Below are 53192 nucleotides of genomic sequence, written 5' to 3' on the forward strand. Positions count from 1 at the left end.
AGTGGTGGGGCAAAGACCTTTTGGTTACTTTTGGGGCGTTTGCCAAAAGTGACCCGCTGTAAGAGCGGAACCATAAGCAGCCGTTACCTAAATAACGGATATACACCCCCCCCCAAAAAAAATCGCAGTTAAACCTTTCCCCCACCCCAAAGGTCTCTGAATTACCCCCCCAGAGCCCCAAGCATGGCCAAATCCCCCAACTTCGCCAAAGACTGGTTCACCGCCAAGGGCTGGAAACCGTTCGCCTTCCAAAAAGACGTATGGCACGCAGTCAAGGAAGGCCAGTCGGGACTGCTCCACGCCAGCACCGGCGCCGGGAAAACCTACGCCCTGTGGTTCGCCGCCCTCAACCGCTTCGCCATCACCGAAACCACGCCCCGCAAACGCAAAGCCCCCGCCGAACCGCTGGCCGTCCTGTGGATCACCCCAATGCGCGCCTTGGCCGCCGACACCGCCCGCGCCCTTGAGGCCCCGCTCGAGTCACTGAAAATCCCCTGGACCGTCGGCCTGCGCACCGGCGACACCAGCAGCAGCGAACGCGCCCGCCAAACCCGCCGTCTGCCCACCACCCTGATCACCACCCCGGAAAGCCTCACGCTGATGCTCGCCCGCGCCGACAGCCAGGCCAGCCTGTCGCACCTGCGCATGGTGGTAGTGGACGAATGGCACGAACTGATCGGCAACAAACGCGGCGTGCAATTGCAACTGGCCCTCGCCCGCCTTCGGCAATGGCACCCCGACCTGATTGTGTGGGGCATTTCCGCAACCCTGGGTAATCAGGCCCACGCGTTGGAGGTGTTGATCCCACAAGGCGGCGGGATCAACGTCCAAGGCCAAACCACCAAACAGTTGCGAGTAGACACCCTGTTGCCACCGGTTATCGAGCGCTTTCCGTGGGCCGGCCATATCGGCCTGAAAATGCTCCCGCAAGTGGTGGCCGAAGTTGATGCCAGCAGCAGTTGCCTGGTGTTTACCAACACACGGGCACAATCGGAAATCTGGTACCAGGCCCTGCTCGACGCGCGCCCCGACTGGGCCGGAGTGATTGCCCTGCACCACGGCTCGCTGTCCCGGGAAACCCGGGACTGGGTGGAGCGAGCCCTGAAGGAGGGGCAACTGAAGGCCGTGGTGTGTACGTCGAGCCTGGACCTGGGGGTAGATTTCCTGCCGGTGGAACGGGTACTGCAGATTGGCTCCGCCAAGGGCGTAGCCCGGCTGATGCAGCGCGCAGGGCGCTCCGGCCACGCACCGGGCCGGCCTTCGCGGGTCACGCTGGTGCCAACCCACAGCCTGGAAATGGTGGAAGCCGCTGCCGCGCAGGACGCCATCGCTGAACGGCGCATAGAAGCGCGCCAGTCGCCTCACAAGCCGTTGGATGTGCTGGTGCAGCATCTGGTGAGCATGGCGCTGGGCGGCGGCTTTGTGCCGGATGAGCTGCTGGCGGAGGTGCGCACCGCGTGGGCCTATCGTGACCTGAGCGCAGCAGACTGGGCCTGGGCCCTGGGCTTCGTGCGCCATGGTGGCCTGTCGCTGACGGCCTACCCGGATTACCGCCGGGTCGAGCCGGACGAACACGGCATCTGGCGCGTCCCCGACGCACGCCTGGCGCGGCGCCATCGCATGAGCGTGGGTACGATCGTCAGCGACGCCAGCATCCAGCTGAAATTCTGGAGCAAAGGCGGCGGTGGCAAGACCCTGGGCAGTGTCGAGGAAGGCTTTATTGCACGACTGAAGCCAGGGGATGGTTTCCTGTTCGCCGGCCGCTTGCTGGAGTTGGTACGGGTGGAAAACATGACTGCTTATGTGAAGCGCAGCACCGCGAAAAAGGCTGCCGTGCCACGCTGGAACGGCGGGCGCATGCCTCTTTCCAACGAGCTGGCCCAGGCGGTGGTCGAGCGCTTTGATGCGGCTGCCCACGGTCACTATCTCGGCCCGGAGATGCAAGCGGTGCAACCCTTGCTGGAAACCCAACTGCGCTGGTCCGGACTGCCGACCCGCGATCACTTGCTGGCCGAGGCCCTCAAGTCACGGGAAGGCTGGCATCTGTTCCTGTATCCGTTTGCCGGGCGCCAGGTGCATCTGGGGCTGGCGAGCCTGCTGGCTTGGCGCGTCAGCCGGCGGCAGGCGGTGACGTTCTCGATTGCGGTCAATGACTATGGGCTGGAACTGCTGAGTGCCACCGAAGTGGATTGGCCTGAGTTATTGGGCGGCGAACTGCTGAGCGCGGATCATCTGCTGGATGACGTGGTAGCCAGCCTGAATGCCGGTGAGCTGGCCCTGCGACGTTTTCGCGAGATCGCGCGGATCGCCGGGCTGGTGTTCGCAGGCTATCCGGGCGCGCCGAAAAGTACGCGTCAGGTCCAGGCTTCCAGCGGTTTGTTCTTTGAAGTATTCAAGCAATATGACCCGCAGAACCTGCTGCTGACCCAGGCCGGGGAAGAAGTCCTGCGGGATGAGCTGGATATTCGTCGCCTGGAAGAGACCTTGCGCCACCTGTCTGGGCTGAAACTGGACCTGCATCGCATCAAACGGCCTACGCCGTTGGCCTTTCCGCTGCTGGTGGAACGTTTTCGGGAAAGCCTGAGCTCGGAAAAACTCTCGGAGCGGATTGCGCGGATGGTCAAGGATCTGGAAAAAGTCGCCGATAACGGGAAGCCCTGATGCCCGCTCATTACCCGATACATCTGGCGGAAGAAGCGCTGTGGTTGCTGGCGGACAAGGCGGTGTACTGGCCTGCGAGAAAGTGCCTGCTGATCGCCGACGCGCATTTTGGCAAGGCGTCGGCCTATCGCAGCCTGGGCCAGCCAGTGCCACAGGGCACGACGACGGCCAACCTGCAGTGCCTGGACCGGTTGTTGGCGGCTTTCCCCGGCGCGCAGGTGATCTTTCTCGGCGACTTTCTCCACGGGCCTGGCTCTCACGCCAGCGGCACCCTGAACGCCCTGAGAGCCTGGCGTGAGCGTCATGCAGGCGTGGCGCTCACGCTGATTCGCGGCAACCACGACAAACGCGCCGGCGACCCGCCTGGCGATCTGAACATTGAGGTGGTGACCGAACCCTTGCTGATGGGCCCGTTTGCCTTGCAGCACGAGCCCGACGCCCATGCCAGCCACCATGTGCTGGCCGGGCACGTGCATCCGGTGTATCGCCTGCGGGGCAAGGGCCGGCAAAGCTTGCGCCTGCCGTGCTTCCTGATCGGCAACCAAGTCAGCCTGCTACCGGCGTTCGGCGCTTTTACCGGGGGTTATTCAGTGACGCAGGAAGAAGGCAGCCGGATCTTCGTGATCGGAGACCAGGAAGTATGGCCAGTGCGTTGAGCAACTGACCATTGGCGACACGTGCAGGAAATCAGGCCACAGGGGCGGGAGGCGGTTCGTCAGGGAGAGTGGGTTCGCCAGGCTCTTCAGGCTGGTTGGGCCAGGGATCATCGGGACCTGGCTGGCCGGGAATGCCGCCTGCGGCGGGATCGGCCATCAAGGACCAGGCCATCACACCAATCTGGTTGGGTTCAAGCCGGGCGAGTTCGGCGCTGATTCGCGGATCGAGCTTCATAGGGGACTCCTCAAGCGTGGCCCGGCGCGTTGTGCACGCGTCGGGGCAGTACACCCAATAGAGTGCATGCCCGCTGACAAATTCCCTTAGCCTGTAAGACGATTCGATCAAGTGCGTGGGAGAGTGACGCCGCGCTGGCCCTGATACTTGCCGCCACGGTCCTTATAGGACACTTCGCACTCTTCGTCGGATTCGAAGAACAGCATCTGCGCCACGCCTTCGTTGGCGTAGATTTTTGCCGGCAAGGTGGTGGTGTTGGAGAACTCCAGGGTGACGTGCCCTTCCCATTCCGGCTCCAGCGGCGTCACGTTGACGATGATGCCGCAGCGCGCGTAGGTGCTTTTGCCCAGGCAGATAGTCAGGACATTACGCGGGATACGGAAGAATTCGACGGTGCGCGCCAGGGCAAAGGAGTTTGGCGGGATGATGCAGACGTCGCTCTTGACGTCGACGAAGCTTTTTTCGTCGAAGTTTTTCGGATCGACGGTTGCCGAGTTGATGTTGGTGAACACCTTGAACTCATCGGCGCAGCGTACGTCGTAGCCGTAGCTGGAAACCCCGAACGAGATCAGCCGCTCAGCGCCTTCGCCACGCATCTGGCGCTCCACGAAGGGCTCGATCATGCCGTGCTCTTGCGCCATGCGGCGAATCCACTTGTCCGATTTGATGCTCATGGCGGGTGTCCTGAATAGCGAGGTGAAAAAATTCTGTTGGGCATCTTACCGGGGCTGGCCCCGTGGTTCAAAGGGGCGGCTGTTTTTCTTGGCGCCGCGCAGCCCCTGCTGGGCGGGGCGCACCTTCAATCGTGGGGTGTTGGTGCGGTATCAGGGTGCCGCCAGTCACGAAAATAGAGAAACCTTCGGAAATACCATTGGCACGTTCCGGAAAAAGGGTTAAGGTGGCGCCACTGTGCTGCTTGTGTCACTGAGAATCTCTACACGATATGTTGAATTTCGATCCAACCATCTCCAAGAATTTTTCCTGCTCTTTGCACTCAGTCTCGGCCAGGGCTTTTCCTGAGTCGCAGTTAACTTTGTCCAAGGAGATACACCATGTCTAATCGCCAAACTGGTACCGTTAAGTGGTTCAACGATGAAAAAGGCTTCGGCTTCATCACTCCACAATCCGGTGACGACCTGTTCGTTCACTTCAAAGCTATCCAATCCGACGGCTTCAAAAGCCTGAAAGAAGGCCAACAGGTTTCTTTCATCGCTACCCGCGGTCAGAAAGGCATGCAAGCTGAAGAAGTTCAAGTTATCTAACTTGTACTGATTTAGTCGAAAAGCCCCGCCCTCAAAAGCGGGGCTTTTTTGTGCCCGCTCGTTCCTACGCTCTGCGTGGGAATGCCTCTTGTGACGCTCTGCRTCACGCTTTGGGACGCGGAGCGTCCYGGGCTGCATTCCCACGCAGAGCGTGGGAACGAGCAAAGAGGGGCTTTTTTTGTGCTCGGGATTTGCCAATCACACGATGTAATTCCATGCACAAAAAAATGTGGGAGCGGGCTTGCTCGCGAAAGCGGTGAATCAGTCGCCAGATAGGCTGACTGAAACACCGTATTCGCGAGCAAGCCCGCTCCCACATTTCATCCTGCGTCGCTTATTGAAACAACGACTCACTCGACAAGCCATTCTTCTCGAGGATCTCGCGCAAGCGCTTGAGGCCCTCGACCTGGATCTGCCGCACCCGCTCACGGGTCAAGCCAATCTCCAGGCCAACATCTTCCAGGGTGCTGCTTTCGTGGCCGCGCAGCCCGAAGCGGCGAATCACCACCTCACGCTGTTTGTCCGTCAGCTCCGAAAGCCACTGGTCGATGCTTTGCGACAGATCGTCGTCCTGCAGCAACTCACATGGGTCCGTAGGACGATCATCGGTCAGGGTGTCCAGCAGGGTTTTATCCGAATCCGGACCCAGCGAGACATCGACGGAAGACACCCGCTCATTGAGACCGAGCATGCGCTTGACCTCTCCCACCGGTTTTTCCAGCAGGTTGGCGATTTCTTCAGGCGAAGGTTCATGATCGAGTTTCTGTGTCAGCTCACGCGCCGCCCGCAGGTAGACGTTGAGCTCCTTGACCACATGGATCGGCAACCGGATCGTACGGGTCTGATTCATGATCGCCCGTTCGATGGTCTGACGAATCCACCAGGTGGCGTAGGTCGAAAAGCGGAAGCCCCGCTCAGGGTCGAACTTTTCCACCGCCCGGATCAGGCCGAGATTGCCTTCCTCGATCAAGTCCAACAGGGACAGCCCACGATTGACGTAGCGTCGGGCGATTTTCACCACCAGTCGCAGGTTGCTTTCAATCATGCGCTTGCGCCCAGCCGGATCGCCCTTTTGCGACAAGCGCGCAAAATGGACTTCTTCTTCGGGAGTGAGCAGAGGGGAAAAGCCGATTTCATTGAGGTACAACTGAGTCGCGTCGAGCGCCCGTGTGTAATCAATGTACTTGTGTTGCTTTAACGCGGTGGAGTTCTTGGATTTGGTGCGAACTGAAGGTACAGCAGGTCCCTCATTCGACATCGATTCCGTATCGATGACAGTCTCCATAAGGAGAACCTCATCGTCGATGTCAAACTCCGGCGCTTCTTTACTGAGAGCCATTGTTATAGTCCTTTGGTGAGTTCGACCTCAAGCTCAAGCGACGCCTTTATCCTTGGCAACGCTGGAGCCTGTTCCTACTACGTGAGGAACAGGCTGTGCAACACATCAACGACGGGGAAGGAATTGCAGCGGATCAACAGGCTTCCCTTGGCGGCGAATCTCAAAGTGCAGTTTCACCCGGTCTGTACCAGTTGACCCCATTTCGGCAATTGTCTGTCCGACTTTGACCTGCTGCCCCTCCCGAACCAACAGCCTGCGGTTGTGACCGTAGGCACTGACGTAGGTATCGCTGTGTTTGATGATGACCAGCTCGCCGTAGCCCCGTAAACCACTCCCGGCGTATACCACTGTCCCATCAGACGCAGCTAAAACAGGCTGTCCCAAATCCCCGGCGATATCAATGCCTTTATTCAAACTACCGTTTGAAGAGAATTTTCCAATAAGGATGCCATTTGAGGGCCATCCCCAGCCGGTCGGTGCAGGCCCCGCCGGCGGCATCGGCGCAGGTGCCGGCTTGCTCGCAACGCTAGGCGCGGCGGTGCCTGCAGGCCGGGTGATGATGGTGGTCTTGCTCGAAGACGACGGCGAAGAAGCCGTGTTTGTGACAACCGCGGTCGGTGTTGAACCGGTTCGTCCATCGAAACGAATGGTCTGACCTGGATGTATCGTGTACGGCACAGGGATGTTGTTACGGGCGGCGAGCGCCTTGTAATCCCAGCCATAACGAAAGGCGATCGAGAACATCGTATCGCCCTTGCGCACGACGTATTGGCCAGTGGTAACGGTAGGTTTCTGCGGTACCGCATTATTGCGGTCGACCACCCGCGCACCACCGGATGGCGTGCTTGAACAAGCCGCCAGCAAGGAACTCAAGACAAGGCCAATCACCAGTCGCTGAAAGCTTGTTTGACTCATACGCTGTGCAATGACCGTGAGACTCACCCGCCGCTCCCTTTGTGGTGGCTGACTATGAACGCCTGTATCAGGCTTGAAATATGACGCAAGTATAACTGGCCGTTGGGTTTTTACTGGAAACACGACTCTAAAGAAAATTTCATCATGTTTAACTCCGACGGCTGATGATGTGGACTCAACAGACCCCGCTGTAAGACACATACCCGGCAATAGAATTCAGTACGCAGGAATAATTGATCAGGCCAGCGGACCGTTGAGCAGCGGGACAAAACGCACGGCGCCGAGCACATGCCGGGAAAAGCCCTCTTCCTCGCGAATGATCAACATTAATTGTTGCACTTCGCCGGCGCCCACCGGAATCACCAGGCGCCCGCCGGGAGCCAGTTGATCGAGCAAGGCCTGGGGCACGTCGGTCGCCACCGCGGTGACGATAATGCCGTTGTATGGCGCCAGTGCCGGCCAGCCTTCCCAGCCATCACCCCAACGGAACACCACGTTGCGCAGGTTCAACTCCACCAGGCGTTCCTTGGCCCGGTCTTGCAACACCTTGATGCGCTCCACGGAAAACACCCGCTCCACCAGCTGCGACAACACGGCCGTCTGGTAGCCGGAGCCGGTGCCGATTTCCAGCACCTTGTCCAGCGGGCCCGCCGCCAGCAGCAACTCACTCATCCGCGCCACCATATAGGGCTGGGAGATGGTCTGGTTGTGGCCGATGGGCAAGGCTGTGTCTTCATAGGCGCGGTGCGCCAGGGCTTCATCGACAAACAGATGCCGCGGGGTACGCCGGATGACTTCCAGCACCTGGGCATTGGACAGCCCTTCTTCATACAGGCGCTGGATCAATCGCTCGCGGGTGCGCTGGGAGGTCATCCCGATGCCCCGGCGCAGCAGGTCGTCTTGTTCACGAGCCATCAGCGCAGCCCCTCCAGCCAGCCATCGAGGCTACTGAAGGCATCACTGAAGGTGCGATCAAGTTGCAACGGGGTAATCGAGACATAACCTTGCATCACCGCATGAAAGTCCGTGCCCTCGCCACCGTCCTCGGCATCGCCGGCAGCGGCAATCCAGTACCCTTCCCTGCCACGCGGGTCGACCACCTTCAGCGGCGCTGCCGCACGGGCACGGTGGCCGAGGCGGGTCAGCTGGATACCGCGAATGTGGTCCAGGGGCAGATTGGGAATATTGACGTTGAGCACCGTGCGCGGCGGCAGGACCAGGGTGTCATGGGCCTCCACCAGCTTGCGGGCGAAATACGCCGCAGTCGCCAGGTTGTCCAGTTGACGGGACGCAAACGAAAAAGCGAACGAGGTCCGACCGAGGAAGCGCCCTTCAAGGGCTGCCGCCACCGTACCGGAATACAGCACGTCGTCACCCAGGTTGGCGCCCAGGTTGATCCCGGAAACCACCAGGTCCGGCTCGCGGTCCAGCAGGCTGTTGATCGCCAGGTGCACGCAGTCGGTCGGCGTGCCATTCACGCTGATAAAGCCGTTGGGCAACGTCTGTGTATGCAACGGACGGTCGAGCGTCAGCGAGCTGCTGGCGCCGCTTTTGTCCTGGTCCGGGGCAACCACCACGCACTCGGCGTAATCCGCCAGCGCAGCATGAAGCGCGGCAAGGCCGGGTGCAGTGACCCCGTCGTCGTTAGATATCAGAATACGCATGGGCTGTCCGTCTGCCCCACCGGCACCAGATCTACAAGCTCGCGCACCAAGACAGTGGCGAAGCATCCAGCCGGCAGGACGAATTCCAATTGCAGAATGTCAGGTTCGGGATAATGCCACGTCAACCCGCCAATGGGCAGTCGAAGAATGCGACGTTCCTGGCTCATGCCGGCATTCACCAGCCAATCCCGCAGTTCGGCTTCACCGTCGGCAATCGCCTGTTCCAGCGCGAAGGTTGCTCCCGCCGCCGGCGAATCACCTTCGCCCCACTGCGGGCCGGTGGGATGCAGGTCGAGGATTGCCAGGCGCGGGTCGCTGCATTCAGCCTCCCCCGCCGGGAAAAAGCTGCGGCTGTCGGTAAACGCCAGCAAGTCACCGACCTGGGCGCGCTGCCAGGAACCGTCGGCCACCCGCGCCGCCAGCACTTTATTGAACAGGAAGCTGCGGGCCGTCGAGAGCAGGCGCGAACGCACATTGCGCTGCTCCGGCAAGGCCTTGCGCGCCGCCCAGTCACGGGCATCGACGACGTTGCCGCCGTTATGGCCGAAACGCTGGGCGCCGAAATAGTTGGGAATGCCTTGCCGGGCGATCAGTTGCAGGCGGGCGTCGATGGCCGCCGCATCCCCGGCAAACTGGGTCAGGCGCAAGGTAAAGCCGTTGGCCGAATGCGCGCCGCGCTGCAGCTTGCGCTTGTGACGGCCGGTCTTGAGGATCTTCAGGGTGTCGTTTTCAGCCGCGCTCAGGTCCGGGTCCGCCTTGCCCGGCAACTGCACGCTGAACCACTGGCGTGTCAGCGCCTGGCGGTCCTTGAGCCCGGCGTAGCTGACGGTACGCAACGGCACTCCCGCCGCCTTGGCAATCCGCCGCGCCGCCTCTTCGGTATTCAGGCCGCGCTTTTCCACCCACAACCACAGGTGTTCACCCTCGCCGGTCAGCGGGATATCCAGCACTTCATCCACCTGGAAGTCTTCAGCGGTGGCCTTCAGAACAGCGCTGCCCAAGGCCTCGCCATAGGCACGCGGGCCCAGCAGTTGCAGATCATTCATGCGCGCAGCAACAAGGCAACGGAGTGCACGGCAATGCCCTCTTCGCGACCGGTAAACCCGAGCTTTTCGGTGGTGGTGGCTTTTACGTTCACTTGATCCAACTCAACTTGAAGATCCGCGGCAATCAGCGCGCGCATCGTTTCGATATGCGGGGCCATCTTGGGCGCCTGGGCGACGATGGTGTTGTCGACGTTGCCGACCTTCCAGCCCTTGGCATGGATCAAGCCGACCACGTGACGCAACAGCACACGGCTGTCCGCGCCCTTGAAGGTCGGGTCGGTGTCCGGAAAGTGCTTGCCGATGTCGCCCAACGCAGCTGCGCCGAGCAAGGCATCGCTCAAGGCATGCAGCACCACGTCGCCGTCGGAATGAGCCAGCAACCCGTGGTGGTGCGCGATCCGCACGCCGCCCAGGGTGATGAAATCGCCTTCGGCGAAACGGTGCACATCATAGCCGTGGCCAATACGCATAAAAAAACGCCCCGATTTAATTCAGGGCGTGATTCTACCTACTTTTGCCTCACATTAACCGAGCAAAGCGCGCGCGTGATGGCGTAAATGGTCTTCGATGAAGCTGGCGATAAAGAAGTAGCTGTGGTCATAGCCCGGTTGCAGGCGCAGCTCCAGCGGATGGTTCGCCGCCCTGGCCGCCTGTTGCAACGCTTCAGGCTTGAGCTGCACCGCGAGGAAATCGTCGCGGTCGCCCTGGTCCACCAGCAATGGCAGCTTTTCCGAGGCTTCGCTGATCAACACGCAGGCATCCCATTCGCGCCATTTCGAGCGCTCTTCGCCCAGGTAGCGGGAGAATGCCTTCTGGCCCCACGGGCAATCCATCGGGTTGTTGATCGGCGAGAACGCCGACACCGACTGATAACGCCCCGGGTTGCGCAAGGCACACACCAGCGCGCCGTGGCCGCCCATGGAGTGGCCGCTGATCCCGCGTTTGGCCGACGCCGGGAAATGCGCCTCGACCAATGCCGGCAACTCCTGCACCACGTAGTCATGCATCCGATAGTGCTGGGCCCAGGGCTCCTGGGTGGCGTTCAGGTAGAAACCGGCGCCCAGGCCAAAGTCCCAGGCGTTGTCCGGATCACCCGGCACACCGGGGCCGCGCGGGCTGGTGTCCGGCGCAACAATGATCAACCCCAGCTCGGCTGCCATGCGTTGCGCGCCGGCCTTCTGCATGAAGTTCTCATCGGTGCAGGTCAGCCCCGACAGCCAGTACAGCACCGGCAATTTGCCGCCCTGCTCCGCTTGCGGCGGCAGGTACACGGCGAAGGTCATGTCGCAACCCAGCACGTCGGAATGATGCTTGTAGCGTTTATGCCAGCCGCCGAAGCTTTTCTGGCACGACAGGTTTTCCAGACTCATGGCCGACCTCAGAAGTGAATAACGGTGCGGATGCTCTTGCCTTCATGCATCAGGTCAAACGCCTTGTTGATATCTTCCAGGCCCATGGTGTGGGTGATGAACGTATCCAGCGGGATTTCACCGGCCTGGGCCATTTCCACATAGCTTGGCAACTCGCTGCGACCGCGCACGCCGCCGAACGCCGAACCGCGCCAGACGCGGCCGGTGACCAGCTGGAACGGACGGGTAGCAATTTCCTGGCCGGCGCCGGCCACGCCGATGATCACCGACTCGCCCCAACCTTTGTGGCAGCACTCAAGGGCCGCACGCATCAGTTGGACATTGCCGATGCACTCGAAGGAAAAGTCGACGCCGCCGTCGGTCAAATCGACGATCACGTCCTGGATCGGGCGGTCGTAGTCTTTCGGGTTGATGCAGTCGGTGGCACCCAGCTGCCTGGCGATTTCAAACTTGGCCGGGTTGATGTCGATGGCAATGATGCGGCCGGCCTTGGCTTTCACCGCGCCGATCACCGCCGACAGGCCGATGCCGCCCAGGCCGAAGATGGCCACGGTGTCGCCTGGCTTGACCTTGGCGGTGTTGATCACTGCACCGATACCGGTGGTGACACCACAGCCCAGCAGGCAGACTTTTTCCAGCGGCGCTTCTTTGGGAATCTTCGCCACGGAGATTTCCGGCAGCACGGTGTATTCGGAGAAGGTCGAAGTGCCCATGTAGTGGAAAATCGGCTGGCCCTTGTAGGAAAAGCGCGAGGTGCCATCTGGCATCAGGCCTTTGCCCTGGGTGGCGCGAATCGCCTGGCAGAGGTTGGTCTTGCCCGACAGGCAGAATTTGCACTTGCCGCATTCCGGGGTGTACAGCGGGATCACGTGGTCGCCCACCGCCACCGAGGTCACGCCTTCGCCGATGGCTTCAACCACGGCGCCGCCTTCGTGGCCGAGGATCGACGGGAAAATGCCTTCCGGGTCCGCGCCAGACAGGGTGTAGGCATCGGTATGGCACACACCGGACGCCACCACCCGCAACAGCACCTCGCCCGCCTTGGGCATGGCCACATCCACTTCAACGATCTCGAGGGGTTTCTTGGCTTCGAAGGCTACGGCCGCGCGGGACTTGATCATCCGGTTTCTCCATCGGGTTAAAAACGTAAGGCCGGCAGTGTAAAACATGCTCATCTGATTAATAATCCAGACAAAAGCAAAACATTATTGCCGTACAGGGACAATCAGCATGCTGGAAAACCGCTGGGAGGGCATCGACGAGTTCGTCGCCGTGGCCGAATGCAGCCAATTCACCGCGGCCGCCGAGCGCCTGGGCGTGTCGTCGTCCCATATCAGCCGCCAGGTCGCGCGACTGGAAGAGCGCCTGCAAACACGCTTGCTGTATCGCAGCACGCGCAAGGTGACATTGACCGAAGCCGGCCAGACCTTCCTGCAACATTGCCAGCGATTGCAGGACGGTCGCGAAGAAGCCTTGCGCGCCGTGGGCGACCTGGCCAGCGAGCCCAAGGGAATGTTGCGCATGACCTGCGCAGTGGCTTACGGCGAGCGTTTTATCGTGCCGCTGGTGACGCGGTTCATGGCGCTTTATCCGCAATTGCGCGTGGACGTGGAATTGACCAACCGCCAGCTGGACCTGGTGCACGAAGGCCTGGACCTGGCGATTCGCCTCGGGCGCCTGGCGGATTCGCGCATGGTTGCCAGCCGCCTCGCACCGCGGCGTATGTACCTGTGCGCGTCACCGTCCTACCTGGCCAGGTACGGGCGGCCACATAGCTTGTCGGAGTTAAGCCGGCATAACTGCCTGATCGGCAGCTCGGATATTTGGCAACTGGCCCAGGACGGGCGCGAATTTTCCCAGCGGGTACAGGGAAACTGGCGCTGCAACAGCGGGCAAGCGGTGCTGGATGCGGCCCTGCAAGGTGTCGGTCTTTGCCAGTTGCCGGACTATTACGTGCTGGAGCATTTGCACAGCGGCGCACTGGTGTCGTTACTCGAAGCCCATCAACCGCCCAACACCGCGGTTTGGGCGCTGTACCCACAACAACGCCACCTTTCGCCCAAGGTGCGAAAACTGGTGGACTTTCTCAAGGAGGGCCTGGGCAACCATCCCGTCTACCTGCGATAGACAGCTACCGCCCATGCAGCGCCTGAGTGCCGGTAAATAGCCTTTTTTACTGCGTAACCAGGCACCTCCATGATAACCAACGGCCCGCAACTCCAGCGCATCAGTCATTTCGTTCGCAAGGTCCTGGCGGATTTCCCCGTACCTTCGCAAATCGCCGCCCAGTTGATCCGCGAGCGGGTACAGCCCCTCAGCCAGGTCGAGTTCGACCCGGATACCACCCTCCTCGCCACCCTCGAATACAACACCGACAACCCCAATGCGGCCTTCACCGCCGTGGTGATCCAGTCGATGTCGCTGACCGAGGCCATGGTCTGCAATGCGCCCCAGCCCTCGGGCGGCATGCTCAATACCACCGGGTTTTCCACCACTGCACCTTATTTCAATATTGTCAGCGAGCTGCCGCGCTTGATGGATAACCGGATTCCGGCAATGTTCAACGAAGAGTTCATCGTCTCGGGCTGGATCCCGCCAAGGCGTTATGAGGCGCTGTATCTGCAAAGCCAGCCCCAGATTTACGACCCGAGCACGCAGCTGCAGATTTCACCAAAAACCTTCAGGCACATCGTTAACTCAAGCCATTTCGAACAAACCTACGACGAGGCGATCGGCAAGTTCTGGAACAGCCACCGGGAAAACTACAACACCCTGATGCGCATCGCGTTCACCAAAGCCTATCTGGAACAGTTCCATGAGTTCACCCTGACCGTGGCAGAGAGACAGCTGGCGGCACGGGCGGCGGGAATCGGCATCGACAAGAACCACGACAACCTCACCCTGGAGGATTTCCAGGAGCCCTATCGCCTCGACCCAAACCTGTCCCTGCGGCTATTGCGCGTTCACAACAGCGAATCCACCGACATCCTGACCATCACCGATAACCAAAGCCAGGTGACCCTGCTCTATATCCCGGGCAACTCCTCGCCCTTCCATGGGTTCAATAACCCGGCAGACATGCGCAGTTGGCTGGTGAAAACGGCAAGGGACGCCACTCAACGCAAGGCGCTGACCCAACACTTCGACGAGGACGCCATCGACTCCGGCCTGATCTACAGCGGCGTGGAGGAGGCACTGGTGGGGATGGCGGTGTTTCCGAAGCCGGCAACCTCCCCGGGGTTGTTCAACAGCCTGCGGGCCGATAACTACTGGGATCCCGAGCAGTACATCAATAACCCGATGTATCCGGCACTGGGCAGTAACCCGTTTGAGTTCATCGCCCGGCAGATCAGGGTACGCCTTGCAAAAGTAGCGGCGCGAAGCTTTATTTCGCCTCTGGATACGCTCAAGGCCGACACCCTGGATGCCCTGGAAAAAGCCTGCATTCTGGCGGTTCCCGTGGCACTGGCCATGGGCAACGCGCTATTGGCGGAATTTTGCTTCCTGACCTCCGGCGCGACTGAAATGGTGGTGGGTGCCGACGACCTGCTGCGCGGCAAACCCCACGCGAAGGAGCGCATTGTATTCGGCGCCCTTAACGCGCTGCCGGTGGTCGCCCATGGCGTGTCCAAGGGGCTCAAGGGCCTCGAAAGCCTGCGCCCCACCCTGGGCCCGGCAGTACGCCAGGATGCGGGCCGGATCAGCGTCAGCGCCATCAACGAAACCTCCATGGCGGCCAACACCGAGACGCGCACCCTGAGCCCACGGATGACTCCCGGCGGCCTGCAGACCATCCGGATTCACGGCGACCTGTACCTGACCTACAAGACCCCCAATGAATCAGGCTTCTTCGAACTGTTCGTAATGGCTCCCAACGCGCCAAACACGCTGCAATCCACCGGCCTGTATGCCATCCAGAGCGCCGACCTGAAGTGGCGCACGGCCGGGCTGGCCGGCGGAGGCGCATTTCGCAATGCCTGGCAAAGGGTCTACACGCTGTTCGGCGGCCCGCAACACTCGACGTTCTACAGTGCCTACGAGATGCCACCCCCCGCACGCGAGACCGTTTCGGAGATGCTCACCGACACCAGTTCGTTTTCGGAAAACCTTGAACCCGTGGGCAGCGGTGCCCAGCCGGTGAAAGACACCCGCAAGTTGTTTTTCGAGAAAAGAACCAAGCTGTCTGAAGATGCCACGATATTCTTTGCCAACTTGTCGTTTTCACCGATGCGGCCCGTGCTTCCAAGGCTCAGCCTGAATGAATCGCAGCCGACCATCATTCAAAAACTGCTGCACGCCAGCGACGGCCTGGTGATCGGCGAAAGCCATGGAGCCCTGTCGAGCAAGGCGTTCCTGATCAACAACATGCCGCTGTTGGCCAGCGAGGGGGTCAAACGCCTCTATTTCGAGCATCTGCTGACGGATGTACACATGCCCTTGCTCAAGGCGTTCTACCGTACCCGAAGCGCGGTGATGCCCGAGGAACTCAAAGGCTTCCTCAACAACATCTACCCGCCGTTGCGCGACCGGCACTACTCGTTCGTCAACATCGTCACCGCAGCCCGTGACGCCGGGATCAAAATCCAGCCGATCGACTGCACTGTCAGCTACATGCTGCGCGACCTGCCCGACACCGCCGACAACTTGCGCCAGCGCATGATGAACTTCTACGCCACCGAGGTGATTCAATGGATCCAGACCACCAAGCCGCGCCCGGGCAAATGGGTCGCACTGGTGGGCGACAGCCATACCAATACCTACAAAGGGATTCCGGGGATCGCCGAACTCACCGGCAGCATCGGCCTGCGGATCGAGGATGCAGCGGCTGGCGGGCACCTCGGCGTCGAAGTGGACACGGGACGCACCGCCAGCCTGGGCATCGGCAAGGGTGAGGGAACGGTCAAGGCCAACCTGGTCCTGCGGGTGGACCGCGCCAGCTTGCAACGCCCGGCGCAACCGGCGCCCGCCCCCTCCCAGCCCCAGGCCAGGACGCCACAGACGCTGCTGACCAAGCCAGGCCAGTTCATGCTGACCCCGGCCACCGTCACGACACCGGCACACCTTCACTACCGTTCACGGCGAGGCGACGTACGCCATTTCAGGATCGATCAACAGGGCGGCCGATACGCCATCAGCGCGCCCGGTTGGGCCGTGGACGGCAAACCGTTCGACAGCATTCAGGCACTGGTGGATGAGTTCAAGACCCCGGCCGGGGTTGAACAGATGACGGTGTGACCGTCAGGAAGACTGGAAGGCCCGACGCTGGCGCAGCCATTCAAGGTCTTCCGGGCGGGTGACCTTGAGGTTGTCGGAACGGCCTTCGATCAGGCGAGGCGCATGCCCGGCCCATTCCATGGCCGAGGCTTCGTCGGTGATGACCACGTCCGAGACCAGGCTGTCGGCCAAGGCCCGGTGCAGCGCGCCAAGGTGGAACATCTGCGGGGTGTAGGCCTGCCAGATCGGCGTGCGATCAACCGTTTCCAACACGCGCCCGTGCTTGTCGGCGCGCTTGAGGGTGTCCCGCGCCGGCACGGCCAGCAGCCCACCCACGCTGTCGTCGGCCAGTTCAAAGAGCAACTTGTCCAGGTCATCGCGGCTGAGGTTCGGCCGGGCGGCGTCATGCACCAGCACCCAATCGTCATCGCTCGCGCCCTGGCCGTGCAGGTAAAGCAAGGCATTGAGCACCGAACCCGAGCGCTCTTCGCCGCCGTCAACGCGCACAATGCGTGGGTCGGTGGCGCAAGCCAGGGTCGGCCAGTAAGGGTCATCCATCGCAACGCTGACCACCAGCCCCTTGAGGCCCGGATGATCGAGGAAACAGCCAAGGCTGTGTTCGAGAATAGTGCGCCCACCCAATTGCAAGTACTGCTTGGGACGGTCCGCGGCCATACGGGCACCCACGCCCGCGGCAGGAATCACGGCCCAGAAGGCCGGTGACGAAATGCTCATTGGGCCAACTGGTAGAGGGTTTCGCCCTCCTTGACCATGCCCAACTCATGGCGAGCCCGCTCTTCAACGGTCTCCATGCCTTTTTTCAATTCAAGTACTTCGGCATCGAGCACGCGATTGCGCTCCAGCAACACCTCGTTTTCGGCGTGCTGTGCGGCAATTTGCTGGGTCAGTTCGGTGACCTGCGCCAAGCTGCCATTCCCCACCCAAAGGCGGTACTGCAGGCCAGCCAGCAGCAAGAGCAAGACGAGGAACAACCAATTGGGACTGCGCATCGAATATCGGGTATCCAGTGAAAAAAGACAGCCATGCAAAACTTTTGCAGCAACTGATAGCACGAAGCCTGGAAAAACCAGGCTTGTGCTTGTTAGTCATGAGATTAGCGCCGAAATTCACGCTGCCGTGATTTTTCCGACGTAATCCGCTGACCTTTTACCATTTAACAATCAGCCGCGAAACTCGCTGCGACCGTTGTACTTGGCTTTGCCGCCCAGTTGCTCTTCGATACGCAGCAATTGGTTGTACTTGGAAACGCGATCGGAACGGCACAGGGAACCGGTCTTGATCTGCCCAGCCGAAGTGCCTACGGCCAGGTCGGCAATGGTCGAGTCTTCGGTTTCGCCGGAGCGGTGGGAGATCACGGCGGTGTAGCCCGCAGCCTTGGCCATCTGGATGGCTTCCAGGGTTTCGGTCAGGGTGCCGATCTGGTTGAACTTGATCAGGATCGAGTTGGCGATCTTTTTGTCGATGCCTTCTTTCAGGATCTTGGTGTTGGTCACGAACAGGTCGTCGCCCACCAGCTGGATCTTCTCGCCGATCTTGTCGGTCAACACTTTCCAGCCAGCCCAGTCGGACTCGTCCAGGCCGTCTTCGATCGAGATGATCGGGTAGCGCTCGGTCAGGCCCTTGAGGTAGTCAGCAAAACCTTCCGAGGTGAACACGTGGCCTTCGCCGGACAGGTTGTACTTGCCGTCTTCGTAGAATTCGCTGGCCGCGCAGTCCAGGGCCAGGGTCACGTCGGTGCCCAGCTTGTAGCCAGCATTGGCCACGGCTTCGGAGATCACTTTCAGTGCGTCTTCGTTGGACGCCAGGTTCGGCGCGAAACCACCTTCGTCACCCACTGCAGTGCTCAGGCCACGGGCCTTCAGCACAGCCTTGAGGTGATGGAAAATCTCGGTGCCCATGCGCAGGCCTTCGGAGAAGGTCTTGGCGCCAACCGGCTGCACCATGAATTCCTGGATGTCGACGTTGTTATCAGCGTGCTCGCCACCGTTGATGATGTTCATCATCGGAACCGGCATCGAGTAGACACCCGGAGTGCCGTTCAGGTTGGCGATGTGGGCGTACAGCGGCAGGTCCTGGTCCTGTGCAGCGGCCTTGGCAGCGGCCAGGGACACGGCGAGGATGGCGTTGGCGCCCAGGCTGCCTTTGTTTTCGGTACCGTCGAGCTTGATCATCGCGTGATCGAGGGCTTTCTGGTCAAGTGGATCCTTGCCCAGCAGCAGGTCGCGAATCGGGCCATTGATGTTGGCCACCGCCTTGAGTACACCCTTGCCCAGGTAACGGCTCTTGTCGCCATCACGCAGTTCCAGTGCTTCGCGGGAACCTGTGGAAGCACCGGACGGCGCGCAGGCGCTGCCGATGATGCCGTTATCGAGAAGCACGTCGGCTTCGACGGTAGGGTTGCCACGGGAGTCGAGAACTTCACGACCTTTGATGTCGACGATTTTTGCCATTGTTGTAAACACTCCAAAGTTGACGAAAACGACGCAGCTGAAGGAAATCTTTTGACCGACCGCAAGGGTGGAACAACGGGCAGGCTTGCAGGCGACAAGGCTCAGGCCTGCGGGCCTGAGCGTAAAGCGAGGGAAAGTCTACCGGAGAAATGGCGCTTACGCGGTCTCTACCGTCGGAAAACTCTTGACCAGGTCGTCCAACTGCTTCAACTGGGCCAGGAATGGCTCCAGCTTGTCCAGGCGCAGGGCGCATGGGCCGTCGCACTTGGCGTTGTCCGGGTCCGGGTGGGCTTCCAGGAACAAACCTGCCAGGGACTGGCTGATGCCGGCCTTGGCCAGGTCCAGTACCTGGGCACGGCGCCCGCCAGCGGAATCGGCGCGACCACCGGGCATTTGCAGCGCGTGGGTCACGTCGAAGAACACTGGGTATTCGAACTGTTTCATGATGCCGAAACCGAGCATGTCCACCACGAGGTTGTTGTAGCCGAAGCTCGAACCACGCTCGCAGAGGATCAACTGGTCGTTACCCGCTTCCACGCACTTGTTCAGGATATGTTTCATTTCCTGAGGCGCGAGGAACTGGGCTTTCTTGATATTGATCACAGCGCCGGTCTTGGCCATCGCGACCACGAGGTCGGTCTGGCGCGACAGGAAGGCCGGCAACTGGATGATGTCGCACACCTCGGCAACCACGGCTGCCTGCTCAGGCTCGTGGACGTCGGTGATGATCGGCACGCCGAAGGCTTGCTTGATGTCCTGGAAGATCCGCATGCCTTCTTCAAGGCCCGGGCCGCGGTAGGAAGTCACGGACGAACGGTTGGCCTTGTCGAAGCTGGCCTTGAACACGTAGGGGATACCGAGTTTCTCGGTCACCTTCACGTACTCTTCACAGACCTGCATCGCCATGTCGCGGCTTTCCAGCACGTTCATGCCGCCGAACAGCACCATGGGCTTGTCGTTGGCAATCTCGATGTCGCCTACGCGAATGATCTTCTGGGCCATCAGGTTTACGCCTTCTTCTGATGTTGCGTCAGTGCTGCTTTAACGAAGCCGCTGAACAACGGGTGACCGTCGCGCGGGGTCGAGGTGAACTCCGGGTGGAACTGGCAAGCCACGAACCATGGATGATCCGGTGCTTCAACCACTTCAACCAGCGCGCCATCACCGGAACGACCGGAGATTTTCAGGCCGGCTTCCATGATTTTCGGCAGCAGGTTGTTGTTCACTTCGTAGCGGTGACGGTGACGCTCGACAATCACGTCCTTGCCGTAGCAATCGTGAACCAGGGACCCCGGCTCCAGCAGGCAATCCTGCGCGCCGAGGCGCATGGTGCCGCCCAGGTCGGAGGCTTCGGTACGGGTTTCGACGGCGCCGGTGGCATCTTCCCACTCGGTGATCAGGCCCACGACCGGATGACCGCTGGTGCGATCGAACTCGGTGGAGTTGGCGTCTTTCCAGCCCATCACGTTACGGGCGAACTCGATGACCGCCACTTGCATGCCCAGGCAGATCCCCAGGTACGGCACCTTGTTCTCACGAGCGTACTGGACGGCAGTGATCTTGCCTTCCACGCCACGCAGACCGAAGCCGCCCGGAACCAGGATGGCGTCAACGCCTTCCAGCAGCGCGGTGCCCTGGTTCTCGATGTCTTCGGAGTCGATGTAGCGCAGGTTGACCTTGGTACGGTTGCTGATGCCCGCGTGGCTCATCGCTTCGATCAGCGACTTGTAGGCATCCAGCAGCTCCATGTACTTGCCGACCATGGCGATGGTGACTTCATGCTCAGGGTTGAGCTTGGCGTCGACCACGGCTTCCCACTCGGACAGATCGGCGCCGCCACACTGCAGGCCGAAGCGCTCGACGACAAAATCATCCAGGCCCTGGGAATGCAGGATGCCCGGGATCTTGTAGATGGTGTCGGCGTCTTCCAGGGCGATTACCGCACGTTCTTCAACGTTGGTGAACTGGGCGATCTTGCGACGGGACGCGATGTCGATCGCGTGGTCGGAGCGGCAAACCAGCACGTCCGGCTGCAGGCCGATGGAACGCAGTTCCTTGACCGAGTGCTGGGTAGGCTTGGTTTTGGTTTCGCCGGCGGTGGCGATGTACGGCACCAGTGTCAGGTGCATCAGCATCGCGCGCTTGGCGCCGACTTCGAAACGCAACTGGCGGATGGCTTCGAGGAACGGTTGGGACTCGATGTCACCTACGGTGCCACCGATCTCGACCATCGCCACGTCGGCATCGCCTGCACCCTTGATGATGCGGCGCTTGATTTCGTCGGTGATGTGCGGGATCACCTGGATGGTTGCACCCAGGTAGTCACCACGGCGCTCCTTGCGCAGCACGTGCTCGTAGACACGGCCGGTGGTGAAGTTGTTGTTCTGGGTCATGGTCGTGCGGATGAACCGCTCGTAGTGGCCCAGGTCCAGGTCGGTCTCGGCGCCGTCGTGAGTGACGAACACTTCACCGTGCTGGAACGGGCTCATGGTGCCCGGGTCAACGTTGATGTACGGGTCCAGCTTGAGCATGGTGACCTTAAGTCCCCGCGCCTCCAGGATGGCCGCCAATGAAGCGGAGGCAATGCCTTTCCCCAATGAAGAAACAACACCGCCCGTGACGAATATGTAGCGCGTCATGAAAAACCCTAGAAGTCTGCGTTAAAGCGGTCCGAGCCGCCGGGGAAAGCGAAGGAAGGCCGAAGCCCCCGATCACCTGCATTAATCACAGTGCACCTTTCAAAAAAACCGCCGCGTTGTGACAGACCAGCAATGAAACACCGGTACGTTGATCGCTACACATTTTTTGGAATCGCCCAGCAAAGACTGCTTGGTAATCGGCAACTGCTGCGATTCAGGCGAATCCACAGAAGTTGTATCAAGAAGGGAGCGTAGTCTACCGGAAAGGCTCTATCAGCTCAAACCTTGATCGCAGGTTGGTGGCATCCAATGTAATTGCCAGCCGGTACCGCCACCCGCCGCAAGCCCCGGCAGGTTGGCCACAGCCAGCAATTGCTGGCCCTGATACAGCAGCGGCAATCTGCCACGGATGAAGCCTGGCACCGCACTTTCGTTAAGCAAGCGCTTCAGGTCGCGCCGGCCCCGGCCTGGCAATTCCATGATTTCACCGCCCTGGCGATAACGGATGCTCAGGGGGCCTTCGGGTGCACTGCCGCTGAAGCGCACTTGGCCGTTACCGGGTAACTGTAGTGGGTTTTGCGGGTGCGGCCAGCTCACCGATGCGTCAGAAAATTCCGACCAACTGGCAGGTAACCACCAGATAAGCCCACCACAACGGTGCAATTGACCGTCGGCCAGGCGCCACAGTGGCTGTGCATCGTGTTTGGCGTCGCGCAAGGTCGCCCAGCCGGTCCAGTGGTCGCTATCGGGCAAGCGTGTCAGCGGTGTCAGCCAGTGCCTAAGTGCGTTGCGCTGGCGGGCCTCGGAGAGCGCGGCAAGCGGTTCAAGGGTCAGCGAAGGCAATGCCAGCCAGGGAAACACCGGGTGCTGGCTGGCGGCCAGCAGGTCCATCTGCGCCAGTTCGTCGAGCAAGCCGTGGGCTTCGCTCAGATGTTCGGCGCAGCGGGCCATGGTGCTGACGGCTTGGGGCCAACGTTCGGTCAACTGCGGGAAAACATGGTGGCGCAGGTAATTGCGGGAGAAACGCGGATCAGCGTTCGACGGGTCTTCGATCCAGGTCAATTGATGTTCACGGGCGTAGGCTTCAAGCTCGGCGCGAGACACATCCAACAAGGGTCGCACCAGATAGCCATCTGCCAAAGGGCGCTGCGCGGGCATTGCCGCCAGGCCACGCACGCCAGCCCCACGCAACAGCCGAAACAGTAAGGTTTCTGCCTGATCGTCACGGTGCTGGCCCGTGACCAGCAACTCCCCCGCCCCGATGACCTCGGCAAACGCCTGATACCGCGCGTCACGGGCCGCGCGCTCCAGGCTCGCGCCAGGTTGCACCTGCACGCGGATCACCCGCAAAGGCACGCCCAAGGCGTCGCACACGAACTGGCAATGGGCCGGCCACGCATCCGCCGCAGCTTGCAGCCCATGATGAACATGGATAGCGCTGAGTGGCGGGAGCTTGTCGATTTTGGCCCGCGTGGCCAGGAGGTGCAGCAGGACGGTGGAGTCGAGGCCGCCGGAGAAGGCGATATGCCAGGCCGGGGCGCAGCGCCAGGGCGCGACGGCTTGCAGGAGCTTGGCGGTTAACGTGGGCTTCATAGCAAAGTACGCCATCAATCTGGAATGCGATAACCCAGCATACACAAGGCAAATGTGGGAGCGGGCTTGCTCGCGAATGCAGTGTGTCAGTCGCCAACTATCTTGACTGAATCACCGCCTTCGCGAGCAAGCCCGCTCCCACACAAGCCAGCTCCCACATTTAGTAACGCGTCGGCTTAGAGACCGTAGCTCATCAGTCGCTCGTAACGACGGGCCAGCAGCGCCTCGTTGTCGAACTTCTTGAGCATCGCCAGTTGCGAGCTGAGTTCGGCACGAATGGTCGCGGCAGCGGCAGCCGGGTCACGGTGGGCGCCGCCCAATGGCTCGGCGATCACTTTGTCCACGATACCCAGGCCTTTCAGGCGATCGGCAGTGATGCCCATGGCCTCCGCGGCATCCGGTGCCTTCTCGGCGGTTTTCCACAGGATCGAGGCGCAACCTTCCGGCGAGATCACCGCGTAGGTGGAATATTGCAGCATGTTCAGCTGGTCGCAGACGCCAATCGCCAATGCGCCGCCGGAACCGCCTTCGCCGATCACGGTAGCGATGATTGGCGTCTTCAGGCGAGCCATCACCCGCAGGTTCCAGGCAATCGCTTCGCTCTGGTTGCGCTCTTCAGCGTCGATACCCGGGTAGGCCCCCGGGGTGTCGATGAAGGTCAGGATCGGCATCTTGAAGCGCTCGGCCATTTCCATCAGGCGACAGGCCTTGCGGTAGCCTTCAGGGCGCGGCATGCCGAAGTTGCGGCGGACTTTCTCGCGCACTTCACGGCCTTTCTGGTGACCGATGACCATCACTGGCTGGTCGTCCAGGCGAGCGATACCGCCCACGATGGCGGCATCGTCGGAGAAGTGACGGTCGCCGTGCAGCTCATCGAACTCGGTAAAGATATGGTCGATGTAGTCCAGGGTGTACGGACGGCGCGGGTGGCGGGCCAGGCGCGCGATCTGCCAGCTGGTCAGCTTGCCGAAGATGTCTTCGGTAAGCGTGCTGCTCTTGTCTTGCAGGCGAGCGATTTCATCGCCGATATTCAGCGAATTGTCATTGCCGACCAGGCGCAGCTCTTCGATCTTGGCTTGCAGGTCAGCGATCGGCTGTTCGAAATCAAGAAAATTCGGGTTCATAAGCGTCCGTCTTGGGTCGACGGCCAAGGAGTGCCTGGCCAGCCGGTTGTCTATTCGCGCCCTACCTTAAGGGAGAGGCGCGGTTAGGTCGAGATTAAATGTTCGGTCGAGATCAGGCGATCTTCGTACTGCCTGACCGTCAACGGTATTGGAGGAAGACGTTGTCACGCCCGAACTGGTCACGCAATGCTTGAATCAAGCCATCGGCGGGGTCAATTCGCCACGTCTCACCAAACTGCAACATCGCCTTGGCGTCGTTGCCGGTGTACTCCATGGTCACCGGGCAGGCGCCACGGTGGCGTTTAAGCAAGTCACCCAACCAGCGTAGCTGATCACCTTTGAGCGCATCGGTCTTGACCTTCAGGCGCAGGCTTTCGGCCAGGTTGGTGCGAGCATCTTCCATGCTCATCACGCGCTTGATCCGCAGGCGCAGGCCGCCGGAGAAGTCGTCGTTGCTGACCTCCCCTTCCACCACCACCATCGCGTCGGTCTGCAACAGCGACTGGGCGGAATGGAAGGCATCGGCAAACAGCGAGGCTTCGATCCGGCCCGAGCGGTCGTCGAGGGTGATGAAACCCATCTTGTCGCCCTTTTTATTCTTCATCACCCGCAGCGCGATGATCATGCCTGCGACGGTCTGGGTATCCCGCGCCGGCTTCAGGTCGATGATGCGCTGGCGGGCGAAACGCCGGATTTCACCTTCATATTCGTCAATCGGGTGACCGGTGAGGTACAGGCCCAGGGTGTCTTTCTCACCCTTGAGGCGTTCCTTGAGGGTCAGCTCCTTGGCCTTGCGATGGTTGGCGTAGACGTCGGCATCTTCTTCGACGAACAGCCCGCCAAACAGGTCGGCGTGGCCGCTGTCGTGGGTGCGTGCGGTCTGCTCGGCGGCCTTGATCGCTTCTTCCATGGCGGTCAGCAATACCGCGCGGTTGCGGTCGATATTGGCCTGGTACGCCTTCGGCTCGTCATGGAAGTACGGGCCCAGGCGATCCAGGGCGCCGCTGCGGATCAAGCCATCCAGAGTACGTTTGTTGATGCGCTTGAGGTCGACCCGGGCGCAGAAATCGAACAGGTCCTTGAACGGCCCGTCCTGACGCGCTTCGGTAATCGCCTCCACCGGGCCTTCGCCCACGCCCTTGATCGCGCCGAGGCCATAGATGATGCGGCCTTCGTCGTTCACCGTGAACTTGAACTCGGAAGTGTTCACGTCCGGCGCGTCGAGGCGCAGCTTCATGGTGCGCACTTCCTCGATCAAGGTCACGACCTTGTCGGTGTTGTGCATATCCGCAGACAGTACCGCCGCCATGAACGGCGCCGGGTAGTGAGCCTTCAGCCACGCAGTCTGGTAAGACACCAGGCCATAGGCGGCAGAGTGGGATTTGTTGAAGCCGTAACCGGCGAACTTTTCCACCAGGTCGAAGATGTTACCGGCCAGGTCGGCATCGATGTTGTTGGTGGCGCAACCTTCAATGAAGCCACCGCGCTGCTTGGCCATTTCCTCGGGCTTTTTCTTACCCATGGCTCGACGCAGCATGTCCGCGCCGCCGAGGGTATAGCCGGCCATGACCTGGGCAATCTGCATCACCTGTTCTTGATACAGGATGATGCCGTAGGTCGGTGCCAGTACCGGCTTGAGACCTTCGTACTGGTAGTCGGAGTGCGGGTAAGCCAGCTCGGCACGCCCGTGCTTACGGTTGATGAAGTCATCCACCATGCCCGATTGCAGCGGGCCCGGACGGAACAGGGCCACCAGTGCGATCAAGTCTTCCAGGCAGTCGGGCTTGAGCTTTTTGATCAGCTCTTTCATGCCGCGGGATTCAAGCTGGAACACGGCCGTGGTTTCGGCTTTTTGCAGCAGGCTGTAGGTCGGCTTGTCATCCAGCGGGATAAACGCGATATCCAGCGGTGGCTCATTGACCTTGGCGCGGTCGCGGTTGATGGTCTTCAGCGCCCAGTCGATGATCGTCAGGGTACGCAGGCCGAGGAAGTCGAACTTCACCAGGCCGGCCGCCTCCACGTCGTCCTTGTCGAACTGGGTTACCAGGCCGTCGCCTTCTTCGTCGCAATAGATCGGCGAAAAGTCGGTCAGCTTGGTAGGCGCGATTACTACACCACCGGCGTGTTTACCGACGTTACGCACCACGCCTTCGAGCTTGCGCGCCATGTCCCAGATTTCAGCCGCTTCTTCATCGACCTTGATGAAGTCCCGCAGGATTTCTTCCTGCTCGTAGGCTTTTTCCAGGGTCATGCCGACTTCAAACGGAATCATCTTCGACAGGCGGTCAGCCAGGCCGTAGGACTTGCCCTGTACCCGGGCCACGTCGCGAATTACCGCTTTCGCCGCCATGGAACCGAAGGTGATGATCTGGCTTACCGCGTTGCGCCCGTATTTCTCGGCCACGTACTCAATAACCCGGTCGCGACCATCCATGCAGAAGTCGACGTCGAAGTCGGGCATCGATACCCGTTCCGGGTTAAGGAAACGTTCGAACAGCAGGTCGTATTCCAGCGGGTCGAGGTCGGTGATCTTCTGCACATAGGCCACCAGCGACCCAGCACCCGATCCACGGCCAGGCCCCACCGGCACGCCGTTGCTTTTGGCCCACTGGATAAAGTCCATTACGATCAGGAAGTAACCGGGGAACCCCATCTGGATAATGATATCCAGCTCGAAATTCAGGCGGTCGACGTAGACCTGGCGCTTGGCTTCATAATCTTCAGTGGTGTCCTTGGGCAGCAGGACGCTCAGGCGTTCCTCCAAACCGTCGAACGAGACCTTGCGGAAATACTCGTCGATGGTCATGCCATCGGGAATCGGGAAGTTGGGCAGGAAGTGCTTGCCCAGCTTCACTTCAATATTGCAGCGCTTGGCAATTTCGACGGAGTTTTCCAGGGCCTCGGGCAGGTCACTGAACAGCTCGGCCATTTCATCGGCGCTTTTGAGGTACTGCTCTTCGCTGTAGTTCTTCGAGCGGCGCGGATCGTCCAGCGCCCGGCCTTCGCCGATGCATACGCGGGTTTCGTGGGCCTCGAAGTCTTCCTTCTTGATAAAGCGCACATCGTTGGTCGCCACCAGCGGCGCGCCAAGCTTTTCAGCCAGGGCCACGGCGGCGTGCAACTGCTCTTCATCGTTGGGGCGGTTGGTGCGCTGGATTTCCAGGTAGAAACGGTTGGGGAACACCTCCATCCACTCACGGGCGAGCACTTCAGCCTCATGAGGATTGCCGCCCAACAGCGCGATACCGATTTCACCCTCTTTGGCCGCCGAGAGCATGATCAGCCCTTCGCTGGCTTCGGCCACCCACTCGCGCTCGATGATGATCGAGCCGTTGCGCTGGCCATCGATAAAGCCACGGGAAATCAGTTCGGTGAGGTTGCGGTAACCCACGCCGTTCATCGCCAACAGGCTGATGCGGCTCAGTGGGTTATCCGGGTCCTTGTTCGACAGCCACAGGTCGGCACCGCAGATCGGCTTGATGCCGGCGCCCATGGCGGCCTTGTAGAACTTGACCAGGGAACACATGTTGTTCTGGTCGGTCACCGCCACGGCAGGCATGTTCATGCCCACCAGGGTTTTGACCAGGGGTTTGATCCGTACCAGGCCGTCGACCAGGGAGTATTCAGTGTGCAGGCGCAGGTGAACGAATGAAGCCGGCATAGTGATCCTGTACAAAACGTGGAGACAACAAGGCCCGGATTGTACCGGGCCTTGGCAAAAACATCAGCCTTGCTGCTAAACCTCGATCAGGCTTTCCCGAGCCTCGAAAGCCTGGCGAACCGGGGCAAACGAGCGGCGGTGGATCGGGGTCGGGCCCAGGCGAGCCAAAGCTTCCAGATGAACGGGCGTCGGGTAACCCTTATGGCCACCAATCCCGTAGCCGGGATAGATCAATTCGAAAGCCGCCATTTCACGGTCACGGCTGACCTTGGCCAGGATCGATGCAGCGGCAATCGCCGGCACCTTGCTATCACCCTTGACCACCGCTTCAGCCGGCATCGTCAGCTTCGGGCAGCGGTTGCCGTCGATCATCGCCATTTTGGGCGTGATGTGCAGGCCTTCAATAGCGCGCTGCATGGCCAGCATGGTGGCGTGCAGGATGTTCAGTTCGTCGATTTCTTCGACCTCAGCCCGGGCGATGTGCCAGCTCAGGGCTTTCTCACAGATCTCGTCATAGAGCTTTTCACGACGGGCCTCGGTAAGTTTCTTCGAATCGTTCAGGCCGAGGATCGGGCGGGTCGGGTCGAGAATCACTGCGGCGGTGACGACTGCGCCGCACAGCGGGCCGCGACCGACTTCGTCAACACCGGCAACCAGATCAAGGGCATCGGCGACCAGGCTGAAATCCAGGCCCATTTGCGTCTTCATAGGGTTTCCTGTTTATGGCCGATCAAGGTCAGCACAGCGTCCGCCGCCTGGTTCGACGCATCACGGCGCAAGGTGCGGTGGATTTCGTCGAAACCACGGGTCTGCTCTTCGCCGCCATCGATCAACGGAAGCATGGTTTGCGCCAACGCCTCAGGCGTCGCATCGTCCTGCAACAACTCGGGCACCAACAGACGCTGGGCCAGCAAATTCGGCAGGGAGATGTAGGGGCTTTTGACCATACGCTTGAGAATCCAGTAGGTCAGCGGCGACAAGCGATAGGCCACGACCATCGGCCGTTTGTAGAGCAAGGCTTCCAGGGTCGCAGTGCCGGAGGCGATCAGCACCGCATCGCACGCCGCCAGTGCCAGGTGCGAGCCGCCGTCGAGCAGGGTCAACGGCAAGTTGCGCCCTACCAGCAATTCTTCAATTTGTGCACGGCGCTGAGGACTGGCACATGGCAATACGAAGCGCACACCCGGCTTCAGCGCCTGCAGGCGTTCGGCTGCATCAAAAAACAGTGCGCCGAGACGACCGACTTCGCCGCCACGGCTCCCCGGCATCAAGGCCACCAGCGGACCTTCGGGCAAACCCAGTTCGGCACGCGCCGCAGCACGGTCGGCCTGAAGCGGAATGGTGTCGGCCAGGGTGTGCCCGACAAACCGCACCGGCACGCCCTTCTCTTCGTAGAACCGGGCCTCGAAGGGCAGCAGGGTCAGCATCAGGTCGCAGCCTTCGCGAATCTTCAGCACGCGCTTTTGCCGCCACGCCCACACGGACGGGCTGACGTAATGCACGGTCTTGATCCCGGCCTGACGCAACTTGAGTTCGATATTGAGGGTGAAGTCCGGAGCGTCGATTCCGATAAAGACGTCGGGCTTTTCTTCGATCAGGGTCTGGATCAGCTTTTTGCGGCGAGCCAGCAGCTCACGTAACCGACCCAACACTTCCACCAGCCCCATGACCGACAAGCGCTCCATGGGAAAGTAGGACGTGAGGCCTTCAGCCTGCATCAGCGGACCGCCGACACCGATGAATTCAACCGCCGGATGCTGGAGCTTGAGGGCCCGCATCAAGCCTGCACCGAGAATATCGCCGGAAGCTTCTCCGGCCACCAACGCTATACGCAGCCTGGCCATGATCAGCGGGTGATGCCGCGAGTCGACGACTGGATAGAGTCACGGAATATCGCGACTTCCGGAAACAATGCGGCTGGCTCCGTCAGTTCGATCAAGGCCTGGTCGACCGTCAGCCCCTGGCGGTAAACCACCTTGTAGGCGCGGCGCAGGGCGTGGATCGCGTCTTCGCTGAAGCCCCGACGGCGCATGCCTTCGAAGTTCATGCTGCGGGCCTCGGCCGGGTTGCCGAACACGGTGACGAACGCCGGAACGTCCTTGCCGATGGCGGTACCCATGCCGGAAAAGCTGTGGGCGCCGATATGGCAGTACTGATGCACCAGGGTAAAGCCGGACAGGATCGCCCAATCGTCAACGTGCACATGGCCGGCCAACGCAGTGTTGTTGACCAGGATGCAATGGTTGCCGATTACGCTGTCATGACCGATATGCGCATAAGCCATCACCAGGTTGTGGTCACCCAGGGTAGTCTCGGCACGGTCCTGGACGGTACCGCGGTGAATGGTCACGCCTTCACGGATGATGTTGTGATCACCGATTACCAGACGTGTTTCTTCACCCTTGTACTTCATGTCCGGGGTGTCTTCGCCTATCGATGAGAACTGATAGATACGATTGTGTTTGCCAATCCTCGTCGGGCCTTTGAGGATCACATGCGGCCCGATGACTGTCCCCTCGCCGATTTCCACACCTGCGCCGACGATCGACCAAGGGCCGACCTCAACGTCGGCGGCCAGTACGGCCGTCGGATCGATGATTGCGCGAGGGTCAATCAAACTCATAGTTTGCGTTCCGCACAGATGATTTCAGCCGAGCACACCGGCTTGCCGTCGACCGAGGCCTGGCATTCGAACTTCCAGATCTGGCGCTTGCAGCTGATGAACTTGGCTTCAAGGATCAACTGGTCACCCGGAGTTACCGGGTTGCGGAAGCGCAGTTTGTCAGAGCCCACGAAATAGTAGAGCGTGCCATCGGCAGGCTTCAGGTCGAGCATTTTGAAACCAAGGATACCGGCAGCCTGGGCCATCGCTTCGATGATCAATACGCCTGGCATGATGGGATGCGCAGGGAAGTGACCGTTGAAGAACGGTTCGTTGATGCTGACATTCTTGTAGGCACGAATGCGCTTTTCCTCAACATTGAGGTCCGTGACCCGGTCCACCAGCAGGAACGGGTAACGGTGAGGCAGGTATTCGCGAATCTCGTTGATGTCCATCATTTCGGGGGGAAGCCTGTAATAAAGATTGGGAGCGTGCGGACTAAGGCACGCCCCTCTAGCAAATCAAGGAGGCAGTCTAGCGGCTGTGCACACTTGATATGGAAATGGTATCAGCCATCTGATGAAGCATTACCGTCAGGGGTCACGTCCCCAACACGCTTTTCCAGATGTTTCAGGCGCCGAGCGATATCGTCGAGCTGCCTCAGACGCGCCGCGCTCTTGCGCCATTCGGCCGCAGGCTGCATGGCCGTACCGGATGAATAGGACCCAGGCTCGGTAATCGAATGGGTCACCATGGTCATGCCGGTGATGAATACGTTGTCGCACACTTCGATATGGCCCACCAGGCCAACACCCCCGGCGAGCATGCAATGCTTGCCGATCCTGGTGCTGCCGGAGATCCCCACGCAGGCGGCCATGGCGGTGTGATCGCCAATCTGCACGTTGTGGGCGATCTGAATCTGGTTATCCAGTTTCACGCCGTTACCAATGACGGTATCGGCCAGGGCCCCGCGGTCAACGGCAGTGTTGACGCCAATTTCAACGTCATCGCCAATCAACACGCCGCCCACTTGGGCAATCTTGTGCCAGACACCCTTCGAGTTGGCGAAGCCGAAGCCCTCGCCGCCAATCACGGCACCGGACTGAATCACCACACGCTCACCGATACGCACATCGTGGTACAGGGTCACACGCGGAGCCAGCCAGCCACCGGCACCAATCTCGCTGCGCGCGCCGATAAAACACTGGGCACCCAGCGTTACACCCGCCCCGATGCGTGCACCGCTTTCAATCACCACAAAAGCACCGATGCTCGCGGCAGGGTCAACCTGAGCGTCATCGGCGATCACCGCCGTCGGATGGATACCGGCGGGGGCCTTGGGTTTCGGATCGAACAGGTGCGACACCCGGGCATACGCCAGGTACGGATCGGCAACAACCAGCGCGTCCCCGGCAAAACCTTCGGCGTCAGCGGCCTTCAGCAGCACGGCTGCGGCGCGGCTTTCGCCCAGGTATTTACGGTATTGGGGGTTTGCCAGGAAGCTCAACTGAGCTGGGCCAGCCTCCTGCAAGGTGGCTAGCCCAGTGATTTCCTTCTCCGCGGAGCCACGCAAGGTGGCCCCCAGGAACTCGGCCAATTGGCCGAGCTTGATAGTCGCAGTCATGGCTTACTTCAGCTGATTCATGCGCTCGATCACCTGACGGGTGATGTCGTACTGAGGTTTAACGTCGATGACCGCACCGCGTTCGAATACCAGGTCAAAGGCACCTTTCTTGATGACTTCTTCCACAGCGCTGTCGAGTTTCGGCTTCAGCTGCTTGAGCATTTCGCGGTCGGCAACAGCCTTGGCTTCGTTCAGCTCCTTGGACTGGAACTGGTAGTCACGGGCCTTTTGCTTGAATTCAAGCTCCAGACGCTCGCGCTCGCCTTGCTGCATCTTGTCGCCACCGGCTACCAGACGATCCTGGATGCCCTTGGCGCTGCTTTCCAGCGTCTTGAGCTTGGTCAGTTGAGGACCGAATTTCTTCTCGGCATCTACGGCATATTTCTTGGCCGCATCGGATTCCAGCAGCGCCATCTGATAGTTCAGAACGGCAATTTTCATTTCGGCAAAGGCCGGGGTCGCTACCAGGACAGTCGCCAGGAGAACCAATTGAGTCAACTTACGCACGATGCACTCCTACAGAATCCGTTGTCGTTATCTTGGGTCAGACGCTTAGAACGTCTGGCCGAGGGAGAATTGGAAAATCTGGGTTTCAGCGTTATCCGGTTTCTTGACCGGCATGGCCAGAGCAAAGCTCAATGGGCCAAGCGCGGTAACCCAGGTCACACCGACACCGACAGAGCTTGCCAGGTTGCTGAAGCTCACGTCGTTGCACTGCGTGTTGGACTTCGAGCCATTCGGGTTGGTGACCTGTTCGCACTTGGAGTCGAACACGTTACCCACATCCCAGAAGACCGAAGTACGCAGGGAACGTTGATCTTTAACGAATGGCAGCGGGAACAGAATCTCAGCACCACCCTGGATCAGCACGTTACCACCGAATGGCAGCGGGTCGTTGTCCGAGTCAGCCACAGTCCCCTGGTTACCGGTCACACCCACGCCACGGCTTGGGGTACCACGAGGACCCAAGGTGCTGTCCTTGAAACCACGTACCGAGTTGAAACCACCCGCATAGTAGTTCTCATAGAACGGCAAGCCGCTGGTCGAACCATAACCATCGCCATAACCCAATTCGGTGTGCAGGCGCATGGTGTAGTTTTCGCTCAATGGCTGGAACAACTGGCCACGGTAGTCGAGTTTGAAGAACGACAGGTCGCTGCCCGGCGTGGTGGCTTCCAGAGTCAGGCTCTGGGAATGGCCACGGGTCGCCAGTACACCTTTGTTCAGGGTCGATTCCGACCAACCGGCCGAAGCCTTGAAGTTCAGGAACTGGTCGCCTTCTTTACGCACGAAGTTGAAGATCTCATCCACGGTGTACACACCGGTCTTGATCTTGTCCTGCTGCGCGGTCAGGCCGAAGGTCAGACGCGAGGTCTCACTGATCGGGTAACCAATGTTGGCACCAACACCGAAGCTGTCGATTGCATAGCTTGCAACGTCAACGTCGAGGTCTTTGTAGTCGGTTGTGCGATAGAAGGCGTTGTAGCCCAGGCTCACGCCGTCAGCAGTCCAGTAGGGGTCGACATAACCGAAGTTATAGCGGCTCTGGTATTCGCTTCGGGTCAGGCCGATGGAAACCTTGTTACCGGTACCGAGGAAGTTGTTCTGGGTGATCGAACCACCGAGGATCAGGCCGGCACTCTGGGCGAAACCGACACTGGCGGTAATCGAACCGGAGGCTTGCTCTTCTACGGCGTAGTTCACGTCAACCTGGTCATCCACACCCGGTACAGCCGGGGTTTCAACGTTGACTTCCTTAAAGAAGCCCAGGCGCTCGAGGCGAACCTTGGACTGGTCGATCAGGTAAGTCGACGCCCAGCCACCTTCCATCTGACGCATTTCGCGGCGCAGCACTTCGTCGGCAGACTTGGTGTTGCCACGGAAGTTGATGCGGTTCACGTAGGCACGCTTGCCCGGGTCTACAACGAAGGTGATGTCCACGGTGTGGTCTTCGTCGTGCGGGGTCGGTACGCCGTTGACGTTGGCGAAGGTATAGCCTTCGTTACCCAGGCGACGGGTGATCAGCTCGGAGGTGGTGGTCATCAGCTTGCGCGAGAACACCTGGTCCTTCTGCACCAGCAACAGGGACTTGACCTGGTCTTCAGGCACTTTCAAGTCGCCGCTGAGCTTGACGTCACGAACCTTGTACTTCTCGCCTTCGTTGACGTTGACAGTGATATAGACGTGCTTCTTGTCCGGGGTGATGGACACCTGGGTCGAAGCGATATCCATGTTGATATAGCCGCGGTCCAGGTAGTAGGAACGCAGGCGCTCCAGGTCACCGGAGAGTTTTTCACGGGCATACTTGTCATCGTTCTTGAAGAACGACAGCCAGTTGGTGGTCTTGAGTTCGAACAGGTCGATCAGGTCGTCATCAGCAAACTTGGTGTTACCCACCACGTTGATGTGCTGGATGGCCGCCACGGTGCCTTCGTTGATGTTGACCTTCAGGCCGACGCGGTTACGCGGTTGCGGCACCACTTCGGTCTCGACGGTAGCCGAGTAACGACCCTGGGCAACGTACTGGCGTTGCAGTTCGTTACGCACGCCTTCGAGGGTGGCACGCTGGAAGATCTCGCCTTCGGCAAGGCCGGATTGCTTGAGGCCTTTCATCAAGTCCTCAGTGGAGATCGCCTTGTTGCCTTCGATCTCGATACTGGCGACAGAAGGTCGCTCGACGACAGTGATGACGAGGACGTTACCTTCGCGACCCAGTTGGATATCTTGAAAGAACCCGGTTTTGAACAGCGCACGAGTGGATTCCACCAGGCGACGGTCATCAGCCTGTTCCCCGACGTTCAACGGCAAGGCACCAAAGACGCTACCCGCGGAAACCCGCTGGAGGCCGTTGACGCGAATATCGGAGATGGTGAAGGACTCGGCGTGAACTTCGGCGATCATCAATACGGTGAGAACCGCAGTTAGCAGCAGACGTTTCATGAAGTCCTTTCTTATTCCAACTGGCAATAAACAAACTGCCGCAAAATGCGGCAGATTCGCAATTCAGCGAAGCGTTACAGTCGTCCCAGATCGTTGACCAGGGCTAATAACATCACCCCGACCACCAAACTGATACCGATCTGTATCCCCCAACCCTGCACCCGATCCGACAAGGGGCGACCACGCGCCCACTCGACCAGATAAAACAACAGATGCCCCCCATCCAATACTGGAATGGGCAACAAATTCAGAACCCCAAGGCTAATACTCAGATAAGCCAGGAAATTCAGGAAATCTACAACGCCCGACTGGGCAGAAGCGCCCGCCACTTTAGCAATGGTTATCGGTCCACTCAAGTTTTTTACCGAGAGCTCGCCGAACAACATTTTCTTGAGGGAATCGAGGGTCAGCACACTCATGGTCCAGGTGCGTCTCGCACCCTCGCCAATCGCCGCCAACGGCCCGAAGCTGACCTCTCGAACCATCGAAGGTGGCCAATCGACACCTTTGACGCCGGCCCCCAGGTAACCCCCGGCCGCCTTGGCTTCCCCACGAACCGCCAGGGTCACAGGGACGTCGATTTGAGCACCATCGCGCTCAACTTTCAGCACAATTTTGGTATCAGGGCGTACACGCACCAGGTCGACCACCTGCTGCCAGTCACTCAGCGCCTGGCCATCGAGGGCCAGCAGGCGATCACCGGTTTTCAGACCCGCGGCCTGGGCCGGCCCCTTCGGATCCAGCTCCGCCAGCACCGGCGGTAAGGCCGGACGCCATGGGCGAATGCCCAGGGATTTGATCGGGTCAGGCTCATCGGAGCCTTTCAGCCAGTGATCCAGGGCCAGCTCGCGCGAGGTTTCGGTGGTGGAATCCTGATCGCGCACCACCAGTTTCACGATGCCGCTTTCACCCAGGCGACGCACCAACTGCAAATTGACGGCACCCCAGCCGGTGGTTGGCTCGCCATCAACTGCAACAATTTCTTGCCCGGCAGTCAGGCCGGCCTTCGCCGCCATGCTGTCGGCCTCGACGGCACCGATCACCGGACGCACCTGCTGGCTGCCCAACATGGCCAGGACCCAGAAGAACACCATCGCCAACAGGAAATTCGCGATCGGGCCTGCCGCGACGATGGCGATGCGCTGACGAACGGTCTTGCGGTTGAAGGATTGATCCAACTGATCAGCCGGCACTTCGCCTTCGCGCTCGTCGAGCATCTTGACGTAGCCGCCCAATGGAATGGCCGCAATTACGAACTCGGTGCCACGACGGTCGTGCCAGCGCAGCAACGGCATGCCGAAGCCTACGGAAAAGCGCAGTACCTTGACGCCGCAACGACGCGCGACCCAGAAATGGCCGAACTCGTGGAAGGTAACCAGCACACCCAGAGCAACCAGGGTGCCGACAATCATGTAGAGCGCACTCATCTAATTTCTCCGCATTTCAATCCAGTGCCTGAAGGCTTGAACACACCCAGAGGCTAACGCGTATTGCGGCTCAACCACTGCTCGGTCAAGGCCCGGGCCTTTGCATCCGCTTCGAACACCGCGCCCAGATCATTCACCGGGACGACGGGCTCAAGGCTCAAAACGTCCTCGATGATACCCGCGATCTGCGGAAAGCGGATGCGCCGGTCCAGAAACGCCGCCACAGCCACTTCATTGGCCGCATTCAGCATCGCCGGGGCACTGTTACCCGCCTCCGCAGCTTGCCGCGCAAGACGCAGGCAAGGGAAGCGTTGCTCGTCGGGCGCTTCGAAGTCCAGACGGGCAATGGCAAACAGATCCAACGGCGCAACACCCGAGTCAATCCGCTCAGGCCATGCCAGGGCATTGGCGATCGGCGTACGCATGTCCGGATTGCCCAGTTGGGCCAATACCGAGCCATCCACATAGTCCACCAGGGAATGAATCACACTTTGCGGGTGGATCACCACCTCGACCTGGTCCGGCCGGGCATCGAACAACCAGCAGGCCTCAATCAGCTCCAGGCCCTTGTTCATCATGCTCGCTGAATCCACCGAGATCTTGCGCCCCATGGACCAGTTCGGGTGAGCGCACGCCTGATCGGGAGAAACATGCTCCAGATCGGCCAGCGGCGCCTGCCGGAACGGACCACCGGAGGCTGTCAGCAGAATCCGGCGCACGCCGACCTGGCTCAACCCGCGGGCGAAATCACCAGGCATGCATTGGAAAATCGCGTTGTGCTCGCTGTCGAGCGGCAACAGCACGGCGCCGCTCTTGCGCACCGCCTGCATGAAGAGTGCCCCGGACATCACCAGGGCTTCTTTGTTGGCCAGCAGAATCTTCTTGCCCGCATCAACGGCCGCCAGGGTCGGGCGCAAGCCGGCAGCGCCGACAATCGCCGCAACCACGGTGTCGACCTCAGGGTCTGCCGAAACCTGGCACAACCCCTCCTCCCCCACCAATACCTGAGTCGCCAGGCCCGCAGCGCGCAAGTCATCCTGCAAACCACGTGCAACTGCCGCTTCGGGCACTACTGCGTATTGCGGCGCGTGCCGCACACACAGTGCCAGCAGTTCACTCAGGCGACTGAAACCGGTCAAGGCGAATACTTGATAACGCTCGGGATGACGGGCAATCACATCCAGGGTGCTTAGCCCCACCGAGCCGGTAGCGCCCAGCACGGTTACCTGTTGCAGGCGGCTCACGAGGCAGCCATCCACAGCAGTACGGCAAAGATCGGGATCGCGGCCGTCAGGCTGTCGATACGGTCCAGCACGCCACCGTGACCCGGCAGCAGGTTACTGCTGTCCTTGATCCCGGCCTGGCGCTTGAACATGCTTTCGGTCAGGTCACCGACCACCGAGATGAACACCACCACGGCTGCGCCCACCAGGCCCAGGAGCATTTCCTTGACGGTCCAGCCACGCACCACACCGACCACCACGGTAATCACCAGGGTCAACGCCAGGCCGCCATATACGCCTTCCCAGCTTTTGCCCGGACTGACCGCCGGCGCCAGCTTGCGCTTGCCGAAGGCACGCCCGGAGAAATAGGCGCCGATATCGGCACCCCACACCAGAACCATCACCGCCATGATCAGCCAGTTACCCAGTTGCATGTGCTTGATGTAGACCAGGCCCTGCCAGGCAGGCAACAGAATCAAAAGGCCAATCACCAGCTTGCAGGCGACACTGGACCAATGACTGCTGGTGCCCGGATAGGTCAGCACCAGATAGGTCGCCAACGCCCACCACAACACCGCCGCACCCAGCACCCAGGGCGCCACGTCCGGCAGGATGTACATCAGGAACATCAACAACGCCACGACAGCGGCATACACCACACGAGGCAACTGCGCGGCGAAACCCGCCAGGCGCGCCCATTCCCAGGCACCCAGGGTCACAACCAGGCCGATGAACAGCGCGAAGTTCGCACCTTCAAGCAGGAAAAACCCGCACAGGGCAATAGGCAGCAGGATCAGCGCCGTGATGATTCGTTGTTTAAGCATTAAACCCGGGCTCCAGCTTCGATCTGCTCGCTCGTTTTACCGAAGCGACGCTGACGGGAAGCGAAATCGGCCAGCGCATTGCGCATGGCATCGTGTTTGAAGTCCGGCCAGAACAGGTCGGAGAAGTACAGTTCGGTATAGGCCAACTGCCACAACAGGAAGTTGCTGATGCGATGGTCGCCACCGGTACGAATGCACAGGTCCGGCAACGGCAGGTCGCCGGTCACCAGGCAGGTTTGCAAGAGTTCGGGGGTGATGTCTTCCGGGCGCAGATGGCCGGCCTGCACTTCCCGCGCCAGACGCTGCGCGGCCTGGGCAATATCCCACTGGCCGCCGTAGTTGGCTGCGATCTGCAGCACAAAACGGTTGCTGCCGGCAGTGATCGCCTCGGCTTCGCGCATGGCCGCCTGCAGCTCCGGATGAAACCGCGAACGGTCACCGATGATACGCAGGCTGATGTTGTTCTCGTTCAGGCGCTTGGCCTCGCGGCGCAGGGCCTTGAAGAACAGGTCCATCAAGGCACTGACCTCCTCGGCCGGGCGCTGCCAGTTTTCACTGGAGAACGCGAACAGGGTCAATACTTCGACCTTGGCCTCGGCGCACACCTCGATCACGGCTCGTACAGCGTCGACACCCGCCTTATGCCCGGCAACGCCCGGCATAAAGCGCTTCTTCGCCCAGCGATTATTCCCGTCCATGATGATCGCGACATGGCGCGGCACCACGGAGGGCACAGTCTGCTTGGTCTTTTCCATGAAGGCGTCCTGACCCCTTATACGGCCATCAGGTCCTTTTCTTTATCTTCCGTGGCCTTGGTGATCTGGGCCTCGGCATCTTTAGTCAGCTTGTCGATATCAGCAACGGCACGGCGCTCTTCGTCTTCGCTGATTTCCTTGTCCTTGACCAGCTTCTTCAGGTCACCCAAGGCATCACGACGGATGTTGCGCACGGCAACACGTGCGTCTTCTGCTGCACTGCGCGCCTGCTTGGTGAAGCCCTTGCGGGTTTCTTCGGTCAGGGCAGGCATGGAGATCAGCAGCAATTCGCCCAGGTTGGTCGGATTGAGGTTCAAACCGGCGCTCTGGATGGCCTTGTCGACGGCGCCGAGCATGTTGCGCTCGAAAGCAACGACTTGCAGGGTGCGCGAATCTTTTACAGTGATGTTGGCCACTTGGGTGATCGAGGTATCAGCGCCGTAGTAAGGCACCATCACGCTGCCCAGGATGCTTGGGTGGGCCTTGCCGGTACGAATCTGGCCAAACGCATGGTTCAGGGATTCCAGGGATTTTTGCATGCGCTCTTGAGCGTCTTTTTTGATTTCGTTGATCATTGTTCGATTTCCTCGATCAGAGTCCCTTCCGCGCCGCCGTGTACGATGTTCAGCAGGGCGCCGGGCTTGTTCATGTTAAATACGCGCAGCGGCATCTTGTGGTCGCGGCACAAGCAAATTGCCGTCAGGTCCATCACGCCCAGCTTGCGATCCAGTACTTCATCATAAGTCAGATGATCGAACTTCTCGGCATGCGGGTCTTTGAATGGGTCTGCGGTGTAGACACCGTCAACCTTGGTGGCCTTGAGTACCACGTCCGCGTTGATCTCGATACCACGCAGGCAAGCTGCCGAATCGGTGGTAAAGAATGGGTTGCCGGTACCGGCCGCAAAAATCACGACTTCCTTGGCATCCAGGTGACGCATGGCCTTGCGACGATCATAGTGATCCGTTACGCCAACCATGGAAATAGCCGACATCACGATCGCGGTGATATTGGCGCGCTCCAGCGCATCACGCATGGCCAGGGCGTTCATCACAGTGGCCAGCATGCCCATGTGGTCGCCTGTCACCCGATCCATGCCGGCAGCGCTGAGTGCCGCGCCACGGAACAGGTTGCCGCCGCCGATCACCAGGCCGACCTGGACACCGATACCGACCAGTTGGCCGACTTCCAGCGCCATGCGATCGAGTACTTTGGGATCGATCCCAAACTCTTCCGAGCCCATCAGGGCCTCGCCGCTAAGCTTGAGTAGAATGCGTTTATAGCGAGCCTGATGACCACTGCCCTGCTGAGCCATTGCGAATCTCTCCTGCGGCGTATTTTTTGAAAATTCTTGGCAAGCCGTTTACGGCCTGCGTTCACTCTAGCTTGACGCTGTCACAGCGCCATCGGAACACGGCTTTGTAAGCCAGTTCCAAAGGGAAACCAATAAAAATCGATCACCCCATTTGAAAAGAGGCTGCGCGCGTAAGCGGGCAGCCTCTTTTGGGCGACAGTTAAAAACTGTCTTACTTCTTGGTGGCAGCCAGCTGGGCAGCAACTTCTTCAGCGAAGTTGTCGACCGGCTTCTCGATGCCGTCGCCTACTTTGTAGTAGGTGAAGGAAACGATTTCAGCACCGGCTTTCTTGGCCAGTTCGCCAACCTTGATTTCAGGGTTCTTGACGAACGCCTGCTCAACCAGGGAAGCCTCAGCCAGGAACTTGCTGATACGGCCCTTGACCATGTTTTCAACGATGTTTTCAGGCTTGCCTTTGATTTTCTCTTCGTTCAGCTGCAGGAACACGGCTTTCTCGCGTTCGATGGCTTCAGCAGAAACTTCCGATGGCAGCAGGAATTCAGGGTTGCTGGCCGCTACGTGCATAGCGATGTCTTTGGCCAGTTCAACGTTGCCGCCTTTCAGGGCAACCACAACACCGATCTTGTTGCCGTGCAGGTAAGCACCCACAACGTCACCTTCAACGCGGGTCAGGCGACGAATGTTAACGTTCTCGCCTACTTTACCCACCAGAACCAGACGATCAGCTTCTTGAGCTTCGATCAGCGGAGCGGCGTCGGTCAGCTTGTCAGCGAATGCTTTTTCAACGCTGGCAGCGACGAAGTTCTTGAAGTCGTCTTGCAGGGCCAGGAAGTCGGTCTGCGAGTTAACTTCCAGGATAACGGCCGATTTGCCGTCTTCCTTGATTGCGATGGCGCCTTCAGCAGCGACGTTGCCTGCTTTCTTGGCAGCCTTGATGGCGCCCGAAGCACGCATGTCATCAATGGCTTTTTCGATGTCGCCGCCGGCCTTGGTCAAGGCCTTTTTGCAATCCATCATGCCTTCGCCGGTACGCTCACGCAGTTCTTTAACCAACGCTGCAGTAATCTCTGCCATTTTCAAAATCCTCTTGGATAGGTTTTCAACCATTCCACCCGATTGAACGGGCGATCAATTCTTCCCGAACCACCCTTGTAGGCCGCTGCACGTTACAAATGTTGTAGCTGCGCTGCCGACAAATGGTTTTCGAGGTGGCAAAAAGGGGGCCAAGCCCCCTTTTTGCTTACTGAGTCAACGCCAAGGCGTCAGTTACTCAGCTGCAGCTACCGGAGCTTCTTCAACGAACTGCTCGGTACCGCCAGCAACGTGGTTGCGACCACGGATTACAGCGTCAGCCATCGAACCCATGTACAGCTGGATAGCGCGGATTGCGTCATCGTTGCCTGGGATGATGTAGTCAACGCCTTCCGGGCTGCTGTTGGTATCGACTACGCCGATAACCGGGATGCCCAGCTTGTTGGCTTCGGTGATCGCGATGCGCTCGTGATCAACGTCGATAACGAACAGTGCGTCAGGCAGACCGCCCATGTCCTTGATACCACCCAGGGAACGATCGAGCTTTTCCAGGTCGCGAGTGCGCATCAGCGCCTCTTTCTTGGTCAGCTTGGCGAAAGTACCGTCTTCGGCTTGCACTTCAAGGTCACGCAGACGCTTGATGGAAGCACGGATGGTTTTGAAGTTGGTCAGCATGCCGCCCAACCAGCGGTGATCGACGTACGGCGAACCGCAACGTGCTGCTTCTTCAGCAACGATCTTGCCAGCGGAACGCTTGGTGCCGACGAACAGAATCTTGTTTTTGCCCTGGGCCAGGCGCTCTACGAAAGTCAGAGCTTCGTTGAACATTGGCAGGGTTTTTTCAAGGTTGATGATGTGGATCTTGTTACGCGCGCCGAAAATGTACTTACCCATTTTCGGGTTCCAGTAACGGGTCTGGTGACCGAAGTGCACACCGGCCTTCAGCATATCGCGCATGTTGACTTGGGACATGATAGTTCCTTAATAAGTCGGGTTTGGCCTCCACGTATCCCAATGACCAACCAGCGGCATTCGCCTCCGGCACCCAGGTCATCGTGTCGACACGTGTGTGGATTTAAGCTTTGCGGGGTATCCCCGGAAAGCGGCGCATTTTATACCACAGAGCTTGCAAAAACGAAACCCGCAATCACATTTGCCGTCAGTCGCTTTTGCCTAAGCCTTTGAATAGAGCCAGAATGCCCCCATCCTTATAGACAGAAGCGATCGCCAGACGCTCATGGTTTCACCCTTGCGTCTGCTAGAATCGCGTTTTTTGGGCTTGTGCGAATTCTGCAACCTTTTGTCGCACACCCGTAAACCGTATTGATTTCAGCGCGTCGCGCTAGAGAGAGCCTGTATGACCGTAACCCTCAAAACCGCCGAAGATATCGCTGGCATGCGTGTTGCCGGCAAACTGGCTGCCGACGTCCTGGAAATGATTGCCGAACACGTCAAGCCCGGCGTCACCACCGAAGCGCTGGACCGCATTTGCCACGACTATATCGTCGACGTGCAAAAGGCCATCCCTGCGCCGCTGAACTACAAGGGTTTCCCCAAGTCGATCTGCACCTCGATCAACCACGTGGTGTGCCACGGGATTCCCGGCGACAAGCCGCTGAAGGACGGCGACACCCTGAACATCGACGTCACCGTCATCAAGGACGGCTACCACGGCGACACCAGCCGCATGTTCCACGTCGGCACCGTGCCGGTCTGGGCCGAGCGCCTGTCGCAAGTCACCCAGGAATGCATGTACAAGGCCATCGAGATCGTCAAGCCTGGCTGCCGCCTGGGCGACATCGGTGAAATCATCCAGAAGCACGCTGAAAAGAACGGCTTCTCGGTGGTGCGCGAGTTCTGCGGCCACGGCATCGGCAAGGTGTTCCACGAAGAGCCACAGATCCTGCACTACGGCCGCGCCGGCACCGGCATGGAGCTCAAGGCAGGCATGACCTTCACCATCGAGCCGATGATCAACCAGGGCAAGGCCGACACCAAGGTGCTGGGCGACGGCTGGACCGCCATCACCAAGGACCGCAAGCTCTCGGCGCAGTGGGAACACACCCTGCTGGTGACCGAGACCGGCTACGAGATCTTCACCCTGCGTGCCGACGACACGATTCCCCGCGTTTCGGCGTAATGTTTGCACCGGTTTTCTAATAGCGACGCTGTGACCCATAGATAGAAAGGAAAACCGATCGATGCCCCAGGTGGATCCAGAACTCTTCGACCGTGGCCAGTTCCAGGCGGAACTGGCACTGAAGGCCAGCCCCATCGCCGCCTTCAAGAAGGCCATTCGTCAGGCCCGCGAGGTGCTCGACGGGCGCTTTCGTAGCGGCCGCGATATCCGCCGGCTGATCGAGGACCGCGCCTGGTTCGTCGACAACATCCTGCAAAAGGCCTGGGAACAGTTCAGCTGGAGTGAAGACGCCGATATCGCCCTGGTGGCGGTCGGCGGCTACGGCCGTGGCGAACTGCACCCCTACTCCGACATCGACCTGCTGATCTTGCTGGACAGCGCCGATCACGAGATCTTTCGCGACTCCATCGAGCGTTTTCTGACGCTGTTGTGGGACATCGGCCTGGAAGTCGGCCAAAGCGTACGCTCGGTGGACGAGTGTGCCCAGGAAGCCCGCGCCGACCTGACGGTGATCACCAACCTGATGGAAAGCCGCACCATCGCCGGCCCCGAGCGCCTGCGCCAGCGCATGCTGGAAGTCACCAGCACCGCGCACATGTGGCCAAGCAAGGACTTCTTCCTGGCCAAGCGTGCCGAGCAGAAAGCCCGGCACCACAAGTACAACGACACCGAATACAACCTGGAACCCAACGTCAAAGGCTCCCCGGGCGGGCTGCGGGACATCCAGACGATTTTGTGGGTCGCCCGTCGCCAGTACGGCACCCTGAACCTGCGCGCCCTGGCCGGGGAAGGCTTCCTGGTGGAGAGCGAAAACGCCCTGCTGGCCTCCTCCCAGGAATTCCTCTGGAAAGTGCGCTACGCGCTGCACATGCTGGCCGGGCGCTCCGAAGACCGCCTGCTGTTCGACCACCAGCGCTCCATCGCCACCCTGCTGGGGTTTGAAGGCGAAGACGCGAAGACCAGCATCGAAAGTTTCATGCAGCAGTACTACCGCGTGGTGATGAGCATTGCCCAGCTCAGCGACCTGATCATCCAGCACTTCGAAGAAGTGATCCTGGCCCCGGAAGACGAAGCACCGCCGCAGCCGATCAACGCGCGCTTCCAGCTCCACGATGGCTACATCGAGGCTCGCAACGACAACGTGTTCAAACGCACGCCGTTCGCCATGCTGGAAATCTTTGTGCTGATGGCCCAACAGCCGGAAATCAAAGGCGTACGCGCCGACACCATTCGCCTGCTGCGGGAAAACCGTCACCTGATCGACGACGATTTCCGCCACGACATCCGCAATACCAGCCTGTTTATCGAGCTGTTCAAGTGCAAGATCGGCATCCACCGCAACCTGCGTCGCATGAACCGCTACGGGATCCTGGGGCGCTACCTGCCGGAGTTCGGTTTTATCGTCGGGCAGATGCAGCACGACCTGTTCCACATCTACACGGTGGACGCCCACACCCTGAACCTGATCAAGCACCTGCGTAAGTTGCAGTACACCCAGGTGTCAGAGAAATTCCCGCTGGCCAGCAAGCTCATGGCGCGTCTGCCCAAGCCGGAATTGATCTACCTCGCCGGCCTGTACCACGACATCGGCAAGGGCCGGCATGGCGATCACTCGGAAATTGGCGCAGTGGACGCCGAAGCGTTCTGCCAGCGTCACCAGTTGCCGCTGTGGGACAGCCGCCTGATTGTGTGGCTGGTGCAGAACCACCTGGTGATGTCCACCACCGCCCAGCGCAAGGACTTGTCCGACCCGCAGGTGATCCACGATTTTGCCCAGGCCGTCGGCGATGAAACCCGCCTCGACTACCTGTACGTGCTCACCGTGTCCGACATCAACGCCACCAACCCGACGCTGTGGAACTCCTGGCGCGCCAGCCTGTTGCGCCAGCTCTACACCGAGACCAAGCGCGCGCTGCGTCGCGGCCTGGAGAACCCGGTGGACCGCGAAGAACAGATCCGCCGCACCCAAAGCGCGGCCCTGGATATTCTGGTGCGTGGCGGCAATGACCCGGACGACGTCGAGCAACTCTGGTCGCAACTGGGAGACGACTACTTCCTGCGCCACACCGCCGGCGACGTGGCCTGGCACAGCGACGCGATCCTGCAGCAGCCGGCCGATGGCGGCCCGCTGGTGCTGATCAAGGAAACCACCCAGCGCGAGTTCGAGGGTGGCACCCAGATCTTCATCTACGCGCCCGACCAGCACGACTTCTTCGCCGTGACCGTGGCGGCGATGGACCAGCTCAACCTGAACATTCACGACGCCCGGGTCATCACCTCCAGCAGCCAGTTCACCCTCGACACCTACATCGTGCTCGACACGGAAGGCGAGTCCATCGGCGACAACCCGGAGCGGGTGAAAAAGATCCGCAAAGGCCTGACCGACGCGCTGCGCAATCCTGACGACTACCCGACCATCATCCAGCGTCGGGTGCCGCGCCAGCTCAAGCACTTTGCTTTTGCCCCCGAGGTGACCATCCACAACGACGCCCAGCGCCCGGTGACGGTGCTGGAACTCAGCGCGCCGGACCGCCCGGGCCTGCTGGCACGGATCGGCACGATATTCCTGGAGTTCGACCTGTCGTTGCAGAACGCCAAGATTGCGACCCTGGGCGAGCGGGTGGAAGACGTGTTCTTCATTACCGATGCCGACAACCAGCCGCTTTCCGACCCTGAACTGTGCCGACGCTTGCAGGAAGCCATCGTCCAGCAGTTGAGCGTCAATCAGGAGACCGGCGTCGAGATGTCACGCTTGAGCATCTGACCGACCGCCCATTTTCAGCTTCCAATGAATTGAACGAGATTTATCGATGAACAACGCCCTGAACCAGCTGCAGCCCTACCCGTTCGAGAAATTGCGCGTCCTGCTGGGCAGCGTCACGCCGAACCCGGACAAACGCCCCATCGCCCTGTCCATCGGTGAGCCGAAGCACAAATCCCCGCAGTTTGTTGCCGAGGCGCTGGCCAACAACCTGGACCAGATGGCGGTGTACCCCACCACCCTGGGCATTCCCGCCCTGCGCGAAGCCATTGGCGCCTGGTGTGAACGCCGTTTCAGCGTGCCCAAGGGCTGGCTTGACCCGGCGCGCAACATCCTGCCGGTGAACGGCACCCGTGAAGCGCTGTTCGCCTTCACCCAGACCGTGGTCAACCGCGGCGACGACGCGCTGGTGGTCAGCCCGAACCCGTTCTACCAGATCTACGAAGGGGCTGCGTTCCTCGCCGGGGCCAAGCCGCATTACCTGCCGTGCCTGGATGAAAACGGCTTCAACCCGGATTTCGACGCGGTATCGCCGGACATCTGGAAACGCTGCCAGATCCTGTTCCTGTGCTCGCCAGGCAACCCCACCGGTGCACTGATTCCCGTCGCCACCCTGAAAAAGCTGATCGCCCTGGCTGACGAATACGACTTCGTGATCGCCGCCGACGAGTGCTACAGCGAGCTGTACTTCGACGAACAAACCCCGCCGCCAGGCCTGCTCAGCGCCTGCGTGGAACTGGGCCGCCAGGACTTCAAGCGTTGCGTGGTGTTCCACAGCCTGTCCAAACGCTCCAACCTGCCGGGCCTGCGTTCGGGCTTTGTGGCCGGCGACGCCGATATCCTCAAGGGCTTCCTGCTGTACCGCACCTACCACGGTTGCGCGATGCCGGTGCAAACCCAACTGGCGAGCATTGCTGCCTGGCAGGACGAAGCCCACGTGCAGGCCAACCGTGACCTGTACCGGGAGAAGTTCGATGCGGTGCTGGCGATCCTGAAGCCGGTGCTGGACGTGCAAAACCCGGACGGCGGCTTCTACCTGTGGCCGAATGTGAAGGGCGACGATGCGGCGTTCTGCCGGGACTTGTTCGTGGAAGAACACGTGACCGTGGTACCGGGCTCGTACCTGTCGCGGGAAGTGGACGGGGTCAACCCGGGCGCCGGGCGTGTACGCCTGGCGCTGGTCGCGCCGCTGGCGGAGTGCGTGGAAGCGGCGACGCGGATTCGCGACTTTATTACCCGCAATAAATAACTGCGCTGAATGTGGCGAGGGAGCTTGCTCCCGCTGGAGTGCGCAGCGCTCCCGCTTTTTTGGGGCCGCTACGCAGCCCAGCGGGAGCAAGCTCCCTCGCCACAAGTAAGCACCGCAGTGTTATTTGATATGACCCAGATTCGCCTCGCTCATATCCAGATCCGCCAACACCTCCCGTAGCACATCATCACCAATCTGATGGTGACGGCTCAGGCTATACAGTTCCAGACGCTGCGCCCGCAGGGCCTTGAGCCGCAACTTGCGCTCCAGTTGATCCATCTGCAACGCCAGCGCCTGGGCTTCGGCCGAATCGTTGAACACTTCCAGTTGATGACGATACTCCGACATCAACCGCGCCTTGAGCTCGGTGGCCAAGGCTGCCTGGGCGGCATCCTGGGGTGCAGCTTCAGCGGGTTCTTCGGCTTCCAGGGCATGGATAGCAGCCACGGCGGTCTTCTTCCAGGCCTCGCGCACTTCATTGTGGCGTTTCTCATCCGGGCTCTTCTCGATGCCGCGCAACAGCAGCGGCAAAGCGATGCAGGCCGCGACGAGCGAAAGCAGGATCACACCGGCGGCGATGAAGATCAGCAGGTCGCGCTCGGGAAAATCCTGCCCCGGCGCAAGCAGTAACGGTACCGACATCACACCCGCCAGGGTCACGGCACCGCGTACGCCACCGACGGTCAGCAACCAGCAGGACCGCGCGGTGGGCACCAGCGTCAGCTCACTTTTCCCACGAATCCGGCGCAATAAACCCGACAGTCGCCAGATGCTTTGCACCCAGATAAACCGCAACACCACCAGCACCAGAAAAATCGCGATCACGTCCAGGCAGCGATACAACAAGGTCGGCCACAGCGTCGGCTCATGGCTGACCACCGCCTTGATGATGTCAGGCAGTTGCAGGCCCAGCAGCAGGAAGATCAAGCCGTTGAACGCAAACTCCAGCAGCGACCAGACGCTGCGATTGAGCAACCGGGTGCTGGTCTGGCGCGGCAGCAGGTCCAGCCAGCTTTGCATCATGCCCGCAGCCACCGCCGACAGGATGCCCGATGCGCCAAGGCGTTCCGCCAGCACGTAGGCGGCGAATGGCAGCAACAACATGAACACCACGTGCGTCGCCGGGTCGTCCCAGCCCCGGGCGATCATCCAGGCACGCAGGCGGCCGACCAGCCAGCTCAACGCCACACCGACCGCCAGGCCACCCACGGCCACCAGCACAAAGGTGAGGCTCGCATCCGCCAGCGAGAACACGCCGGTCAGCGCCGCCGCCAGGGCGAACTTGAAGGTCACCAGGCCCGAGGCATCATTCATCAACGCCTCGCCCTGGAGCATGTGCATCAGTGGCGTCGGCAAGCGGTTCTGGGAAATGGCTGACACCGCCACGGCATCCGTCGGCGACAACACGGCCGCAAGGGCGAAGGCCACCGGCAGGGGAATACTCGGCAACAACCAGTGAATGAAGTAACCGGCCCCCACCACCGTAAACAGCACCAACCCCACCGCCAGCGTCAGGATCGGCCCGCGCAGGCGCCACAATTCACGCTTGGGCATGCGCCAGCCATCAGAGAACAGCAGCGGCGGCAGAAACAGGAAAAGAAACAACTCAGGGTCCAGGGCGACATGCAGCCCCAGGGTCGGCCAGGCCAGCAACGCACCGGCGGCGATCTGCACGAGTGGTAACGGCAGTGGGATCACACGCCCGACAAGGCGCGAAACGCTGACCAGCATCAGCAGGATAAGTACGGTGTAGGCGGTTTGCATAACGCGGGATTCCCAGACAATCAACTTGCAGCAACACACATCAGGCAACAACTCGCCGTTGAAGTGCCATATTAGCCGCCTATGCTGCGCGATGGCCTTTGCACAAAAGTCGCACACGAGCAAAACGTAAGTGTGACGAGCGGCGCCGAAAGCCGCTGGCCATGGCATAATCCGTGACCTTTAATCTGCGTGAGCCCAAAGGGGGGCAATTCCTTGACCGCTTCAAGCAAAACGTTGCACCTTTTCGGCATCAAAGCCTGCGACACCATGAAAAAGGCGCGCACCTGGCTCGATGAGCACGCTATCCAGTATGAGTTTCATGACTACAAGACGGCCGGTATCGACCGCGAACACTTGACCCAATGGTGCAATGAGCACGGTTGGCAGGTGGTTTTGAACCGTGCGGGCACCACCTTTCGCAAACTCGAAGACGAACGCAAAGCCGATCTCGACCAAGCGAAAGCCATTGAATTGATGCTCGCGCAACCCTCGATGATCAAGCGCCCGGTGCTTGATCTCGGTGACAAAACCCTGATTGGCTTCAAGCCAGATAGCTATTCGGCGGCCCTCAAGTAGGCCAGCCCACTCCATTTTTGTAGAGGTAACAGCATGTCCAATTCCCTGTTCAGCCTGGGCTTCGGCGTCGGCACTCAGAACCGCCAAGGTGCTTGGCTGGAAGTGTTTTACGCACAACCGCTGCTCAATCCATCGGCTGAAATCATCGCGGCCATCGCGCCGATCCTCGGTTACACCGAAGGCAATCAGGCGATCACTTTCACCGTCACCCAGGCCCTGCAACTGGCTGACGCGCTCAAGGGCGTCGACGCTGCCCAAGCCGCCCTGTTGAGCCGCCTGGCTGAAAGCCACACGCCGCTGGTCGCCACCCTGCTGGCCGAAGACGCCGCACTGACCTCCACGCCTGAGGCCTACCTCAAGCTGCACCTGCTGTCCCATCGCCTGGTCAAGCCTCACGGCCTGAGCCTGGCCGGTGTGTTCCCGCAGTTGCCGAACGTGGCCTGGACCAGCCAGGGCGCAATCGACATCAATGAGCTGGCCGAGCGTCAACTGGAAGCGCGCCTGCGTGGCGACCTGCTGGAAGTGTTCTCGGTGGACAAGTTCCCGAAGATGACCGACTACGTGGTGCCGAGCGGCGTGCGTATCGCTGATGCCGCGCGCATCCGCCTGGGCGCCTACGTAGGCGAAGGCACCACCGTGATGCACGAAGGTTTCGTCAACTTCAACGCCGGTACCGAAGGCCCGGGCATGATCGAAGGCCGCGTGTCGGCTGGCGTGTTCGTCGGCAAGGGTTCGGACCTGGGCGGCGGTTGCTCCACCATGGGCACCCTGTCGGGTGGCGGCAACATCGTGATCAAGGTCGGCGAAGGCTGCCTGATCGGCGCCAACGCCGGTATCGGTATCCCGTTGGGCGACCGCAACACCGTGGAGTCGGGCCTGTACGTGACCGCCGGCACCAAGGTTGCGCTGCTGGACGAGCAGAACCAGCTGGTCAAGGTGGTCAAGGCCCGCGAGCTGGCCGGCCAACCGGACCTGCTGTTCCGCCGCAACTCCGAGACCGGTGCCGTGGAGTGCAAAACCCACAAATCGGCCATCGAACTGAACGCAGCGCTGCACGCTCACAACTAAGCAGCGACTCGATGCCACTAACGGCCCGCGCCTGACCGGTGCGGGCCGTTTATACGAGTCTTGATCACCATGCTTGTGCCCTCTCCCTGGCGCGCCGATTTTCCGGCCATCGCCACCCTGCAACGGCAAGACCAGACCTATCTGGACAACGCCGCCACCACGCAAAAACCTCAAGCCCTGCTGGACGCCATCAGCCATTACTACGCCAATGGCGCAGCCAATGTGCACCGTGCCCAGCATTTGCCGGGCGCCCACGCGACCCAGGCTTTCGAGGACAGTCGCAGCAAGGTGGCACAGTGGCTGAACGTCGGTGACGAGGGGCAAATCATCTTCACCCACGGCGCGACATCGGCGCTGAACCTCCTGGCTTATGGCCTTGAGCACCTATTCAACCCGGGCGACGAGATTGTCATCAGCGCCCTGGAGCACCACGCCAACCTGCTGCCGTGGCAGCAACTGGCCAAGCGTCGCGAGCTGGCGCTGGTGGTACTGCCGCTTGACGCTGGCGGCTTGATCGACCTGCAAGCCGCCGCCCAACTGATCGGCCCGCGCACCCGCCTGCTGGCGGTGAGCCAACTGTCCAACGTACTTGGCGCCTGGCAGCCGTTGCCGCAACTGCTGGCGCTGGCCAAGGCCCACGATGCACTGACGGTGGTCGATGGCGCCCAGGGCATCGTGCATGGTCGCCATGATATGCAGGCCCTGGGCTGCGACTTCTACGTGTTTTCCAGCCATAAACTCTATGGGCCGGACGGCGTCGGCGTGCTGTATGGCCGCACCGAAGCCCTGCATCACCTGCGCCACTGGCAGTTTGGGGGCGAGATGGTGCAGCAGGCTGATTATCAAAGCGCCAGTTTCCGCCCGGCGCCCCTCGGTTTCGAAGCCGGGACTCCGCCGATCGCCAGCGTGATCGGCCTGGGGGCAACCCTGGATTACCTGAGTTCCCTGGACCAGCAGGCGGTGACGGCTCACGAAGCCGCCCTGCACGACTACCTGTTGCGTGGCTTGCAAGCGCGCAATGGCGTGCGCTTGCTGGGGTCGCCGCACGTCGCCCTGGCCAGCTTCGTGGTGGAAGGCGTGCACAACGCCGACCTCGCCCACTTGCTGACCGAACAAGGGATTGCGGTGCGCGCCGGCCATCATTGTGCGATGCCGCTGCTCAAGCAGATGGGATTGTCGGGGGCGATTCGGGTGTCATTGGCGCTGTACAACGACTCCGATGACCTGGAGCGCTTTTTTGAAGCGCTGGATCAAGCCCTGGATATGTTGCGATGAGCTTGCCGACTGAGGCCGTTGTCGCGCTGGAAGCGTTCCAGGCAGTCGGCAGTTGGGAGCAACGAGCCCGCCTGCTGATGCAATGGGGCGAGCGGCTGCCCGCCTTGCCGGACGAAGACAAGGTAGACGTCAACCTGGTGCAGGGCTGTGAAAGCCTGGTGTGGCTGGTGGGGCGCTTGCAGGATGGGCATTGGCAGTTTGCCGCCAGCAGCGATGCACGGCTGATACGCGGGCTGGTGGCGTTGTTGCTGGCGCGGGTCAACGGTGTGTCTGCCGCCGAACTGCAAGCCGTCGACTTGCCCGGCTGGTTTGAGCAACTGGGCCTGTCGCGGCAGTTATCGCCGTCGCGCAGCAATGGGTTGAATGCTGTGTTGCAGCGCATGCGGGAGTTGAGCCTTATACAAAACTAAATGTGGGAGCGGGCTTGCTCGCGAAGGCGGCGTGTCAGTCACCGGAGATGTCGACTGATACACCGCTTTCGCGAGCAAGCCCGCTCCCACATTTTGATCTTCATTCCAGACTGAGATCTAAGGGGCCTTGACTCGATCCGAAGGCCGGCGCACCCCGGCCACTATCTTGTCCACCGCCTTGGTCGCCGCCACCATTCCGAAGGTCGCAGTCACCATCATCACCGCGCCAAACCCGCCGGCACAGTCCAGCTTCACGCCATCCCCGACAAAACTCTTCTGCAAACAGATGCTGCCGTCCGGCTTCGGGTAACGCAGCTGTTCGGTGGAGAACACGCAGGGCACGCTGTAGTGGCGGG

The 53192-nt window shown here is 60.4% G+C and carries 46 protein-coding genes and 1 pseudogene; 12 read left to right on the plus strand and 35 right to left on the minus strand.

What is annotated here, in order from left to right:
* Positions 1-183: 183 nt before the first annotated feature.
* Together A462_RS26375 and pdeM are read left to right on the plus strand one after the other, a co-directional pair.
* Positions 184-2661: a ligase-associated DNA damage response DEXH box helicase gene (locus tag A462_RS26375; protein WP_008432207.1), complete on the plus strand. Its 2478-nt coding sequence runs from the start codon at positions 184-186 to the stop codon at positions 2659-2661.
* Positions 2661-3317: a ligase-associated DNA damage response endonuclease PdeM gene (gene pdeM / locus A462_RS26370; protein ID WP_008432209.1), complete on the plus strand. Its 657-nt coding sequence runs from the start codon at positions 2661-2663 to the stop codon at positions 3315-3317. Before A462_RS26375 ends, pdeM begins: the two co-directional genes overlap by 1 nt.
* A 31-nt stretch (positions 3318-3348) precedes the next feature.
* Here pdeM and A462_RS26365 read toward each other — a convergent pair whose 3' ends face one another.
* Together A462_RS26365 and dcd are read right to left on the minus strand one after the other, a co-directional pair.
* Positions 3349-3552 (minus strand): hypothetical protein, encoded by a 204-nt coding sequence (locus A462_RS26365; RefSeq protein WP_003219272.1) that lies wholly within the window; start codon positions 3550-3552, stop codon positions 3349-3351.
* A 107-nt stretch (positions 3553-3659) separates the two neighbouring features.
* Positions 3660-4226 carry a dCTP deaminase gene (gene dcd / locus A462_RS26360; RefSeq protein ID WP_003219273.1) on the minus strand — a complete coding sequence of 189 codons (567 nt, stop codon included), beginning with the start codon at positions 4224-4226 and terminating at the stop codon, positions 3660-3662.
* A gap of 378 nt (positions 4227-4604) precedes the next feature.
* On the opposite strand from dcd, the gene A462_RS26355 reads away from it, so the two are divergent.
* A complete protein-coding gene (locus tag A462_RS26355; protein ID WP_002554837.1) occupies positions 4605-4814 on the plus strand; it encodes a cold-shock protein in 210 nt (69 codons plus the stop codon).
* Between the two features lie 334 nt (positions 4815-5148).
* On the opposite strand, the gene rpoS is transcribed toward A462_RS26355, so the two are convergent.
* The 8 genes from rpoS to A462_RS26320 all read right to left on the minus strand — a co-directional run bounded on the left by rpoS (position 5149) and on the right by A462_RS26320 (position 12269).
* Positions 5149-6153 (minus strand): RNA polymerase sigma factor RpoS, encoded by a 1005-nt coding sequence (gene rpoS / locus A462_RS26350; protein WP_003219274.1) that lies wholly within the window; start codon positions 6151-6153, stop codon positions 5149-5151.
* A gap of 105 nt (positions 6154-6258) precedes the next feature.
* On the minus strand, positions 6259-7095 hold the full coding sequence (locus A462_RS0132315) for a peptidoglycan DD-metalloendopeptidase family protein (RefSeq protein WP_032898924.1): 837 nt from the start codon (positions 7093-7095) through the stop codon (positions 6259-6261).
* A 210-nt stretch (positions 7096-7305) separates the two neighbouring features.
* Positions 7306-7941, minus strand: a complete 636-nt coding sequence (locus A462_RS26345) for a protein-L-isoaspartate(D-aspartate) O-methyltransferase (protein ID WP_008432211.1) — start codon at positions 7939-7941, stop codon at positions 7306-7308.
* Positions 7942-7982: 41 nt separating this feature from the next.
* Positions 7983-8732 (minus strand): 5'/3'-nucleotidase SurE, encoded by a 750-nt coding sequence (gene surE / locus A462_RS26340; RefSeq protein ID WP_003219278.1) that lies wholly within the window; start codon positions 8730-8732, stop codon positions 7983-7985.
* Positions 8720-9778 carry a tRNA pseudouridine(13) synthase TruD gene (truD, locus tag A462_RS26335; protein ID WP_003219280.1) on the minus strand — a complete coding sequence of 353 codons (1059 nt, stop codon included), beginning with the start codon at positions 9776-9778 and terminating at the stop codon, positions 8720-8722. The genes surE and truD overlap by 13 nt, the downstream gene beginning before the upstream one ends.
* Complete coding sequence (ispF, locus tag A462_RS26330; RefSeq protein ID WP_003219282.1) at positions 9775-10248, minus strand: 2-C-methyl-D-erythritol 2,4-cyclodiphosphate synthase; 474 nt, start codon at positions 10246-10248, stop codon at positions 9775-9777. Before ispF ends, truD begins: the two co-directional genes overlap by 4 nt.
* Positions 10249-10302: 54 nt before the next feature.
* Complete coding sequence (gene fghA, locus A462_RS26325; protein ID WP_003219284.1) at positions 10303-11148, minus strand: S-formylglutathione hydrolase; 846 nt, start codon at positions 11146-11148, stop codon at positions 10303-10305.
* An 8-nt stretch (positions 11149-11156) separates the two neighbouring features.
* On the minus strand, positions 11157-12269 hold the full coding sequence (locus tag A462_RS26320) for an S-(hydroxymethyl)glutathione dehydrogenase/class III alcohol dehydrogenase (RefSeq protein ID WP_008432216.1): 1113 nt from the start codon (positions 12267-12269) through the stop codon (positions 11157-11159).
* Positions 12270-12378: 109 nt separating this feature from the next.
* On the opposite strand from A462_RS26320, the gene A462_RS26315 reads away from it, so the two are divergent.
* A complete protein-coding gene (locus A462_RS26315) occupies positions 12379-13275 on the plus strand; it encodes a LysR substrate-binding domain-containing protein (RefSeq protein WP_003219287.1) in 897 nt (298 codons plus the stop codon).
* 69 nt (positions 13276-13344) lie between these two features.
* Entirely contained in the window at positions 13345-16383 is a 3039-nt protein-coding gene (locus A462_RS26310; protein WP_008432217.1) for a dermonecrotic toxin domain-containing protein, read from the plus strand.
* A 3-nt stretch (positions 16384-16386) separates the two neighbouring features.
* Here A462_RS26310 and ispD read toward each other — a convergent pair whose 3' ends face one another.
* The 23 genes from ispD to rpsB form a co-directional block, all read right to left on the minus strand.
* Positions 16387-17097: a 2-C-methyl-D-erythritol 4-phosphate cytidylyltransferase gene (gene ispD, locus A462_RS26305; protein ID WP_008432218.1), complete on the minus strand. Its 711-nt coding sequence runs from the start codon at positions 17095-17097 to the stop codon at positions 16387-16389.
* Positions 17094-17372, minus strand: a complete 279-nt coding sequence (ftsB, locus tag A462_RS26300; RefSeq protein ID WP_003219292.1) for a cell division protein FtsB — start codon at positions 17370-17372, stop codon at positions 17094-17096. The genes ispD and ftsB overlap by 4 nt, the downstream gene beginning before the upstream one ends.
* Before the next feature lie 171 nt (positions 17373-17543).
* Positions 17544-18833, minus strand: coding sequence for a phosphopyruvate hydratase (gene eno, locus A462_RS26295; RefSeq protein WP_003219294.1), 1290 nt, complete (start codon positions 18831-18833; stop codon positions 17544-17546).
* Between the two features lie 156 nt (positions 18834-18989).
* On the minus strand, positions 18990-19835 hold the full coding sequence (kdsA, locus tag A462_RS26290) for a 3-deoxy-8-phosphooctulonate synthase (RefSeq protein WP_003219295.1): 846 nt from the start codon (positions 19833-19835) through the stop codon (positions 18990-18992).
* A gap of 5 nt (positions 19836-19840) precedes the next feature.
* A complete protein-coding gene (locus tag A462_RS26285) occupies positions 19841-21472 on the minus strand; it encodes a CTP synthase (RefSeq protein WP_003219298.1) in 1632 nt (543 codons plus the stop codon).
* A 273-nt stretch (positions 21473-21745) separates the two neighbouring features.
* Positions 21746-23065, minus strand: a complete 1320-nt coding sequence (gene tilS, locus A462_RS26280) for a tRNA lysidine(34) synthetase TilS (RefSeq protein WP_008432219.1) — start codon at positions 23063-23065, stop codon at positions 21746-21748.
* Positions 23066-23241: 176 nt separating this feature from the next.
* Positions 23242-24189, minus strand: coding sequence for an acetyl-CoA carboxylase carboxyltransferase subunit alpha (locus A462_RS26275; RefSeq protein ID WP_003219302.1), 948 nt, complete (start codon positions 24187-24189; stop codon positions 23242-23244).
* Positions 24190-24328: 139 nt separating this feature from the next.
* The gene (dnaE, locus tag A462_RS26270) at positions 24329-27850 is read right to left on the minus strand and encodes a DNA polymerase III subunit alpha (protein ID WP_008432221.1); all 3522 of its coding nucleotides are present in this window, start codon (positions 27848-27850) and stop codon (positions 24329-24331) included.
* Between the two features lie 75 nt (positions 27851-27925).
* Positions 27926-28558 (minus strand): ribonuclease HII, encoded by a 633-nt coding sequence (gene rnhB / locus A462_RS26265; RefSeq protein WP_008432222.1) that lies wholly within the window; start codon positions 28556-28558, stop codon positions 27926-27928.
* The gene (gene lpxB, locus A462_RS26260) at positions 28555-29694 is read right to left on the minus strand and encodes a lipid-A-disaccharide synthase (protein ID WP_008432223.1); all 1140 of its coding nucleotides are present in this window, start codon (positions 29692-29694) and stop codon (positions 28555-28557) included. Before lpxB ends, rnhB begins: the two co-directional genes overlap by 4 nt.
* Before the next feature lie 2 nt (positions 29695-29696).
* Entirely contained in the window at positions 29697-30473 is a 777-nt protein-coding gene (lpxA, locus tag A462_RS26255) for an acyl-ACP--UDP-N-acetylglucosamine O-acyltransferase (RefSeq protein WP_003219308.1), read from the minus strand.
* On the minus strand, positions 30470-30910 hold the full coding sequence (fabZ, locus tag A462_RS26250) for a 3-hydroxyacyl-ACP dehydratase FabZ (protein ID WP_003219309.1): 441 nt from the start codon (positions 30908-30910) through the stop codon (positions 30470-30472). Before fabZ ends, lpxA begins: the two co-directional genes overlap by 4 nt.
* Positions 30911-31020: 110 nt before the next feature.
* The gene (gene lpxD, locus A462_RS26245) at positions 31021-32076 is read right to left on the minus strand and encodes a UDP-3-O-(3-hydroxymyristoyl)glucosamine N-acyltransferase (protein ID WP_008432224.1); all 1056 of its coding nucleotides are present in this window, start codon (positions 32074-32076) and stop codon (positions 31021-31023) included.
* 3 nt (positions 32077-32079) lie between these two features.
* Positions 32080-32583, minus strand: coding sequence for an OmpH family outer membrane protein (locus A462_RS26240; RefSeq protein ID WP_003219314.1), 504 nt, complete (start codon positions 32581-32583; stop codon positions 32080-32082).
* Between the two features lie 45 nt (positions 32584-32628).
* Positions 32629-35016, minus strand: coding sequence for an outer membrane protein assembly factor BamA (bamA, locus tag A462_RS26235; RefSeq protein WP_008432225.1), 2388 nt, complete (start codon positions 35014-35016; stop codon positions 32629-32631).
* Between the two features lie 74 nt (positions 35017-35090).
* A complete protein-coding gene (gene rseP / locus A462_RS26230; protein ID WP_008432227.1) occupies positions 35091-36443 on the minus strand; it encodes a sigma E protease regulator RseP in 1353 nt (450 codons plus the stop codon).
* A 53-nt stretch (positions 36444-36496) separates the two neighbouring features.
* The gene (gene ispC / locus A462_RS26225; RefSeq protein ID WP_008432230.1) at positions 36497-37687 is read right to left on the minus strand and encodes a 1-deoxy-D-xylulose-5-phosphate reductoisomerase; all 1191 of its coding nucleotides are present in this window, start codon (positions 37685-37687) and stop codon (positions 36497-36499) included.
* Positions 37684-38490 carry a phosphatidate cytidylyltransferase gene (locus tag A462_RS26220; protein ID WP_008432232.1) on the minus strand — a complete coding sequence of 269 codons (807 nt, stop codon included), beginning with the start codon at positions 38488-38490 and terminating at the stop codon, positions 37684-37686. The genes ispC and A462_RS26220 overlap by 4 nt, the downstream gene beginning before the upstream one ends.
* Positions 38490-39245, minus strand: coding sequence for a polyprenyl diphosphate synthase (gene uppS / locus A462_RS26215; RefSeq protein ID WP_003219323.1), 756 nt, complete (start codon positions 39243-39245; stop codon positions 38490-38492). The genes A462_RS26220 and uppS overlap by 1 nt, the downstream gene beginning before the upstream one ends.
* Before the next feature lie 17 nt (positions 39246-39262).
* Positions 39263-39820 (minus strand): ribosome recycling factor, encoded by a 558-nt coding sequence (gene frr / locus A462_RS26210; protein ID WP_003219325.1) that lies wholly within the window; start codon positions 39818-39820, stop codon positions 39263-39265.
* A complete protein-coding gene (pyrH, locus tag A462_RS26205) occupies positions 39817-40560 on the minus strand; it encodes a UMP kinase (protein ID WP_003219327.1) in 744 nt (247 codons plus the stop codon). The genes frr and pyrH overlap by 4 nt, the downstream gene beginning before the upstream one ends.
* Before the next feature lie 211 nt (positions 40561-40771).
* Positions 40772-41635 (minus strand): translation elongation factor Ts, encoded by an 864-nt coding sequence (gene tsf, locus A462_RS26200; RefSeq protein WP_008432237.1) that lies wholly within the window; start codon positions 41633-41635, stop codon positions 40772-40774.
* Positions 41636-41827: 192 nt separating this feature from the next.
* Positions 41828-42565: a 30S ribosomal protein S2 gene (gene rpsB, locus A462_RS26195; protein ID WP_003219330.1), complete on the minus strand. Its 738-nt coding sequence runs from the start codon at positions 42563-42565 to the stop codon at positions 41828-41830.
* Between the two features lie 385 nt (positions 42566-42950).
* On the opposite strand from rpsB, the gene map reads away from it, so the two are divergent.
* From map to dapC, 3 genes are all read left to right on the plus strand, one after another.
* The gene (map, locus tag A462_RS26190; RefSeq protein ID WP_008432239.1) at positions 42951-43733 is read left to right on the plus strand and encodes a type I methionyl aminopeptidase; all 783 of its coding nucleotides are present in this window, start codon (positions 42951-42953) and stop codon (positions 43731-43733) included.
* A 61-nt stretch (positions 43734-43794) separates the two neighbouring features.
* Entirely contained in the window at positions 43795-46497 is a 2703-nt protein-coding gene (locus A462_RS26185) for a [protein-PII] uridylyltransferase (RefSeq protein ID WP_008432241.1), read from the plus strand.
* 46 nt (positions 46498-46543) lie between these two features.
* Positions 46544-47743, plus strand: a complete 1200-nt coding sequence (gene dapC / locus A462_RS26180; RefSeq protein WP_008432243.1) for a succinyldiaminopimelate transaminase — start codon at positions 46544-46546, stop codon at positions 47741-47743.
* Between the two features lie 120 nt (positions 47744-47863).
* On the opposite strand, the gene A462_RS26175 is transcribed toward dapC, so the two are convergent.
* Positions 47864-49507, minus strand: a complete 1644-nt coding sequence (locus A462_RS26175; protein ID WP_003219338.1) for a Na+/H+ antiporter — start codon at positions 49505-49507, stop codon at positions 47864-47866.
* Between the two features lie 213 nt (positions 49508-49720).
* Here A462_RS26175 and A462_RS26170 point away from each other — a divergent pair, with 213 nt between their 5' ends.
* From A462_RS26170 to A462_RS26155, 4 genes are all read left to right on the plus strand, one after another.
* A complete protein-coding gene (locus tag A462_RS26170; RefSeq protein WP_003219341.1) occupies positions 49721-50083 on the plus strand; it encodes an ArsC family reductase in 363 nt (120 codons plus the stop codon).
* A 33-nt stretch (positions 50084-50116) separates the two neighbouring features.
* Positions 50117-51151, plus strand: a complete 1035-nt coding sequence (gene dapD, locus A462_RS26165) for a 2,3,4,5-tetrahydropyridine-2,6-dicarboxylate N-succinyltransferase (RefSeq protein ID WP_003219342.1) — start codon at positions 50117-50119, stop codon at positions 51149-51151.
* A 69-nt stretch (positions 51152-51220) separates the two neighbouring features.
* Positions 51221-52426 carry an aminotransferase class V-fold PLP-dependent enzyme gene (locus A462_RS26160; protein WP_008432246.1) on the plus strand — a complete coding sequence of 402 codons (1206 nt, stop codon included), beginning with the start codon at positions 51221-51223 and terminating at the stop codon, positions 52424-52426.
* Positions 52423-52836, plus strand: a complete 414-nt coding sequence (locus A462_RS26155) for a SufE family protein (RefSeq protein WP_003219344.1) — start codon at positions 52423-52425, stop codon at positions 52834-52836. Before A462_RS26160 ends, A462_RS26155 begins: the two co-directional genes overlap by 4 nt.
* A gap of 117 nt (positions 52837-52953) precedes the next feature.
* Here A462_RS26155 and A462_RS26150 read toward each other — a convergent pair.
* A pseudogene (locus tag A462_RS26150) lies at positions 52954-53192 on the minus strand (tRNA threonylcarbamoyladenosine dehydratase); the annotation flags it as partial.

This window comes from Pseudomonas sp. Ag1, from assembly GCF_000278565.1.
In the GTDB taxonomy this organism is placed as follows: Bacteria; Pseudomonadota; Gammaproteobacteria; order Pseudomonadales; family Pseudomonadaceae; genus Aquipseudomonas.

What these genes read in the sequence shown, in the direction of transcription:
- frr (WP_003219325.1), bottom strand. Translation starts at nt 39,820, where the DNA reads ATGATCAACGAAATCAAAAAAGACGCTCAAGAGCGCATGCAAAAATCC.
- A462_RS26345 (WP_008432211.1), bottom strand. Translation starts at nt 7,941, where the DNA reads ATGACCTCCCAGCGCACCCGCGAGCGATTGATCCAGCGCCTGTATGAA.
- fabZ (WP_003219309.1), bottom strand. Translation starts at nt 30,910, where the DNA reads ATGATGGACATCAACGAGATTCGCGAATACCTGCCTCACCGTTACCCG.
- lpxD (WP_008432224.1), bottom strand. Translation starts at nt 32,076, where the DNA reads ATGACTGCGACTATCAAGCTCGGCCAATTGGCCGAGTTCCTGGGGGCC.
- ispD (WP_008432218.1), bottom strand. Translation starts at nt 17,097, where the DNA reads ATGAGCATTTCGTCACCGGCCTTCTGGGCCGTGATTCCTGCCGCGGGC.
- A462_RS26375 (WP_008432207.1), top strand. Translation starts at nt 184, where the DNA reads ATGGCCAAATCCCCCAACTTCGCCAAAGACTGGTTCACCGCCAAGGGC.
- tilS (WP_008432219.1), bottom strand. Translation starts at nt 23,065, where the DNA reads ATGAAGCCCACGTTAACCGCCAAGCTCCTGCAAGCCGTCGCGCCCTGG.
- A462_RS26320 (WP_008432216.1), bottom strand. Translation starts at nt 12,269, where the DNA reads ATGATCAAGTCCCGCGCGGCCGTAGCCTTCGAAGCCAAGAAACCCCTC.
- A462_RS26355 (WP_002554837.1), top strand. Translation starts at nt 4,605, where the DNA reads ATGTCTAATCGCCAAACTGGTACCGTTAAGTGGTTCAACGATGAAAAA.
- A462_RS26310 (WP_008432217.1), top strand. Translation starts at nt 13,345, where the DNA reads ATGATAACCAACGGCCCGCAACTCCAGCGCATCAGTCATTTCGTTCGC.
- dcd (WP_003219273.1), bottom strand. Translation starts at nt 4,226, where the DNA reads ATGAGCATCAAATCGGACAAGTGGATTCGCCGCATGGCGCAAGAGCAC.
- A462_RS26365 (WP_003219272.1), bottom strand. Translation starts at nt 3,552, where the DNA reads ATGAAGCTCGATCCGCGAATCAGCGCCGAACTCGCCCGGCTTGAACCC.
- fghA (WP_003219284.1), bottom strand. Translation starts at nt 11,148, where the DNA reads ATGAGTCTGGAAAACCTGTCGTGCCAGAAAAGCTTCGGCGGCTGGCAT.
- rpoS (WP_003219274.1), bottom strand. Translation starts at nt 6,153, where the DNA reads ATGGCTCTCAGTAAAGAAGCGCCGGAGTTTGACATCGACGATGAGGTT.
- lpxB (WP_008432223.1), bottom strand. Translation starts at nt 29,694, where the DNA reads ATGGCCAGGCTGCGTATAGCGTTGGTGGCCGGAGAAGCTTCCGGCGAT.
- surE (WP_003219278.1), bottom strand. Translation starts at nt 8,732, where the DNA reads ATGCGTATTCTGATATCTAACGACGACGGGGTCACTGCACCCGGCCTT.
- rpsB (WP_003219330.1), bottom strand. Translation starts at nt 42,565, where the DNA reads ATGTCCCAAGTCAACATGCGCGATATGCTGAAGGCCGGTGTGCACTTC.
- kdsA (WP_003219295.1), bottom strand. Translation starts at nt 19,835, where the DNA reads ATGGCCCAGAAGATCATTCGCGTAGGCGACATCGAGATTGCCAACGAC.
- A462_RS26220 (WP_008432232.1), bottom strand. Translation starts at nt 38,490, where the DNA reads ATGCTTAAACAACGAATCATCACGGCGCTGATCCTGCTGCCTATTGCC.
- dapC (WP_008432243.1), top strand. Translation starts at nt 46,544, where the DNA reads ATGAACAACGCCCTGAACCAGCTGCAGCCCTACCCGTTCGAGAAATTG.
- rnhB (WP_008432222.1), bottom strand. Translation starts at nt 28,558, where the DNA reads ATGAAGACGCAAATGGGCCTGGATTTCAGCCTGGTCGCCGATGCCCTT.
- ftsB (WP_003219292.1), bottom strand. Translation starts at nt 17,372, where the DNA reads ATGCGCAGTCCCAATTGGTTGTTCCTCGTCTTGCTCTTGCTGCTGGCT.
- A462_RS26185 (WP_008432241.1), top strand. Translation starts at nt 43,795, where the DNA reads ATGCCCCAGGTGGATCCAGAACTCTTCGACCGTGGCCAGTTCCAGGCG.
- lpxA (WP_003219308.1), bottom strand. Translation starts at nt 30,473, where the DNA reads ATGAGTTTGATTGACCCTCGCGCAATCATCGATCCGACGGCCGTACTG.
- eno (WP_003219294.1), bottom strand. Translation starts at nt 18,833, where the DNA reads ATGGCAAAAATCGTCGACATCAAAGGTCGTGAAGTTCTCGACTCCCGT.
- rseP (WP_008432227.1), bottom strand. Translation starts at nt 36,443, where the DNA reads ATGAGTGCGCTCTACATGATTGTCGGCACCCTGGTTGCTCTGGGTGTG.
- A462_RS26155 (WP_003219344.1), top strand. Translation starts at nt 52,423, where the DNA reads ATGAGCTTGCCGACTGAGGCCGTTGTCGCGCTGGAAGCGTTCCAGGCA.
- A462_RS26315 (WP_003219287.1), top strand. Translation starts at nt 12,379, where the DNA reads ATGCTGGAAAACCGCTGGGAGGGCATCGACGAGTTCGTCGCCGTGGCC.
- A462_RS26175 (WP_003219338.1), bottom strand. Translation starts at nt 49,507, where the DNA reads ATGCAAACCGCCTACACCGTACTTATCCTGCTGATGCTGGTCAGCGTT.
- A462_RS26160 (WP_008432246.1), top strand. Translation starts at nt 51,221, where the DNA reads ATGCTTGTGCCCTCTCCCTGGCGCGCCGATTTTCCGGCCATCGCCACC.
- tsf (WP_008432237.1), bottom strand. Translation starts at nt 41,635, where the DNA reads ATGGCAGAGATTACTGCAGCGTTGGTTAAAGAACTGCGTGAGCGTACC.
- pdeM (WP_008432209.1), top strand. Translation starts at nt 2,661, where the DNA reads ATGCCCGCTCATTACCCGATACATCTGGCGGAAGAAGCGCTGTGGTTG.
- ispF (WP_003219282.1), bottom strand. Translation starts at nt 10,248, where the DNA reads ATGCGTATTGGCCACGGCTATGATGTGCACCGTTTCGCCGAAGGCGAT.
- A462_RS26275 (WP_003219302.1), bottom strand. Translation starts at nt 24,189, where the DNA reads ATGAACCCGAATTTTCTTGATTTCGAACAGCCGATCGCTGACCTGCAA.
- uppS (WP_003219323.1), bottom strand. Translation starts at nt 39,245, where the DNA reads ATGGAAAAGACCAAGCAGACTGTGCCCTCCGTGGTGCCGCGCCATGTC.
- map (WP_008432239.1), top strand. Translation starts at nt 42,951, where the DNA reads ATGACCGTAACCCTCAAAACCGCCGAAGATATCGCTGGCATGCGTGTT.
- pyrH (WP_003219327.1), bottom strand. Translation starts at nt 40,560, where the DNA reads ATGGCTCAGCAGGGCAGTGGTCATCAGGCTCGCTATAAACGCATTCTA.
- truD (WP_003219280.1), bottom strand. Translation starts at nt 9,778, where the DNA reads ATGAATGATCTGCAACTGCTGGGCCCGCGTGCCTATGGCGAGGCCTTG.
- dnaE (WP_008432221.1), bottom strand. Translation starts at nt 27,850, where the DNA reads ATGCCGGCTTCATTCGTTCACCTGCGCCTGCACACTGAATACTCCCTG.
- A462_RS26285 (WP_003219298.1), bottom strand. Translation starts at nt 21,472, where the DNA reads ATGACGCGCTACATATTCGTCACGGGCGGTGTTGTTTCTTCATTGGGG.
- dapD (WP_003219342.1), top strand. Translation starts at nt 50,117, where the DNA reads ATGTCCAATTCCCTGTTCAGCCTGGGCTTCGGCGTCGGCACTCAGAAC.
- bamA (WP_008432225.1), bottom strand. Translation starts at nt 35,016, where the DNA reads ATGAAACGTCTGCTGCTAACTGCGGTTCTCACCGTATTGATGATCGCC.